Source organism: Streptomyces sp. NBC_00457 (genome assembly GCF_036014015.1).
In the GTDB taxonomy this organism is placed as follows: domain Bacteria; phylum Actinomycetota; class Actinomycetes; order Streptomycetales; family Streptomycetaceae; genus Streptomyces.
Genome location: NZ_CP107905.1, coordinates 2,232,612 through 2,288,203, shown reverse-complemented (window position 1 = coordinate 2,288,203; position 55,592 = coordinate 2,232,612). Strand labels below are relative to the sequence as shown.

Genomic DNA, 55,592 nt, shown 5'->3' with positions numbered 1-55,592 from the left:
CCAGCGCAACGCCTACGCCCAGACCGCCGCCGCGCCCTACACGGTCCGCGCCAAACCCGGCGCTCCCGTCGCCACGCCCCTCACCTGGACCCAGCTGGACGACCCGGACCTCGACGCCCGCCGCTGGACCATCGCCGACGCCGTCGAGCAGGCCCGCACCGACCCCTGGAGCGGAGTGATGAAGAAGGGCCGCGCCCTGGGTCCGGCCCGGCGCAGGCTCGACGCACTGCGGAACTGAAAGAGGCGACGCCGTGGGTTTGGCGAACGCGTCTTTGGCCACTCGCCGTTCGAGGCGCCCATGACTAATTCACAGAACGAACCCAAACCATCCAAACAGCAGGGCGGGGCGGACGACCGGCCGACCCCCATGGAAGTGCTGCGCCAGGCACGCACCCAGCTCGCCGAACTCACCGGCATGACCGCGGAGACGGTGTCGTCCTTCGAACAGACCGAGGGCGGCTGGACGTTGGAGATCGAGGTCCTGGAACTGGCCCGCGTCCCCGACACGATGAGCCTGCTCGCGAGCTACCAGGTCGATCTCGACCCGCACGGACAGCTCACCGGCTACCGGCGCGTTCGCCGTTATGAACGCGGGCGGTCCGACGCACACAGGCCCGGCGGCCGTTAGGCCGCCCGCCCACCACATCCCCAGACAAGGAGGAGCGGTCGGCATGACCGTTGTCCCGGCACAGCAAGCCGGCTCAGGAGGCGGCAGCAGCGGCCTCTACGACGTCCTGGAACTCGTCCTCGACAGGGGGCTCGTCATCGACGCGTTCGTCCGGGTCTCCCTCGTCGGCATCGAGATCCTGAAGATCGACGTCCGCGTGGTCGTCGCCAGCGTCGACACCTATCTGCGCTTCGCCGAGGCGTGCAACCGGCTCGACCTGGAGGCCGGGCCGCGCAAGAGCCCCGGCCTGCCCGACGTCGTCGGCCAGATCACCGAGTCCGGCGCGCGCGGCAAGTCCAAGGGGGCGCTGTCCGGCGCCGCCGAGACCGTCTCCGACGCCTTCAAGCAGGCACGCCAGGAAGGAGAGGCCGAGCCCAGGCCGCGCGCCCGCAAGTCGACCACCGCACGCCGGAAGGAGGAACAGGAGTGAGCACGAGCACGTACGTGTACGGCATCGCCGCCGCCTCCCATCCGTCGCTGCCCAAGCAGCTGTCCGGCGTCGGTGACCCGCCGCGCCCCGTCCGTGTCCTGACCGCGGGGGACCTCGCGGCCCTCGTCAGCGACGCGCCCGAGGGGCTGCGCCCCAAGCGCCGGGACCTGCTGGCGCATCAGGCCGTGCTCGCCGAGGCCGGCGCCGCCGGGTGTGTGCTGCCCATGCGGTTCGGCAGCGTCGCCCCCGACGACGACACCGTCACCGGCGTGCTCGCCGAGCGCGCCGACCACTACAAGGAGCGGCTGCGGGCGCTGGACGGCAAGGTCGAGTACAACGTCAAGGCGGTGCACGACGAGGAGGCCGTCCTGCACCGGCTGCTCTCCGAGAACCCGGAGATCCGGGCCATGACCGAGGCCAACCGGCAGGCGGGCGGCGGCAGTTACGAAGAGCGGCTGCGGCTCGGCGAGTCGGTGGTCGCCGCGGTCAAGGCCCGCGAGGCCGAGGACGCGACCGAGGTGCGCGCCGCCCTGGAACCGGCCGCGGCAGCCGTGAGCGTGGGCCCCGAGTCCACCGGCTGGCTGGCCAATCTGTCGTTCCTGGTGGAGCGGGCGACGGCCGAGAGGTTCATGGCCGCGGTGGAAGAGACCCGCAAGGCCTTCCCCCACCTCGAACTCCGTCTCAACGGCCCGCTGCCGCCGTACAGCTTCGTCGAGCCCGGCCCGGCCAAGCCGGCGGGCAGCGTCCTCGGCGCCGACGCCGCCGAGGAGTGAGCCGTGGGACTGGTCGGAGAGATCCTGCTGCTGCCGTTCGCCCCGGTGCGCGGCAGCGCTTGGGTCATGAGACAGGTACTGAGCGAGGCGGAGCGGATCTACTACGACCCGGCCACCGTCCGGGCCGAACTCGCCCGGCTCGAAGATCAGTTGGAGGCAGGTGAGATCAGCGAGGAGGAGTTCGACCGCCAGGAGGACGAACTCCTCGACCGGCTGGAGACAGGCCTGCGCGGAAGCGCGGGCACGGGCAACGGGACGGCACGATGAACCGAGTGGGACTGGGCCTCGCGATAGGGGCCGGATACGTCCTCGGACGTACGAAGAAGATGAAACTGGCGTTCGCCGTCGGCACGTTGGTGGCCGGCAAGCGGATGCAACTCGGCCCGCGGGCGCTCGCGGATCTGGTGACCCGGCAACTGGCGGACAACCCGCAGTTCAAGGAGATCGGGGACCAGCTTCGCGAGGACCTGCGAGGCGTCGGCAAGGCGGCATCGGGCGCCATGGTCGAGCGACAGCTCGACGCCTTCGCGGACCGGCTGCACGGACGTACCGAACAGGTCCGTGACCAGCTCGCGGGCGTGGTGCCCGAAACACCCGACCTCGGCTTCCGGAGGAAGGGGGAGGACGAGGAGCGCGGGGAGCCCGAGGAGGCCGAAGAGGCGGAGGACTACGAGGAGTTCGACGACGACGTAGAAGATGAAGAGGACGTAGAGGGCACCGAGGATTCCGAGGGTGCCGAGGACTACGACGAAGAAGAGCCCGAGCCGCGGCGGAACGAAGCGGCGATGAAGGCACCGGCCAAGAAGACGGCCGAGAAGCCGCCCGCGAAGAAGGCCGCCGCGAAGAAGACGGCCAAGAAGGCCCCGGCCCGGACGAAGGCCGGCACGAAGACCGCGCCGGCCAAGAAGACGACAGGGAAGAAGGCAGCGGCGAAGAAGACCGCGGGCGCCGGGCGGAAGAGCACCACCGGAGCCAGGAGCGCCGCCCGCGGTGCCCGGTCCCGGCTGCCGAAGGGGGGCGGTGAGTGATGACCGAGACCCTCGGATCCGCACGCTCCGCCACGCGCGGAGCAACCCCGAGCCCGCTCGGCGACCTCGCCCACAGCGAAGCCGCCGACCGGCTCAAGGCCGAACTGCAGGAGTACCTCGCCGCCCAGGCCCAGCGCCTGCTGATCGGCTTCGGCCACAAGCTCGGCGAGACCACCCTCAAGCTGAACGACGTCGCCGAGGGCCGGAGCCCCGGCTTCGCCAAGCTCGCCCTGGACGGTGGCCGCAAGCTCGCCGAGGGCAAGGGGCCGCTGCGCAGCGCCCTGGAGCTCGGCGCCTCCCGGGCGAAGGACAACGTCGTCGGCGCTCTGAAGAACCTCGGCGGCGGCAAGGGCAAGCGCAAGGGCGGCGCGGGGAAGAAGCCCACCGTCATCCTCGAATACGTCGACGTCGGCGTACCGCTGCGCACCGCCTACGACCAGTGGACCCGCTACCAGGAGTTCAGCACCTTCGCCAAGGGCGTCAAGAACGCGAGCCGCGCCGACGACACCCACTCCGACTGGCAGCTCAAGGTCTTCTGGTCCAACCGCAGTTGGAAGGCCCACACGACCGAGCAGCTTCCCGACGACCGCATCGCGTGGACGTCGGAGGGCGCGAAGGGCACGACGAAGGGCGTCGTCTCCTTCCACCCCCTCGCGGACAACCTCACGCGCGTCCTGCTGGTGATCGAGTACTACCCCAAGGGCCTGTTCGAGAAGACCGGCAACCTCTGGCGTGCCCAGGGCCGCCGGGCCCGCCTCGACCTCAAGAACTACGTCCGCTTCATCACCCTCAAGGGAGAGGCGGAGGAGGGCTGGCGCGGCGAGATCCGCGACGGCGAGGTCGTCCGCAGCCATGAGGACGCGCTGGCGGAGGAGAACGAGCCGGAGGAGAAAGAGCCGGAGGAGAACGAGTCGGAGGAGAACGAGCCAGAAGAGAACGAGACGGAGGAGAACGAGCCGGAGGCGTACGAGGACGAGTACGAAGCGGCCGACGAGGCAGAGCCCGACGAGGAACAGGCCGACGAGTACGAGTACGCCGACGGCGGGAGCCGCCGATGACGACGCCCAGCCGGGTTCCCGAGCCCTACGGCTCGAACGGCGGCGCCAACCTCGCCGACATCCTGGAGCGCGTGCTCGACAAGGGTGTCGTCATCGCCGGCGACATCCGGATCAACCTGCTCGACATCGAGCTGCTCACCGTCAAGCTCCGGCTGATCGTCGCTTCCGTCGACAAGGCACGGGAGATGGGTATCGACTGGTGGGAGGACGACCCGTCGCTGTCCTCACGTGCCCGGCGCGACGAGCTCGCCCGTGAGAACGCCGAGCTGCGGGAGCGGCTGGCCGCTCTGGAGCCCGGCCGAGGGCAGGAGGAGATCCCATGACCGGCCTGCGTTACGTCTACGCCGTGTGCCGTCCCTTCCGGTCCGCGCTCCAGGCCCAGCTCAAGGGCGTCGCGGGCGAGCCGCCGAAACAGCTGACGCACCACGGCCTGGTCGCCGTCCTCAGTACGGTGCCGGAGCGCGACTTCGCCGAAGAGCCGCTCCGGGCCCATCTGGAGGACCTGGACTGGCTCACCGAGACCGCCCGCGCCCACCAGAGCGTGATCGACGCGCTCACCGCGGTCACCACGCCCCTGCCGCTCCGGCTCGCCACCGTCTTCCGGGACGACAGCGGCGTACGGATCATGATGGAGGCACGCGAGGAAGAGTTCCGCCGCACCCTGGACCGGCTGGAGGGGCGGGTGGAATGGGGCGTGAAGGTGTACGTCGACGCGGAGCCCGCTCAGACCGGCCCGCCCGCCGGGACGGGGACGGCCGCGTCGGGCCGGGACTATCTGCGGCAACGGCGTTCGCGCGTCCGTGCGCACGAGGACAAGTGGCAGCAGGCGGAGAGGTTCGCGAGCGGACTGCACGCGACGCTTTCCGCCCGCGCCGAGGATTCCCGGCTGCACGCCCCGCAGAACAGCTCCCTTTCCGGCGCCTCCGGACGGAATGTGCTCAACGCCGCCTATCTCGTGCCGCGTGCGGATTCCGAGAGCTTCGTCGAAATCGTGGACCGCACGAAGGATGAGGAAGCGGGAATTCGCGTCGAACTCACCGGGCCCTGGGCGGCCTATTCCTTCGTCGGGTTCGCCGGGGAGGAGGAGGGCCTGTGACCGTCATCGAACGCCGTGAGGTCGCCCTCGTGGACCTGCTCGACCGGCTGCTCGCCGGCGGCGTCGTCATCACGGGGGACATCACTCTGCGCATCGCGGACGTCGACCTGGTCCGCATCGACCTGAACGCGCTGATCAGCTCCGTGAACGCACAGGTTCCCTCGCCCTTTCAGGACTCTCAGGAGCTGACATGACCCCGCGCAACCGGCTCGACCTGGAGCCCGACACCGTCGAACGCGACCTGGTCAAGCTCGTCCTGACCGTCGTGGAGCTGCTGCGCCAGCTCATGGAGCGACAGGCGCTGCGCCGCTTCGACGAGGGCGATCTGAGCGAGGAACAGGAGGAGCGGATCGGGCTCACGCTGATGCTGCTCGACGACCGGATGACCGAACTCCGTGAACGCTACGGACTGCGGCCCGAGGACCTCAATCTGGACCTCGGGCCGCTCGGACCGTTGCTCCCCAGGGACTGACCTGGGGCCGGGGATTCACCGGGGGAGCAGATTCACCACCTGTACCAGCGGCTCCTGCCCCCGGCTGCCGTCGTGCCTCGCATGAAGAATCCCAGCAGCCACAGCACCAGCACCGCCAGCGCGATCCACCACAGCAGCTTTACGGCGAATCCGGCACCGAAAAGAACCAGCGCCAGAAGTAGTACCAGCAGAATGGGAACCATAATTCGACCTCCTGCTGACCGGGTTTCCAGGAATCCGGATTTCAGGCTTTCCTGCTCAGGCTTTCTTCGGCTTTCTTCCGGCAGAGGATCTCCCCGTGCAGCACGCTGAACCAGCCGCCCTCCCGCGTCCCCCAGTCCCGCCAGGCGTCCGCCACGGCCCATAGCCGCTCGGGGGTCGCGTGACCGCCGGCCGTGGCGCGCTCGGCGTACGCCGACGCCAGGGTGCGGTCCGCCCACAGGCCGCTCCACCAGGCCCGCTCGTCCGGCGCCGAGTAGGTCCAGGTGCCGGAGGTGGCGGTGATGTCGGTGAGGCCCGCCGCCAGCGCCCAGGACTTCAGCCGGCGTCCCGCGTCCGGCTCGCCGCCGTTGGCGCGGGCCACCCTCCGGTACAGGTCCAGCCAGTCGTCCAGGCCCGATGACGCGGGGTACCAGGTCATCGCCGCGTAGTCCGCGTCGCGGACCGCGATGAACCCGCCCGGCTTCGTCACCCGGACCATCTCGCGCAGCGCCCGCACCGGATCGCCGACGTGCTGGAGCACCTGGTGGGCGTGGACCACGCAGAACGTGTCGTCCGGGAAGTCCAGGGCGTGGACGTCGGCCACCGCGAAGCCGGTGTTCGTCAGACCCCGCTCGGCGGCGGTGTCCCGGGCCCGGTCCAGGATCTCCGGCGCCCGGTCGACGCCGGTGACATGCCCCTCGGGGACCAGCGCCGCCAGGTCGGCGGTGATGGTGCCCGGGCCGCAGCCGATGTCCAGGATCCTCATCCGCGGTGTGAGCGAACCGAGCAGATAGGCGGCGGAGTTGGCGGCGGTCCGCCAGGTGTGCGAGCGCAGCACGGACTCGTGGTGGCCGTGGGTGTAGACGGCGGTTTCCCGGGCTTTCCCCTGCGGTTTCGACATGCCGACACCGTACGTCGGCATGTCGAATGTTGAGACCAGCGTTTTACTATGTGGACGGCGCTCCTACCTATACGGACTTCCCGTTCAGTGGGCGGTACACCGTGAGCGCCTCCGGCAGCTTCTCCACCGTCACCTCGCCCGACACCTCCGTGACTTCGCCGTCGTGGGCGAGCAGGGTTCCCGGCGCGACGCCGGCCACCCGCAGCCGGCTCACCTGGACCGCCGCGTGGGCCGGGGAGCGGGTGAGCGGGCCCGCGAAGGCCGCCGCGAGCAGCCGCAGCGCCGGTTTGCGGCCGCCGTGCACCACCCGTACGTCGAACCGCCCGTCCGCCAGATCCGCACGCCGGCCGGGCACCAGGCCCATCCGGTGGTAGGTGCCGTTCCCGACGAACAGCAGCCACAACGGGCGTGCCCGGCCGCCGAGTTCGGCCTCCAGCGGATGGCGGTCGGCGTTCAGCACCCGCAGTGCCGCGAGCACGCCCGCCGGCCAGTCGCCGATCCGGTGCGACCAGCGGTCCCGCTCGCGCACCAGCTCCGGGTAGACGCCCAGGCTGCAGGTGTTGAGGAAGATGCCGTCGCGCTCGCCGCAGGCGAACCGGCCCACGTCCACCCGCACGGCCTCGCCGCCGCGGACGGCCCGGCTCAGATCGCGGACATCCTCCACGCCCAGGTCGTGGGCGAAGTGGTTCAGCGTGCCGCCGGGCAGCACCGCCAGCGGCAGGCCGTGGCGCATCGCGATCCCGGCGGCGGTGTTCACCGTGCCGTCTCCGCCGCACACACCGAGCACCCGGGCGCGGGCCGCCGCCTTTGCCAACTCGTCGTGGACCTCCGTCGCGGAGCACTGCACGATCTCCGCCTGCGGCAGCACCTGGGCCAGCGCGTGCACGCGCTCGGCGGTGCCCGCGGCCGTGTTGGCCACGACGACCAGGCCCGCGCCGTCCGGCAGGGCGGGAACGTCCGCACGGGGCCGGGCCGGCGTGCCCGGGGGGCGGGTCGGTACCAGGCCCTGTACGGCGTACGCGGCACCCACGCCCAGGGCGGCGCCGGCGAACACATCGCTCGGGAAGTGGACGCCGGTGTAGACGCGGGACAGGGCGACCGACCAGGCGACCGGTGCCACCGCCGCGCCCCAGGCGGGGGACTCCAGGGCGACACCGGTCGCGAAGGCCGCCGCGGACGCGGAGTGACCGGACGGGAACGAGGTGGTGATCGGCTGCCGCTTCAGTTGCCGGACCAGCGGCACCGGGTCGAGGACGGGGCGCGGGCGGCGCACACTGCGCTTGCCGAGCGTGTTGATGGTGGCCGAGGCCAGGCTCAGGGAGGCGACACCGCGGGCCGCGGCACGGCGGCCCCGAGGCGTCCGGCTCGCCGCGATGACGGCCGCCGTGGCGAACCACAGCACACCGTGGTTCGCGCTCCGGCTCAGCTTCGGCAGCACACGCTCGGCGCCGGGCCAGTGGCGCTCGGCCGCGAACTCGAACAGTCGGTTGTCCAGCGCGAGCAGCCAGTCACGCAGCACATGGTGGCCGGGTTTCGGGACGGTGAGATCGACGTCTGGGCTCATGGCGTGACGGGTACCCTGAAGTGCCCGTTTCTTGTGCGGCGGGACGCGAACGACACCCGGAGGACCCCGTACATGCGCCTGCTCCTCATACGCCACGGCCAGACCCCGTCGAACGTGGACACTCTGCTGGACACGGCCGTTCCCGGCGCGGGGCTGACCGCGCTCGGCGAGCGGCAGGCGGCCCTGCTGCCCGAGGCACTCGCCGACGAGGACATCGAGGCCCTGTACATCTCCACCCTGATCCGCACCCGGCTCACCGCCGCCCCGCTCGCCGCCGCCCGCGGCCTCGACATGATCGTCCGCGACGGCATCCGGGAGCTGACGGCCGGCGACCTGGAGATGCTGCCCGGCGACGGTGAGCACGGCCGCACCTACATGGAGACCGTGTTCGCCTGGGCCGCGGGCGACGTGGAGCTGCGGATGCCGGGCGGCGAGAGCGGCACCGAGGCGCTGGCCCGGTTCGACGCCGTGGTCGCCGAGGCCGCGGACAGCGGGGTCGGGACCGTCGCCATGGTCAGCCACGGCGCGGCGATCCGCATGTGGACCGCGGCCCGCGCGGACAACGTCGACATCCCCTTCGCCGCCGCCCACCCGCTCGACAACACCGGCGTGGTCGTCCTGGAGGGCTCCCCGGCCGACGGCTGGAAGGCGCTGTCGTGGGCGGGCGCCGTCGTGGAGGCCACCGGACCCGGCACGGAGAGCGGCCCGACCGGTCAGCCCCTGTAGGCGGCCGGGCACTGTCCGATAAGCGTTTGCCCGGACTCCTCCGCGGCCCGCAGAATGCGTCCTCATGGGACACCTGGAAGCCGCACATCTCGAGTACTACCTCCCCGACGGGAGGGCGCTGCTCGGCGATGTGTCCTTCCGGGTCGGCGAAGGCGCCGTCGTGGCCCTGGTCGGCCCGAACGGCGCGGGCAAGACGACACTGCTGCGGCTGATCTCCGGCGAGCTGAAGCCGCACGGCGGCACGGTCACCGTGAGCGGCGGCCTCGGCGTGATGCGCCAGTTCGTGGGCTCCGTACGGGACGAGACGACCGTACGGGATCTGCTGGTGTCGGTCGCGTCGCCCCGTATCCAGGCGGCGGCGAAGGCCGTCGACAGGGCCGAGCACGCGATCATGACCGTCGACGACGAGGCCGCGCAGATGCAGTACGCGCAGGCCCTCTCCGACTGGGCCGAGGCCCACGGGTACGAGGCCGAGACGCTGTGGGACATGTGCACCACGGCCGCGCTGGGCGTGCCGTACGACAAGGCGCAGTTCCGTGAGGTGCGCACACTGTCCGGCGGCGAGCAGAAGCGGCTGGTGCTGGAGGCGCTGCTGCGCGGCACGGACGAGGTGCTGCTGCTCGACGAGCCCGACAACTACCTCGACGTGCCCGGCAAGCGCTGGCTGGAGGAGCGGCTGAAGGAGACCCGCAAGACCGTCCTCTTCGTCTCCCACGACCGGGAACTCCTCGCCCGCGCCGCCGAGAAGATCGTGAGCGTGGATCCGGGACCGGCGGGCGCGGACGCGTGGGTGCACGGTGGCGGTTTCGCGACGTACCACGAGGCGCGGCGTGAACGCTTCGCGCGCTTCGAGGAGTTGCGCAGGCGCTGGGACGAGAAGCACGTCCAGCTGAAGCAGCTCGTCTACACGCTCAGGAACAAGGCCGCGTACAACGACGGGCTGGCCTCCCGTTATCAGGCCGCGCAGACCCGACTGCGCAAGTTCGAGGAGGCCGGCCCACCACAGGAGCCGCCCCGCGAGCAGGACATCACGATGCGCCTGCACGGCGGCCGTACCGGCGTAAGGGCCGTCACCTGCAAGCAACTTGAGCTGTCCGGCCTGATGAAACCCTTCGACCTGGAGGTCTTCTACGGCGAACGGGTCGCCGTCCTCGGCTCCAACGGCTCCGGCAAGTCGCACTTCCTGCGGCTGCTGGCCGGGGAGACCGTCGCGCACACGGGGGAGTGGAAGCTCGGTGCGAGGGTCGTCCCCGGCCACTTCGCCCAGACACACGCGCACCCCGAGCTGACCGGGCGCAAGCTGCTCGACATCCTGTGGACCGAGCACTCCCAGGACCGCGGCGCCGCCATGTCCCGGCTGCGCCGCTACGAGCTGACGAACCAGGCCGAGCAGAGCTTCGACCGGCTCTCCGGCGGCCAGCAGGCCCGCTTCCAGATCCTCCTGCTGGAACTGGAAGGCGTGACGGCCCTGCTGCTCGACGAGCCGACCGACAACCTCGACCTGGAGTCCGCCGAGGCACTCCAGGAGGGCTTGGAAGCCTTCGACGGCACGGTCCTCGCGGTCACCCACGACCGCTGGTTCGCGCGCTCCTTCGACCGCTACCTGGTCTTCGGCAGCGACGGCCGGGTCCGCGAGACGGCGGAGCCGGTGTGGGACGAACGGCGGGTGGAACGGGCGCGCTGACCCGTGGAGTGTTCGTACAGTGGATGCGGAAAGCGAGATCCGGCGGGTACTCGAACCGTATGGACGACCACGACGAGCGGGGCACCACCATGACCGGAGTCGACCCGGACCGGCTGGACGATCAGCAGCTCATGAAGGAGCTGGAGACCATCCACCGCACACGCCACGACACGCTGCTGCACGGCTCGAACGACGCGCTGCGCGCCCACAACGACCGGATGGCGCAGCTGGAGGGCGAGTATCTGCGCCGCAACCCGCGGCGTCCGGTGGCCGCGGGCCGCACACGCGAAGGGGCCCGGGAACGGGGCTGCGCGGATTCGTAGCCCCGTGCAGGTCAGTCAGACCGTCTGCCGGGCGAACACCTCCAGGAAGGCCTCGCAGAACGCCTTCAGGTCGTCCGGCTTACGGCTGGTGATCAGCGGGTTCGGGCCCTGGTCGTCGATGTGCACCTGCTCGTCGACCCAGGTGCCGCCCGCGTTGCGGATGTCCGTCTGAAGGCTGGGCCACGAGGTGAGCGTCCGGCCGCGTACGACATCCGCCTCGACCAGCGTCCACGGGGCATGGCAGATCGCGGCGACCGGCTTTCCTCGCTCGAAGAACGCCTGGACGAACATCACCGCGCGCTCGTCCATCCGCAGGAAGTCCGGATTGGCCACGCCGCCGGGCAGCACCAGAGCGCCGAACGACTCGGCCGGCACCTCGCCGACCACCTCGTCCACGGCGAAGGTGTCCGCCTTGTCGAGGTGGTCGAAGGCCTGCACCTGACCGGGCTTCGTCGACACCAGCACCGGCTCGTGCCCCGCCTCGACCGCCGCCCGCCACGGGTCGGCCAGTTCGATCTGCTCGACGCCCTCGGGCGCCGTCAGAAACGCGATGCGCATCGTCCTTCACCGTCCTTTCTCGGCACGCCAGTGGGCCTCGTCACTCCTGGCGCGTTTCGTTTTCCGTCGGGCCGCGCGTCGGCAGCGCAGCAGTTCCTCGGCGTACGGCAGCACCACACAGGTGCCGATGGCGGCGGCGATCCCCGCGAGATAGGTGCGGGACAGCGGCCGTCGGCGCCGCACCAGACGCCATGCGTCCGGATCGCCGCGACCGCCGCGCAGCAGTGCCTTCACCTGGTCGGCGTGCAGACACATCATCGACGCCAGCGCACCGAACGGCAGCGACTCCAGGAAGCTGTGGATGTGCTGCTCCAGCGGCTTGACCTCGCGGTCGCTGCGTACGGCCGTGCGTACGTCCCACAGGGCGGTCGCCTCGTGCACCGCGGCCCCGGCGGACTGCACGGTCAGCAGCAGCGGGTTGACCTCGTAGCGCAGGGTCAGCGCGATGGGGATGCCGACCTCGGCCATCATCAGGGAGTGGATCAGTGACTCCTTGGTACCGGCGGTGTCCTCGATGCGGGTGCGCCGGTGCATCACCCAGTCGGCGAGACCGGGCACGAACCAGCCCGGCAGGAGTCCGTACAGCAGATAGCGGATGGTGACATCACCGACGTCCACGGAGACGCCGGTGGCTCGGATCTCGGCGGCCTGGTCCCGGCTCACCCGGATACCTCACGGTCGGGTGCGGCCCGGCTGATGTCGGCCAGCGCCGAATCGGGGTCCTCCTCCTCGGCCAGGTCGCCGAGGGTGACGATGCCGACCGGCAGGCCGCTCTCCACGACCGGCAGCCGGCGCACCGCGTGCTCGCGCATCAGGGTGATCGCGTCGGACACCGGGTCGTCGGGCGCGACCATGACCGGATCGGGAGTGCACACGGTCTGTGCGCTCACCGTCAGCGGATCGGCGCCCTCCGCGACGGCGCGCACCGCGATGTCACGGTCGGTGAGCATCCCGACGACCCGCGAACCGTCGGCCACCACCACATCGCCGATGTCCTGTGCGCGCATCAGCTGCGCCGCCTCGACGAGCGAGGCGTCCGGGCGGACCGCGACCACGCCCGGCGTCATGACGTCCCTCACGAACTCAGCCATCACTGTGGCCCTTTCCTCCGTCCCCCGGCCGACGGCGACACCGCGACCGGGCCGTATGGCGCCGTCCGCAGTACCCCGGGCCGGGGTGGCTATGCGTACTCCTGCCGCTCAGCTCCCGGTAAGGGCCTCGGCGAGTTCCTGGACGTTGGTGTAGCGCGCCGAACGCGGCAGCCGTTCCACGGCCTCGGCGAGGGCGTCCGGCGCGTACCGCCGGCGCAGCTCGCCGGCCAGTTCGCGCGGGCTCGCCGGGAAGGCGCCACGGCCGAGCACCTTGGCCAGCTCCAGCCGGACCGCGGCCAGGGAGGCCCGGGTGCGCCCCGGCGTCACCGGCCCGCCCGCGACCTCCGGGTCGTCCTCGGCGGTCGGCTCGGGGTCGTGCCACTCCTCGGTCCTCGTGGGGTGCCCCGACCTCAGCAGACCCTGCAGTTCATGCTTCATCTCGTCGTCACGATGGACGCTCAGCCGGTCACTGCCTCGCTGCATGACTCCCTCCAGATCTTCGGGGGTGAGGCTCCGCGTACCCGAAGAGCGGCGGGCGACACTCGGCTACTTCTTGTCCCGCCCGGGCAGGAATTCCTGCACCTTCGCCTTGAAGCCCTGCTTGATCATCGAGCCCCGGTCCGCGTCGCCCTTCAGGATCGACGCGGCCGTCGCCTCCATCTGGTCCCAGGTGGCGTGCGGCGGGATCGGCGGCACGGCCGGGTCGGTCAGGAACTCGATCACCGCGGGCCCGTCCGCCTCCAGCCCGGCCCGCCAGCCCGCCTCGACGTCCTCCGGCTTCTCCACCCGGATACCCGTCAGGCCCAGGGAACGGGCGAACGCGGCGTACTGCACATCCGGGATCTCCTGCGAGGGCAGGAAGGACGGCGCTCCCTCCATGGCCCGCATCTCCCAGGTGACCTGGTTGAGGTCATGGTTGTTCCAGACGCCGACGACCAGCCGCTTGTCCTCCCAGCGGTCGGCGTACTTCGCCGCCGTGATCAGCTCCGCCAGCCCGTTCATCTGCATCGCCCCGTCCCCGACCAGCGCGATCGCGGGCCGGTCCGGGTGGGCGAACTTCGCGCCGATCGCATACGGCACCCCGCAACCCATCGTCGCGAGCGTGCCGGACAGCGAGGAGCGCATCCCGGGCCGCATCGTGATGTGCCGCGCGTACCAGTTGGCCGCCGAGCCCGAGTCGGAGCTGATGATCGCGTTGTCCGGCAGCAGCGGGTCCAGCGCCCGCGCCACGTACTCCGGGTTGATCGGGTCGGCCGACAGCCCGGCCCGCCGCTCCATCACGTCCCGCCAGCGCGTCACGTTCGCGCACACCGTGTCGTACCACTCCCGCCCGCGTTCCTCCGTCCCCAGCAGCGGGATCAGCCGCTGAAGGGTCGCCTTGGCGTCGCCGACGAGATTCACCTCGTACGGATAGCGCATCCCGACCATGTGCGGATCGATGTCGATCTGCACACCGCGCGCCTTGCCGAAGTCCGGCAGGAACTGCGTGTACGGGAAGGACGACCCGATGGTCAGCAGGGTGTCGCAGTCCCGCATCAGCTCGTACGAGGGTCGGGTGCCCAGCAGCCCGATCGCACCGGTGACATACGGGAGTTCATCGCTGAGCGCGTCCTTGCCGAGCAGCGCCTTGGCCACGCCGGCACCGAGCAGTTCGGCGATGCGCTCCACCTCGCGCTGGGCGCCGGACGCGCCCTGGCCGACCAGGATCGCCACCTTGTCACCGGAGTTGAGGATCTCGGCGGCCCGCGTGAGGGACTCCTCGGAGGGGATCGCCGTCCAGGAACTGCGGTCCAGGCTGGAGGGCACCATCTTGAACTCGTGCGTGGGCGGCGAGTAGTCGAGCTCCTGCACATCGCCGGGGATGATGATCGCCGTGGGGGAGCGGCGCGCGTACGCGGTGCGGATCGCCCGGTCCAGTACGTTCGGCAGCTGCTCGGGGACGGTGACCGTCTCCACGAAGTCCGAGGCGACGTCCTTGAACAGGGTGTGCAGGTCCACCTCCTGCTGATACGAGCCGCCCATCGCCGTGCGGTGCGTCTGGCCGACGATCGCCAGCACCGGAACGTGGTCGAGCTTGGCGTCGTACAGGCCGTTGAGGAGGTGGATCGCGCCGGGGCCCGAGGTGGCCGCGCACACGCCGACCCGGCCGCTGAACTTCGCGTAGCCGACCGCCTGGAACGCGGACATCTCCTCGTGCCGGGACTGGATGAAACGGGGCCGGTCCTCGGCGCGGCCCCAGGCGGCGAGCAGCCCGTTGATGCCGTCGCCTGGATAGCCGAAGACGTGCTCCACACCCCATTCGCGCAGGCGCGCGAGGACGTGGTCGGAGACCTTGGTGCTCATACGGACCTCCCGGACTCGGGATCGACAGCAGCAGCACAGCCCGAGTCACCCGCCGGGTCTGCGGAAAACCTGCCCTGTGTTTGCGGCCGGGACAGACGGGCAGGCGAAGTACCAGTGCTTCGGACAGGAGGCACGTCCGTGGGAGCGGCGCTCTCGCCGCCACGGCCGCGCTGTCCGAGTGCGGCCACGCTCCCACGGTTACCGTCCAAGCCAGAGCGCAACCAAGGGAGTTGTGGCGCATCATGCCCACTCAAGTGAGCGCGAAGCACCACCCGCACGACGACGCCCCCGACACGGCGGAGGCCTTCCGCAAGCTGACCACGCTGCCGCCTGGACCGCAGCGCGACACGCTCCGTGACGAGATCGTCGAGGCGTGGCTGCCCATGGCCGACCGGCTCGCCGGACGCTTCCGCAGCCGCGGCGAGAGTTTTGACGACCTGCGTCAGGTCGCGGCCCTCGGCCTGGTCAAGGCCGTCGACCGGTACGACCCCGCACGCGGCAACGCCTTCGAGAGCTATGCCGTACCGACCATCACCGGAGAGATCAAGCGGCACTTCCGCGACCACATGTGGACGCTGCACGTGCCGCGCCGGGTCCAGGATCTGCGCAACCGGGTCCGGTTCGCCGTCCAGGACCTGTCGCAGACCGTGTCCGGCCAGCGGCCCACCGTGGCCGCGATCGCCGAGCACGCGAACATGAGCGAAGAGGACGTGCTGGTGGGCCTGGAGGCCCTGGAGAGCTTCACGGCCCTGTCCCTGGACGCGGAGCTGCCCGGCAGCGAGGACGGGTACTCCCTGGGCGACGCCCTCGGCACGTCCGACCCCGCGCTGGACACGGTCGTGGACCGTGAGGCCGTACGGCACCGGCTGGCGGCGCTGCCGGAGCGGGAGCGGGCCATTCTGTACATGCGGTTCTTCGGGGACATGACGCAGAGCCGGATCGCTGAGCAGCTCGGTATCTCGCAGATGCATGTGTCTCGGCTGATCAGCCGGTGCTGCACGCGGGTGCGGGATCAGGTGCTGCAGGACGCGGCTTAGTTCCGGGTTTCGCCGTGGGGGTGCGGTGATCTGCGGTCTTGCTGCCTCGTTGTGGCTGGTCGCGCAGTTCCCCGCGCCCCTTACGGCGTTTTCGTGAGCCGGAGTGTTATGTGGCGGGACATCATGTCCATCGCTTGTGCTTCTGCCATGGAGAAGGCCAGGCGGGCTCCGCAGCGCAGGAGTGTGAGGACGCCGTGGACCGTGCCGTCTGTGGTCAGGGGGACGCAGAGCAGTGAGGTGACGTTCGCCTGGGCGAGGACCGGGGCGCCTGAGGCGTCCCGGCCCAGGGCGTCCGGATCCTCGGGGCGTACCTGGAGTGCCGGGGCGCCGCCCCGTGCCGCCTCGGCGACCAGGGGAGAATCGGCCGGATCCAATGCCATCAGCGCGTCTGCCTCCTTCTCCGACGGTGCGAACACCGTCGTACGGGACAGGCGGGCGGCCCCCGCGTCGGCTATCACCCAGTCGGCGAAACGTCCGTGGAGTACCTGGGCGGCCCGGTGAAGGGTCTGTTCGGGCGGGGACGTGAGCAAGGCCGTCGTCATGGCGTCCAGCAGGTCCATCAGGGATGCGTGCCGGGTGGCTTCGGCGAGGTCGGGGACTTGGCCCGTGGTGGTCGTGTCCGGTACTGGTGAGGCGGGCACACCATGTCCGTCGGGCTGTAGGAGGACCAGTACCGTGGGGCGTGGCTCGCCCGTCGGTCGTACGGCGGTCAGGGTCACGTGCACCGGCTCGGCCGGGCGCCGTTGGAGGTGGACGGTGAGGCTGCGGTCGCCTTCGCCGCGGGCCACGGCCGCCGCCTGGGAGCGGAACGCCGCCCGGTCGGCGTGGACCAGGAAGCCCGTCAGGGGCCGGCCCGTCGCAAAGCCGGCGCGGACGCCGGTGAAGGCGGTCGCCGCGAAGTTCATCCGGCGCACCACGGTCTCCCGGTCCACCAGCGCGACCGGCAGCGGCAGGCGCTGGAACACCGTCCGCAGCAGCTGCTGTTCCTGGCGGTCGGCGGCGGCCGGGCGGGAGCCGCCGACGGTGGACAGCCGCTGATACCACGGCCACAACTGGTCGGCCACATGGTCGAGTTCGAAGATCGCCGCATCCAGTACGGTGGGCAGGTCGCCGCCCGAAGCCGACCGCGCCGCCTTCAGCTCTGCGACGCGGCGCACGAAATCCGCGAGTTCTTCACCGAACTCCTCCGTCTGGGTCATGCGACGAACCTAGCGCGCGGTACGGCGCCCAGGGCCACCGGAGTCCGACGAGCGACTCGCTCCGGCTCTCGCCCGCTGTTTCCCGGCCAACTCGACGGGGCAGCCGAGGGGAAGAGGAGGAGGGCACAATGCCGGACACCCAGGACACCGGCCGCTGGGGCGCGGAGTCCGCAGAGTCCACGCTCCCCGGCCGACGGCTGTCCGAACTGGTCGAGCAGGCCGCCCGCTGCACCGCCGACTGCTGCGGAGCGAGCAGCAGCGTCATCGAGGGCAGCCCCGAACGACCGGCGGCGGTCACACATCCCGACCTGGCCGCGCTCGTCGCGGTGCAGATGCGCTCCGGGGAGGGGCCCATCCCCGCCGCCCTCGAACGCGGGGCGCCCGTCGACTCGACGGATCTGCTGCGCGAGGAGCGATGGCCGCAGTACCGGGCCCTGGCGCTGGACTCGGGGGTGCGATCCAGTGTGACGCTCCCCATCCGCCGTGCCGGGCTGACGGTGACCCTGAGTCTCTACAGCTTCCGCCCGGGCACCCTCGAGGACGCCCCGCGCGGGCCCGCCCGGGCGCTCGGTGACTTCGCCGCGGAGTGCCTGGTGCGCGACCAGTCCTACCGGGCCGCGCTCACCGAGCTCGACCAACTCGGCGCGGCGCTGCGGTCCCGGCCGGTCGTCGACCAGGCGTGCGGCATCATCATGCATGTCCTGGGGTGCGACGCGGACGCCGCGTTCGGCATTCTGCGGCGTATCTCGCAGACCACGAACCGGAAGCTCGTCGATGTGGCGTCGGCGGTTGTGGAGCGGCGGGGGCGGGGGTTGGAGGGGGATCTGGTGGCGCTGCTGAACTGAGCGCTCTGGGGGGTGCCGCGATGGGCCGTCTTCCGTCTGCGGGCCGGTGGGGGCTGGTCGCGCAGTTCCCCGCGCCCCTTCGGGGCGCTGACCCCGCCGCCTGTCGCAAACCTCTCATCACCCGGTCGGGCTAGCTCGTCCCGCGAATGGGGTCCTGCCGCGCGCGGTGTGGGGGTGGGCGGGCTGTGATGGCGGTGGGGGCACGATCATCGCGCCCCCGCAGCCGTCGGCCGAAGGAGTGCACCCCATGCGCCGCACCGTCCGTGCCCTGTCCGTCGCCGCTCTGGCCGGGTTTCTCCCGGTCATCGCCGCCGCGGCCGCCTTCGCGGATCCGGCCGCGGAGGTCAGCCCCGGACAGGTGGCCCCGGGCGGCAGCATCACCGTGTCGGTCTCCTGCGACCCCCTTGAGGGTCCCGCACCTGCCGCCGTCGAGGCCACGTCGCTCGCCTTCGAAGAGGGCACCGTCCAGTTGCGCAGGGTCGTCGGCAACGAGGACGAGGTGTCCGGGCCCGCCTACTCCGGCACCGCCCGTATCGCTCCGGCCGAGGATCTGGAGGACGACGAGGGTGTCGGCCCCGACACCGCGTGGACGGTCGACGGCACCTGCCCGGCCGCTCCCGGTGCGGAGGGCACGCCGTGGAGCGCCACGTTCACGGTGGCCCGCGGTGGCAGCAACGGCCCGTGCGCCGACCCGCTCGACCCGACCTGCGCCACCAGCAAGCCCTGCGTCGATCCGCTGGACACGGCATGCGCCACGAGTAAGCCCTGCCCGGTGCCGACGGCCACCCCCTGCCCCACGAGCAAGCCTTGTCCGGTGCCGACGGCCACCCCCTGCCCCACGAGCAAGCCTTGTCCGGAGCCGACGCCCACCGCCTGCCCCACCGGAAAGCCCTGCCCCGAGCCGACCCCCACCGCCTGCCACACCGGTCAGCCGTGTCCCTCGCCGCCGGACCCTTCGTGCCACACGAGCAAGCCCTGTCCCGACCCGCACGACACGTCCTGCGGCGGTGCGGTGATCGAGCACGGTGTGCATGCCGGTGACGGCGGCGCCTTCAACGACTCGGTGCCCGCGCTGGTGGCCGGCGGTGTGCTGATCGTGGGCGCGTTCGGCGGTGCCGCGTACCGGCTGTGGCGCAAGGCGCCCGCCCAGGACGACTGACGCGCCTCACCACCCACCTGTGACCGGCACAACTCGAGCGATTCCCCATGGCTCACTGGCACCCTGGGTACGGAGAGCCCAGGGACGACAACCGCGCCGACCCGTCGACGACGGGCGAACCAGGGACATCGAACCGGACGGGAGGGACCATGCCGCGGACGGACTCGGAAGGCCACGGCCCCGTCCGCTACGGGCCGCCGATCCCGGACGACGGGCTGCCCGTGCTGCCCGAGCTCTCCGACGTACTCGCCGAGGCCGCGACCCGTGCCGTCAGCGAGCCGGTCGGCGGCGGCCCCGCGTTGCTGGACGCCGCGTGCGGCTACTGGGAGCGGCGGGGCCTTGCCGCCGGTCCGGAACGGGCCGTCGCCGCGCCGGGCGCCCCAGCGTTGCTGCTCGCGCTGACCTTCGCCATCGGCGGCGACGTGCTGGTGCCGCGGCCGTGCGCGGCCTGGTGGGCGCCGTACGCACGGCTGTTGGGCAGACCCGTCTTCCATGTGGCGACACCGGCCGAGTCCGGCGGTGTCCCGGATCCGTACGCCCTCCTGGAGACCGTGCGCCGGGTCCGTGCCGAGGGCGGCGACCCGCGGCTGCTCGTGCTGTCCGTCGCCGACGACCCCACCGCCACCGTCGCGCCGCCCGAGGCACTGCACGAGACCGTCGAGGCCGCCCAGGGCGAGGGGCTGCACCTGGTCAGCGACGAGACCTGGCGCGACACCCTGCACGCCCCGCACGACACCGTGCTGCTCAGTCCCGCCGAGATGCTGCCCGACCGGGTCACCGTCGTCACCGACCTGGCCGGCGCGCTGCTGCCGCCCGGCTGGCCCGCGGCCGTCGCCCGCTTCCCGGCCGGCGAGAGGGGCGACGGCCTCCACGCGCGCGTGCTCGACGTGCTCACCGCTCTCGGCGCCCGCGTCGCCGGACCGGTCGCCGCCGCGGCCACGTACGCGCTCACGGAACCCCAGCCGGTGTCCCAACGGCTGTCCGCCGCCGTACGCCTGCACGCGCGCGTGGCCGCTGCCGCGCACGCCGCCGTCGTCGCGGCGGGCGCCCTCGCCCGCCCGCCGCACGCAGGCCGCCATCTCTACGCCGACCTGGGCCCGTTGCGCCCCGCGCTCACCGCACACGGAGTCGGCGACGCCCAGGAACTGGAGGACTTCCTCGCCGCCCGGCTCGGCATGCCCGCACCCGGCGGCCACCGCTTCGGCGACGAACTGGGGGCGCTGCGCGTACGGCTGTCCACGGGGCCGTTGCTCGGCGGAACGGACACCGAGCGCGCGGAATGCCTCAGTTCACCCTCACCGTTGGAACTGCCACATGTGCACCGTGCGTTGATCCACTTGAAGTCGGTCTTCGACGATCTCCGCGACGACGCTCAGCGAGGGGAGCCTCCGCGATGACGCAGCAGTCCGAGTCACCCACGTCGACCACCACGAATTCGCCCACCCGGGATGCAAGCGTTCCGGCGTCCCCGTCCCCCTTCGCACCTCCGTTCCCGCCCCTCGCCGAACCCCGCCCGCTGGGCGAACGCCGCGTCTGGCCGCGGACGTTCCACGACCGGCTGACCGCCCCGCTGCCCGGCCTCAAGTCCGTCGCCCGCTTCGCCCGGGAGGGCGCCGTCCGCCCGGACAAGGAAGGCCTCGCCGACATCCCGCGCCTGCCCTTCGAGCCCGCCCCGCTGCCCCGGGCCGACGCGCGCACGGTCGCCGTCTCCTGGGCGGGACACGCCAGTTGGGTCGTCCAGATCGGCGGACTCACCGTCCTCACCGACCCGGTCTGGTCCCGCCGCATCCTCGGCACCCCCGCCCGCATCACCCCGGTGGGCATCGACTGGGACGTGCTGGGCCGGGTGGACGCGGTCGTCATCAGCCACAACCATTACGACCACCTGGACGCCCCCACCCTGAGCCGCCTCCCGCGCGACACCCCGATGTTCGTACCCGCCGGCCTCGGCCGCTGGTTCCACCGCCGCCGCTTCACCTGCGTCACCGAGCTCGACTGGTGGGAGGCCGCCGAACTCCAGGGCACCCGCTTCGACTTCGTGCCCGCCCACCACTGGTCCAAGCGCACCCTCACCGACACCTGCCGCTCCCTGTGGGGCGGCTGGGTCCTCACCGCCCCCGACGGTCACCGCATCCACTTCGCCGGCGACACCGGCTACGGCCACTGGTTCACCCGCATCGGCCACCGCTACCCCGGAATCGACCTGACCCTCATGCCCATCGGCGCCTACAACCCCCGCTGGTGGCTCAGCGACGTCCACTGCGACCCGGAGGAGGCGGTCCGGGCAACCCAGGACCTGGGAGCGCGACGGATGGCCCCCATGCACTGGGGCACATTCGTGCTCTCGGCGGAACCGGTACTGGAACCGCTGAAGCGGGTGAGGGCGGCGTGGGAAAGGGCGAGACTGGCGCGCGAGGACCTATGGGACCTCCCCATCGGGGGATCGCGGGTTCTCGACAGCTAGGAGCGCAGGAAGCCCCGTCGGGGCAGGGTGACCACATGGGTCCCCTGGCCCGACGGGGCTCGGTCGGCCGGACGGCGGCTCAGCCGAAGTTCACGTCGCTGCACCACATGTAGGCCTGGTCGAGGTGCGAGGCCTGCCAGATCACGAACAGGATGTGGTGTCCGGTGTAGCCGGAGGTCTGGACGGGGAACGTGATGTCCTGCGCCGGGGCGAAGCGGCCGGTCTGCGTGATGAAGTCGAGGTTGCCCCAGCCCAGGCTCTGGGTCTTGGGGTCGAAGCCCTGCTTGCTCACGTAGACCTTGAAGTAGTCGGCACCGTGGGACGCCTGGTCGTACAGGTGGACCGAGAAGTTGTTGCCGACGGTGGTGGTCTTCCACTGCCCGGGCCTGTTCAGGCTGTCGTTCCTCGAGAGGTTGTTGCTGCAGAGCGTCCCGTCGGGGGTCCGCGCCTCGAACTGGCCACCGAGGCCGTCGCGGAGCGCGCTCATCCAGTTCCACATGGTGTCGGGGTTGGCCTGGAAGGCCTGCCAACACATGGGGTCTTCAGTCTGCATGGCCGGGTTCGTGTGGTTGCTGCCCCACGTCTTCCAGCACTGGTACGCGCGGGAGGCGGGGTCGGCGATGGTGCCGTGAGCCTGGGCGGGGGCCGACCAGGTGAGTGCGCCGACAACCACGGCGAACAGCATGACGAGCGCCTGGAGAGGCCGGCGGAGGAACAACCGCGAACGCCCGGCTAACGGGCTCTGTGTGCGCATGTGGGGGGACTCCTTCCAGTTTGCAAGGCTGTCATGGGAGCGCTCCCAACGGTAGGTATTCTGAGTGAGATGTCAATGAAACAAACGGAGTTGATTACAGGGGTGGACGGCGAGCAGGGAATCTGCCGTGAGCCGGGAGTTGTAGAAGCCGTCGATGTACTCGAACAGTGCGAGATTCGCCTCGGCGCGGGTGGTGAAGACGCGGCCGCGGATGCACTCTGTCGTGACGATCATCCACGGGTTCTCCGTGAGGGCCTTGTCGGAACTTTGCGCGGCAGGTCCGACAGCAGTCCGAGCACCAACTGCCGTGCCTGGAACCGGGGTTCGACCCGTGTGAACCGTCCCGCTGTCCGGCTCATCAGGCCCTCGAACGCCTCCTGCCGGCGGGCAGGGTCTACGCTGCGACCGGCGGCCACCGCGTGATCGTTCGTCTTCGCAGCGACCGTCCTGTGTCAGGAGGACATGTGCAACGTGGCGAAGTCTGGTGGGTGGAGTTCGACGAGCGGCGGCCGGTCGTGCTGCTGTCGGGAGACGACGCGTCCGGGATCCGGGTGATGCAGGTCGTCGCTCCAGCGGGCGTCGACATCACCGGTCTGGGCGTCGAAGTGGCAGTAGGCGCCGTGGAAGGACTGCCCTTTGAAGGCGTGCTTCGGTTCGCGTTGCCGCGTCCGGGCTTCACCCCTTGCACGTGGCTGACCACCGTGTCCCGGGACGACCTGATCGAGCGGGCGGGCGCGCTGCCCTCCGCGAAACTCAGCGAGATCGAGAACGCCCTCCGTCTCGGTCACGAACTACGGCTGGAGTAGCAGGGGCGCACCCGCACCCCGCAACGAAACCTCACCTGGCAGCCCGAACCCGCCTCCACACCCCCGGCGCCGCACTGATGACCAAGGTCAACGCAACCGCCGCCACCACACCCTCCCAAGGCTCCTTGAACAGCGACCCACCCAGAATCCCGATCAGCTGATACGTCACCGCCCACGCAAGGCACGCCGGAAAGTTGCCCCGCGCAAACCGCCGCATCGGCCACTTCGCCACCAGGCACGCCAACATCACCGGAATACGCCCCGCCGGCATCAACCGCGACAGCACAAGCACCGCAACCCCATGCTCAGCCAGCCGCTCCTGCGCCTGCGCAAGCCGTTCCTCCGGCGCGCGCGAGCGGATCGCCTCCAACCACCGCGACCCGTTCTTCGACCCCATCCCCCGCCGCCCCAGCCAGTACAGGGCGATGTCCCCGAGAAACGCGGCGACAGACGCCGTGACGAACACCAGCGCCAACGCGAACGGCGCCGTCTGATGAAACGCCACCACCGCCGCCGAACTCACCAACGCCCCCGTCGGCACAACCGGCACCAATGCCCCGATCAACACCAGCAGAAACAGCGACGGATACCCGATCGCCTGCTGCGTGGACTCCGCAGGCGGAGGCGTCGCCGCGGCGAGCCACATCACCGCGCCACCTTCAGCCGCACACTCTCCCCGTGCCCGAGCAGATGCACCGCCACCTCGGGCGCGACGCCGGCGGCCAACCGCACGAACTCCGAGCCCGGCGCGTGGAATTCATGCGGGCGCACCGCGTCCATCCCGATCGGCCAGTACGTTCCGTAGTGCACCGGCACCGCACTGCGCGGCGCCAGCCGGACCAGCGCCTCGGCCGCCCGCCCCGCGTCCAGATGCCCCTCACCGAGATACGGCCCCCAGCCACCCACCGGCAGCAGTGCCACGTCGACCGGCCCGACCTCCTCGGCCATCGATTCGAACAGTCCCGTGTCCCCGGCGAAGTACGTCCGCGCCTCGCCCTCGACGACATAGCCGAGCGCGGGGGAGCGGTGCGGCCCGACCGGCAGCCGCCGCCCGTCGTGCCACGCGGGTACGGCCCGTACGACCAGGCCGCCGATCACCGTCTCGTCGCCGGGCGCCACTTCACGGATCTCCAGGTGCCCGAGCCGGCGCAGTCCCGGCACCGCCCTGGACGCGCCCCGGGGCAGGAGCAGGCGGGTGCCCGGGGCGAGCGAGGCGAGGGAGGGAACGTGCAGGTGGTCGGCGTGCAGATGGGAGACGAGCGCCACGTCCGCGTCCCGGGCCCGCGGCGGCGGCACCGCACCCCGGCGACGGCGCAGATGAGCGAGCCGGCGTGCGAACAGGGGATCGGTGAGCACGCGTACGCCCGAGTCCGCGACCGTGCAGGTGGCGTGACCCCACCAGGTGATCTCCACCGGCACCTCTTTGCCTCCTTCGCGCGACTCCCCCGAAGCCTACGACCAGGAGTAGTCTCGGCGCCTGAAAGCCGGAGGTGAGGGGGACGCCATGGGACCGGTACGGGTCACCACCATCGCGAGTCTGACGCCACTGGAAGAGCTGGACGACGACCCCTTCCTGGTGGACTCCCGCAGCCAGCACGCCATGTGCGCCCGCTGGGCCGCGGAGCGGGGCTACACCGTCAGCCGCGAGCTGCTGGTCCGTGGACTGCGCCCCGACCACTGCGTCCTCTGGGACGGCGTCCGCCCCGGCGTCGACCTCTTCGTCGCCCCCAGCCGCCGAGTCCTGGAAAGCGCCCTCTCCTCCGTCGACGAGTTCACCGCCGAGTGCGCCAGACGCGGAGTACGGGTGGAGACGGTAGGAGTAGCGGAGCCCGCCTACGACTCCCAGATGAAGGCCAGAGTCCACCGCCGCCTCTCAATGCCAACGGCAGGTTACGACGGCCGCTGAGCGACAGCGCCCCCGAAGGGGCGCGGGGCTGTGTCGATATGCGGCTCCGCCGCGTGGGCGCGACCAGCCACAACGAACCCGCACCCGACCGACAACCTCCCTCGCCCGAAACCCGGTATGCCACGCTGGACGCGTGCATCGTGGGCGTTGGCGGCGGGTCGTCAGTCAGAGCGGCCGGAGTATCGCCGTATGGGCGGTCTCCACGGCCACCATGCTCGTACTCGCCGGCCTCCTGCCCGACTTCCAGCTGCGGTCCGCCGACGGTGACAGCGCCACCGACATAGCGATGACCGCCGCGTTCGGCGCGGGCGCCTTCGGTGTGCTGTCGGCCGTGGTGTGGCCGCTCCTCGTCCGGCTCCTGCTGCTGGTGCCCGCGCTGGTCCTGGGCCTGCTGGTGTTCTTCCTCAACGGCGGGCTGCTGCTGGTGGCACTGCGCCTCAACCCCACCGAGCGCGGCGCCGTCGCCTGGGAGACCGGCGTCGTGGTCGCCGCTGTGATGTCCGCCGTCGCCTCGGCCACCGGCGGTGCCCTGGCCGTGCGCGACGACGACGCCTACCGCCGCCGCCTGTACCGTCTCGCCGACCGCCGCCGCGGCTCCGGGCCGCCCTGCCCCGCCACCCACGGCACCGTCTTCCTGCAACTCGACGGCGTCGGCCACGACGTCCTGCTGGACGCGGTCGGCAAGGGCCTCATGCCGACCGTCGCCCGCTGGCTGGGCACCGGCGACCGGGCCAGACCCACCCACCGGCTCACCCCGTGGCGCACCGACTGGTCCAGCCAGACCGGCGCCAGCCAGCTCGGCATCCTGCACGGCAGCAACTACGACATCCCCGCGTTCCGCTGGTACGAGAAGGACCGCCGCGAGGTGATGGTCAGCAACCGCCCGACCAGCGCCGCCGAACTCCAGCGCCGCGCCGTCGAGCGCACCGGCGACGCCGGACTGCTCTCCGCCGACGGCGCCAGCCGCGGCAACCTGTTCAGCGGAGGCGCCGACGAACAGGCCCTCGTGCTGTCCATCGCCACCAGGCGGCGAGGCCGGGAGAACCGCTCCCGGGCGGGCTACTTCGCGTACTTCTCCGACCCGGCGAACGCCGTGCGCACCGCGCTGTCCTTCATCGCCGAGGTCGGGCGGGAGATCGGCCAGTCCACCCGGGCCCGCTTCCGCAAGGTCCGCCCGCGCGTCAAACGCGGCGGCCTCTACCCCTTCATCCGCGCCTTCGCGACCGTCGTCGAACGGGACGTCGTGGTCGCCGCGGTGATGGGCGACATGCTCGCCGGGCGCACCGCCGTCTACGCGGACCTGGTGGCGTACGACGAAGTGGCGCACCACTCCGGGCCGATGAGCCGCGACGCCGAGAAGGTCCTCGAACGTCTCGACCGGGCGCTCGCGCTGATCGGGAAGGTCGCCGAGCACGCACCGCGGCCGTACCGGATCGTCGTGCTGTCGGACCACGGGCAGAGCCCCGGCGAGACCTTCCGGGCCCGCTACGGCCTCTCCCTCGGCGACCTGGTGCGGGCCGGCTGCGGGCTGCCCGTGCCGCGCAAGGCACAGCGCACCCACAGCGGCGCCGAGGCCCGCGCCGCGGTACGTGCCGCGCTGCACAGGCCGGTCGAGGAGGGCGGCGAGCAGTACCGTCCGGCGCGCCGGACGGAGCCGCTGGTGCTGGCCTCCGGCAATCTCGGCCTCGTCTCCTTCCCGGACGTCCCGCACCGGATGAGCAAGGAGGAGATCGACGCCCGCCACCCCGCCCTGCTGACCACGCTCGCCAACCACCCCGGCATCGGCTTCGTCCTCGTCCGCAGCGAACAGCACGGCGGTGTCGTGCTCGGCCCGTACGGCACCGAGATCCCGCTGGACCGACTCGACGAGGACCCGGGCCCCCTCAAGGACTTCGGCCCGGGCGCCGCCGAAGCGGTCCGCCGCACCCACTCCTTCCCGCACGCCGCCGACATCATGGTCAACTCCTGGTACGACCCCGCGGACGGCGAAGTCCTCGCCTTCGAGGAGCAGATCGGCTCGCACGGCGGCCTCGGCGGCGCCCAGGCGAAGGCCTTCCTGCTGTCGCCCGTCGCCCTGTCCGCCCCGGTCGACGACACCCAGGAACTCGCCGGCGCCGAGCACATCCACCACGTCCTGCGCCGCTGGCTGCGTGAGGTGGACGGGCCGCAGGTACCGCTGGACGCTGAGCCGGAGGAGCGGGCCGCCTGAAAACCGGGTGCGCCGAAACGGTCGTACGCACACACTGTTCGCAGTCGAACCTGCTCGAACAGACTTGAGGAGCCACCTGCTTTGCAGGCTGCCGTCACCGTCACTCCCGCCCGAATACCTGAACTTCTGCTCGGTCTCGCGACCGTCCGCCCCGTCTTTCTCTGGGGCGCCCCCGGCATCGGAAAGTCCTCCCTGGTAAGGGAGTTCGCCGAGTCCCTGGGACTTGAGTGCGTCAGTCTGCTGGGCACCCAGCTCGCCCCCGAGGACCTCATCGGCGTGCCGCAGATCCGTGACGGGCGGTCGGTGTTCTGCCCGCCGGAGGCGATCGCCCGCGACGAGCCGTACTGCCTGTTCCTGGACGAGCTGAACGCGGCGACGCCCGATGTGCAGAAGGCGTTCTACTCGCTGATCCTGGACCGCCGTATCGGCAACTACGAGCTGCCGAAGGGCTCGATCGTCATCGGCGCCGGAAACCGCGCGACGGACAACGCGCTGGCCCGCCCGATCGCCTCCGCCCTGATCAACCGCCTCGCCCACGTCCACCTGGAGGCCTCCGCGAAGGACTGGCTCGCCTGGGCCGCGGGCAACGGCATCCACCCCTGGATCCTGGACCACCTCACCGACCGGCCCGACCACCTGTGGTCCAAGCCGCCCAAGACCGAGGAGCCCTTCTCCACGCCCCGCTCCTGGCACATGCTCTCCGACGCGATGCACTCCTTCGGCGCGGAGCTCGACGAGGAGACCCTGAAGATCGTCGCGCACGGCACGCTGACGCCCGCGCACGCCGTGGCCTTCTGCGGCTACGTCAAGATCGTGCGCAGCCAGTACGGCATCGAGGCGATCATCAAGGGCGACGCGCGCTGGCCGCACCGGATGCAGGACCGCGACCTGCTCTACTACCTCGCCGAGTCGTTCCGCGGGCGGCTGGTCAAGGAGCTGCCGGCCAGCAAGGAGCACCTGTCGGCGAGCGGGCAGCAGATGGCGTACCGCGCCAAGTCGCTGCTTGTGCAGCTCGCCGAGATCTCGGTGGAGGTCGCGCAGAGCGTCATCGCCCCGGACACCGACGGCAACCCCCTCCTGCCGGCCTGGTTCCTGGTCGAAGCGGCCCGCGACATGCCCCGCCTGGTGGAGGCGCGGCAGTGAGCGGAACGTGCGGTGCGAGGGGGCGGGAGATGGCTGGCCGCGGCGTGGGCCGGCCCTGTGCTGCGCCGCCGCGCAAACTGCCGCCCGGTAAGCAGCCGTCGCGCAAGCGGCCGTCGCGCAAGCAGCAGCTGCGCGAGGAGCCGCTGCGGAAGGGGCCGCCGAGGTGAGCCGTACCCGCGGTGCCAAGCAGGCCAAGAAGGACCTCGCGGCCGAGGCGTTCGCGGAGGGTATGCGGCTGGTGCGGGCCAACCGGGCGCTGGCCGCGGTCGGGTTCAGCACCTGCCGCAAGGAGGACTGCCCGCTCGCACCCGCCTCCGGGCTCGTCCGCGTCGACTCCGACGGGATCCTGCACGCCCACCCCACCCGCCGCGCCGACCCCGCCGACTGGGCCTGGGCGATCGCCCACGGCATCATCCACCTCGGCTTCGGCCACGTCCCGGCGAAGGAGGGCCGCCGTACCCAGCCCGACCGGTACGACCTCGCCGCTCGCTGCGCCGTCGTCAACCGCTTCCTGCTCGGCTTCTCCATCGGCCGGACCCCCGACGCCCTGCCGCCCGGCTACCCCGACGGCGACGAGGAGCAGCTCGCCGCCCGCTGGCGCCGCGACGGCATCCCGGGCGCGTACGAGCACTGCGGCACGGCCGGTGGCGACCCGGACCAGCTCCTGGTGCCGTGGGACACCTGGATGGGCGGCACCCCGAAGAACTGGCAGCTGGACTTCGCGCACGCCCTCACCCGCACCGTGGCCACCGCCATGGACGTGGCCGGCGGCCGCCGCGACTCGATGCGCGGCGGCCCCACGCGGCTCCAGCCCTGGGAGCGTGCCCTGAGCTGGTTCGTCTCCTCCTACCCGCTGCTCGGCGGCATCGCGGCCGGCGTCACCCTGGTCGCCGACGCCGAACTCGCCCGCGCCCACGGCATCTCCGTCGCCGCCGTCGACGCGGAGGCGGCCGAGATCTACATCAATCCCCTGCGCGAACTCGACGACGAGGAATGGCGGTTCGTCCTCGCCCACGAGATGCTGCACGCCGCCCTGCGCCACGGCGACCGCTGCGGCCCCCGCGACCCGTATCTGTTCAACGTCGCCTGCGACTACGTCATCAACGGCTGGCTGACCGAGATGCAGATCGGCACCATGCCCGACGGACTGCTCCACGACCCCGGCCTGGGGGGCCTCTCCGCCGAGGAGGTCTACGACCGTATCGCCGGCGACCTGCGCCGGATGCGCCGTCTGTCCACCCTGCGCGGCAAGGGCGTGGGCGACATCCTCGGCGGACCGCTCGGCAGCCCGCGCGACTATGTCGACCTGGACGAGTTCTACCGCCGGGGCCTGTGCCAGGGTCTCGACCTGCACCAGCAGCAGGAGCGCGGCTTCCTGCCCGGCGGCCTGGTCGAGGAAATCCGCGCACTGAGCCATCCGCCGCTGCCTTGGGACGCCCAACTGGCCCGCTGGTTCGACGAGTTCGTGCCCCGTCCGGAGCCGGTACGGTCGTACGCCCGCCCCTCGCGCCGCCAGTCCTCCACCCCCGACATCCCGCGCGCGGGCCGCTACTTCCCGCCCGAGGAGATCGCCCGCTGCACCTTCGGCGTCGTCCTGGACACCTCCGGCTCCATGGACCGCACGCTGCTCGGCAAGGCGCTCGGTGCCATCGCCTCGTACGCCGAGGCCCGCGACGTACCGGCCGCACGCGTCGTCTTCTGCGACGCGGCCCCGCACGACGCCGGGTTCCTGCCGGTCACCGAGATCGCCGGACGCGTGCGGGTGCGCGGCCGCGGCGGTACGGTCCTCCAGCCCGGGATCGACCTGCTGCACCGGGCGGACGACTTCCCGCCGGGCGCCCCCATGCTGGTGATCACGGACGGCGACTGCGACACGCTCCGGGTCCGGCGTGAGCACGCCTATCTGATTCCCCAGGGCGCCCGACTGCCGTTCACCGCACGTGGGCCGGTGTTTCGCGTGCGGTGAGCCGGAATGTGATCGGATGGGGCCACGGAACCCCGCAACGGGACCCCATGCGAAAGGAAGAACCGTGGCAACCACGCGCTCCGCACACACGGTCTGGGAAGGCAACCTTCTCGAGGGCAACGGCGTCGTCACCTTCGACTCCTCCGGGGCCATCGGCGAGCAGCCGGTCACGTGGGCTTCGCGCGCCCAGGACGCGAACGGCAAGACCAGCCCCGAGGAGCTGATCGCCGCCGCCCACTCCAGCTGCTTCTCCATGGCCTTCTCGAACATGCTCGCCAAGGCCGGTACGCCGCCGACCAAGCTCGTCACCTCGGCGGATGTGTCCTTCCAGCCGGGTGAGGGGATCACCGGGATCCACCTCACCGTCGAGGGCACGGTTCCGGGGATCGACAACGACACGTTCGTCGCCACGGCGGAGGAGGCGAAGGTGGGGTGCCCGGTGAGTCAGGCGCTCACGGGGACGACGATCACGCTGTCGGCCAAGCTCGCCTGACGGTCGCCTGGGGGCGGGGACGGTTCGTTGTCGGCTGCGGCTGCGGCTGCGTCGTGGCTGGTCGCGCAGTTCCCCGCGCCCCATGGCGGCGTTGCTGTGCCCCTCTCTGGAAATGACCCGGTGCCTCTCTGGGTACCCGTCCCATTGACAACAGCGCACTCAAGTTTTGTGCTGGAGTTCGGGAGCGGCCCTGGCGGAAGGGGACAGCGATGGCACGTGCGGTCGGAATCGATCTCGGGACCACGAACTCGGTGGTCGCCGTCCTGGAGGGCGGCGAACCCAGCGTCGTCGCCAACGCGGAGGGGGCCAGGACCACACCGTCGGTCGTGGCCTTCGCGAAGAACGGCGAGGTGCTCGTCGGTGAGGTGGCCAAACGGCAGGCCGTGACGAACGTGGAGCGCACCGCTCGCTCCGTGAAGCGGCACATGGGCGACGGGAGCTGGCGGTTCCCGGACCAGGGCGACATCGACGGCACCCGCTACCGGGCCCAGGAGCTGTCCGCCCGTGTCCTGCAGAAGCTGAAGCGGGACGCGGAGTCCTACCTCGGCGAGGACGTCACCGACGCGGTGATCACCGTACCGGCGTACTTCGACGACGCCCAGCGGCAGGCGACCAAGGAGGCCGGGGAGATCGCGGGCCTGAAGGTGCTGCGGATCATCAACGAGCCGACGGCCGCCGCGCTCGCCTACGGCCTCGACCGCGGCGAGGAGCAGACCGTGCTGGTCTTCGACCTCGGCGGCGGCACCTTCGACGTGTCGCTACTGGAGATCGGCGACGGCGTCATCGAGGTCAAGGCCACCAACGGCGACACGCACCTCGGCGGCGACGACTGGGACCAGCGGGTCGTGGAATACCTGGTCAAGCGGTTCAAGGGGTCGTACGGCATCGACCTCGGCAACGACAAGATGGCGCTGCAACGGCTGCGCGAGGGCGCCGAGAAGGCCAAGATCGAGCTGTCGTCGTCCACCGAGACCACGATCAACCTCCCCTACATCACCGCCTCCGCCGAGGGGCCGCTCCACCTCGACGAGAAGCTGACCCGCGCCCAGTTCCAGGAGCTGACCGCCGATCTCCTCGACCGCTGCAAGACCCCCTTCCACCAGGCGGTCAAGGACGCCGGCATCAAGCTCTCCGCGGTCGACCATGTGATCCTCGTCGGCGGCTCGACCCGGATGCCCGCGGTCACCGAACTCGTCAAGGAACTCACCGGCAAGGACCCGCACAAGGGCGTCAACCCGGACGAGGTCGTCGCGGTCGGCGCCGCCCTCCAGGCCGGTGTCATCCGCGGTGACGTCAAGGACGTCCTGCTGCTCGACGTCACCCCGCTGTCCCTGGGCATCGAGACCAAGGGCGGCATCATGACCAAGCTCATCGAGCGCAACACCACGATCCCGACCCGGCGTTCGGAGATCTTCACCACCGCCACCGACAACCAGCCCTCGGTCGGCATCCAGGTCTACCAGGGCGAACGCGAGATCGCCGCCTACAACAAGAAGCTCGGCGTCTTCGACCTCACCGGACTGCCGCCCGCCCCGCGCGGGGTGCCGCAGATCGAGGTCGCGTTCGACATCGACGCCAACGGCATCATGCACGTCTCCGCCAAGGACCTCGCCACCGGCCGCGAGCAGAAGATGACCGTCACCGGCGGCTCGGCCCTCCCCAAGGACGACATCGACCGCATGATGCGGGAGGCCGAGCAGTACGCGGAGGAGGACCGCAACCGCCGTGAGGCCGCGGAGACCCGCAACCAGGCCGAGCAACTCGTCTACCAGACCGAGAAGTTCCTGCGGGAGAACGAGGACAAGGTCCCCGCCGACACGAAGTCGGAGGTCGAGTCCGCGATCACCGAACTCAAGGAACTCCTGGAGCGCGACGCCGAGACCAGCGAACTGCGCACCGGCGTCGAGAAACTCGCCTCCGTCAGCCAGAAGATGGGCCAGGCGATGTACGCCCAGGCCCAGCAGACACCGACGGAGGACGCCGGTCAGCAGGGCTCGCCGCAGGACGAGGAGGGGGTGGTGGACGCGGAGATCGTCGACGACGAGCGGGACGACCAGAAGGGTGGCGCGGCGTAAGCGTTCCGCGGAAGGCCGTCGGTCGGCTGCGGCGCCGTTGTGGCTGGTCGCGCCCACGCGGCGGAGCCGCAAATTGACACAGCCCCGCGCCCCTTCGGGGCGCGTCAGTCCAGCGTCGCGCACACCGCGTCCAGGACGCAGGCGTACGGGGTGCCGAAGTCGGTGAGGTGGGAACGGAGTTGTTGCAGGGCGGTGCGGTGGTCGGTGAGGAGGTCGGTGTTGCCGGTGCGGGAGGCGAACTCCAGGACCGCGGGCAGGAAGTCCGGCAGTTCCTCGCCGGTGAACTCCAGGCCGTGGGCGCGGTAGAGCTCCTTGAAGCGGACCAGGGACATGCCCCGGCGCCGGGTGTCGCCGTCGTGCCACCAGCTCAGGTACAGGCTGTGGCGGTTGTCGAAGTCGAAGACCTGGACGTAGTGCGCGGCCAGCTGCTGCGGGTCGGTCACCGCGGCGTGGTCGGTGAACTCCCGTAGCTGCGGGGCGGCTTCGCGCAGCAGCGGAAGCCGGGCGCGGAACTCGTCGTCGGGGTAGGTGAGACAGAGCGCCGCCGCCTGGTAGAGCACCTCGAACGTGGGCATCAGGTCTCCTCCTCCTTTTCCACGGACACGAGCGGCAGATGGATACGGCCCCCGGAGTCCCGGCCGAACGGCCCGTCGCCGCCCATGCCGGGCCCGCCGTCGTGGTCGAGGCTGCACCCGCCCGGGAGCGCCGACTCCTCCAGCCGTCGCGCGTCTGAGACACCCGCCGTCGGGATCACATACCGGTCCTCGTACTCGGCGATCGCCAGCAGCCGGTACATCTCCTCGATCTCGTCGGCCCGCATGCCGACGGCGCGCGCTACCGACGGATCGGGCTCCTCGCCGAGGTTGATGGCGCGCATGTGGGAGCGCATCGCGGCGAGCTTCTCCAACGACGCCCGGACCGGGGCGACATCGCCCGCGGTGAAGAGCTCCGCCAGATACTCCAGCGGAATGCGCAGGGTGTCGATCGCGCCGAACAGGTTCCGCGCGTCCTCGCCGTCGTGCCCGGTCTCCGTCAGCGCCTCGACCACCGGCGACAGCGGCGGGATGTACCAGACCATCGGCATGGTGCGGTACTCGGGATGCAGCGGAAGCGCCACCCGGTACCTGCTGATCAGCGCGTGCACGGGCGACCGCCGGGCCGCCTCCACCCAGTCGTACGGGATCCCCGCCCCCGCACAGGCCCGCCGCACCCCGGGATCCTCCGGGTCGAGGAAGACGCCCAACTGCGCCGCGTACAGCTCCTGTTCGTCGGGCACGGAAGCCGCGGCCGTCACCCTGTCCGCGTCGTACAGCACCACCCCGAGATAGCGGAGCCGCCCCACGCACGTCTCCGAGCAGACCGTCGGCAGCCCCACCTCGAGGCGCGGAGAGCACAGCGTGCACTTCTCGGCCTTGCCGGTGCGGTGGTTGAAGTAGACCTTCTTGTACGGGCATCCCGTCACGCACATCCGCCGGCCCCGGCAGCGGTCCTGGTCGACGAGGACGATGCCGTCCTCCTCCCGCTTGTACATCGCGCCGGACGGACAGGCGGCCACACAGGACGGGTTGAGGCAGTGCTCGCAGATGCGCGGCAGATAGAACATGAAGGTCTGCTCGAACTCGAAACGCACCTTGTCGGCGGCCTGTTGGCGGACCCGCTCGACCATCGGATCGTTCTCGTAGTCGTAGGTCCAGGGCTCGTGGTAGTCCTTGATCTCCGGGAGTACCGGCTGGGAGATGCTGCCCGCGAGCCTCTTGAAACGGCCGCCCGCCTTCAGCTTCAGCGCACCGCGCCGGTTCAGCCGCCAGCCGCCCTGCCACGTCTCCTGGTCCTCGTAGCGGCGCGGATAGCCCTGGCCGGGGCGGGTCTCGACGTTGTTGAACCAGATGTGCTCCATGCCCTGGCGGTCGGTCCACGCCTGTTTGCAGGTCACCGAGCAGGTGTGGCAGCCGATGCACTTGTCGAGGTTCATCACCATCGCGATCTGGGCCATGGGGCGCATCAGGACTCGACCCCCTGGCTGCGGCGGCGGAGCACCGTCACCTCGTCGCGCTGGTCGCCCGTGGGGCCCAGGCAGTCGAACGCCCAGGAGAGCTGGGCGTAGCCGCCGACCAGGTGGGACGGCTTGAGGAGCAGCCGGGTCGGCTCCGTCTTCGGTACGCCCACTGTGCGTTCCTGCGCGTGATGCGTGTAGACGGTGCCGTGCGGGATGCGGTGCGAGACGACGGCGCGGGCGACGACGACGCCGTCGCTGTCGACCGTCTCGATCCAGTCGTCGTCCTTGACGCCGATCGCGTCCGCGTCCTGCGGAGACATCCAGATGTGCCGGTCGCCATGGGAGAGCGCCAGCATGAAGAGGTGGTCCTGGTACTCGGAGTGGAGGGACCACTTGTCGTGCGGGGTGAGGTAACGGACCGTCACCTCGCGTTGGCCGTCCGGCCCGACGCGGGGTTCGCCGACGAGCCGGTTCATGTCCAGGGGAGGCCGGTACACCGGGAGCGCCTCGCCCAGCTCATGGATCCAGTCGTGGTCCAGGAAGAAGTGCTGGCGCCCGGTGATGGTGTGCCAGGGCTTGAGGTGGGAGGGGCGGCCGTCGTACGCCGTGCCGTTCAACTGCCGTAGATCCTCGACCTCTTCGGTCGGGGCGGTGAACTTCTCGCCGATCGCCGTGTAGTCACGCTCCACCACGGTCAGGTGGGGCATCGTCCTCCCGGGCACGGGGTCGCACTCCCCGCGCTTCCAGTCCCTCACCACCCCTCCCGGCTGGGCGATCTCGCCCGGCGTGTCGTGCTGGAGCGGCGACGCGACCAGGTCCTTGCGCACCCCGAGATGGCCGACGGCCAGCTCGCTCAGCCTCTCTGCCAGCGCCTTGAACGTGTCGAAGTCGGTCGCGGCGGGCAGGACGACGTCCGACAGCAGCGTCGACGAGGTCTGCCGGAAGTCCAGCGACAGCAGCAGATCGAGCTTGCCCTCGGGCGCCTCGTCCCGCCAGGTCACATCCCGCGGGCGCTCGCCGGGCTCGGCCTCCCGCGCGCTCAGCGACGACTGCGTGCCCAGCAGATGCCTGGTGAAGTACTCGGCACCCGTCGCCGACGAGCCCAGCGGATCGGCCCGCCACAGCGTCAGCACGCGCGGCCAGTTCTCCGGCGCGTCCGGGTCCTCGCACGCGAACTTCAGGGTCCCGGCGCGGAGTTCGGCCACCACCCGCGACACCGGATCGCCGAACGCCCCGCCCAGCTCCAGCGGATTGCGGTCGAAGGTCGGATACGACGGCATCCACCCCGAACGCACCGACAGGGCAAGGCAGTCCGCGCCCGTCATCCCCGCGAACCGGCCCTCACCCAGCGGCGAGGCGAGCACGTCGGCGGTGAACCGGTCGTAGCGCCACTGGTCGGTGTGGAGGAACCAGTACGCGGTGCCGCTCATCTGGCGCGCCGGACCCGACCAGTCGGAGGCGGCGGCCGGCGTCGTCCAACCGGTCACCGGACAGCACTTCTCCTGGCCCGCGTAGTGTGCCCAGCCGCCGCCGTTGCGGCCCTGGCAGCCGGTGAGCTGGAGAAGGGCGAGGAAGGCGCGGTGGATCGTCTCGGAGTGGAACCAGTGGTTCGTCCCCGCGCCCGTCAGGATCATGCAGCGGCCCTTGGACCGCTCGGCCGTCCGCGCGAACTCCCGGGCGATCTTCACGCACTTGGCCGCCGGAACGGATGTGTGCGCCTCCTGCCAGGCGGGCGTGCAGGGCGTGCCGGCGTCCTCGTAGGAGGCGGGCCAGCGGCCGGGCAGGCCGTGGCGGAAGATGCCGTACTGGGCGAGGAGCAGGTCGAAGACCGTGGTGACCAGGGGGCCCTCGGCGCCGCCGAGCCGGGTCGCCGGGACTCCCCGCCGCAGGACGTCCCCCCGCCCCTGACCGTGCTCGCCGCCCTCGGTGTCGAAGCGCGGGAGCAGCACCGCCACGCCTCCGGCCGCCTGATGGCCGTACAGGCTCAACTGCGGTTCGATCGAGCCGAGTTCGAGATTCCAGTTGCCCTTGTCCGAGTCGGTCCAGCGGAAGCCGAGCGAGCCGTTCGGGACGACGGCCCGTCCGCTCGCCGCGTCCAGCACGACCGTCTTCCACTGCGCACCCTCGCCCTTGTGCCCCAGATCGGTGGCGCGCAGGAACTTCCCCGGGACGTAGGCGCCGTCCCGTTCGGTCAGGGTCACCAGGAAGGGCAGGTCGGTGAACTTCCGTACGTAGTCCGCGAAGAACGGCGTCTCGCGGTCGACGAAGAACTCCCTGAGGATGACGTGGCCCATGGCGAGCGCGAGGGCGCCGTCCGTGCCGGGGTGCGGATGCAGCCACTCGTCGGCGAACCTCGCGTGGTCCGCGTTGTTCGCGTCGTCGGGGGCGACGACCACGACCTTCTGGCCGCGGTAGCGGGCCTCCGCCATCCGGTGCGCGTCGGGTGTGCGGGTCACCGGGACGTCGGAGCCCCACATCATCAGATACGCGGCGTCCCACCAGTCGCCCGACTCCGGTACGTCCGTCCGGTCGCCGAAGACCTGCGGCGAGGCGACAGGCACGTCCGCGTACGACAGCATCGGGGCGCCGATCAGCGCGTGGAAGCGGGCGCCCGCCGCGTGCGACACCATCGACATCGCCGGGACGGGCGAGAAGCCGGCGATGCGGTCGGGGCCGTACGCCTTGATGGTGTGGACATGCGCGGCGGCGACGATCTCGACCGCCTCGTCCCAGCCGGCGCGGACCAGGCCGCCCGTGCCGCGGGCCCGCTGGTAGCGGCGGCGGCGCGCAGGGTCCCGCTGGATGTCGGCCCAGGCGAGGACGGGGTCCCGCAGGCGTTCCTTCGCCTCCCGGTACATCCGCAGGAGCACACCGCGGACGTACGGGTAGCGCACCCGGGTGGGAGGGTAGGCGGACCGGGAGAAGGCGGCGTCCCGCGGGCAGCCGCAGGGCTCGACGGCGTCCGCCTCCCGGTCGCCGGTCAGAGCGGTGCCGTGCAGGTCGGGGGAGGGCGTGCCGGAGCGGAAGAACCGGCCGGTGCGCAGCAGGAACGCGGCCGGCTCGGCGGGCGGCATCTGCGTGTCGGTCACGTGCGCTCCCTTGCTTGCCCCGCCATCAAACCTAGGGGCGAGCAGGGGAGCGCACCTGTTCACGGCGCCCGTACGGGTCAGGCCTTACGGGCGACTCCCGCGTACACCGGCACGATGCCCTCGGCCTGGACCGCCACGTCCTCCGGCTCCGGCCGCCAGCCCGTCACCGGGATCACACCGGGGCCCAGCAGCTCCAGGCCGTCGAAGAAGCGCGAGAACTCGGCGAGCGAACGGGGGAAGAACGGGGTGCCGCTGCGCCGGAAGTTCTCCGCCGCCTTCCCGATCGCCTCCGGGCTGAGGTCGGGAGTGACCTGGGACAGGACCAGGTAGCTGCCCGGGGCGAGCGCGGCGACGTACTTCCGCAGCAGTCCGTACACGTCGTCGCCGTCGGGGTCGTCGCCCAGGTAGTGCGTCAGCGCGACCAGCGACAGCGCCACCGGCGCACCGAGGTCCAGGGACTCCCCGGCCCGGCTCAGCAGGCTGTCGATGTCACGGACGTCGGCGTGCACGTACTCGGTCGCGCCCTGGGCCGAGCCGTGCAGCAGGGCCTCCGCGTGCCGCAGGACGATCGGGTCGTTGTCGGCGTACACCACCTTCGACTCCGGCGCGACCTGCTGGGCCACCTGGTGCAGATTGGGTTCGGTGGGGATGCCCGTGCCGATGTCCAGGAACTGGCGGATCCCCGCCTGCGCCACCGTCCGCGTCGCCCGGTGCATGAAGCGGCGGTTGGCGCGCGCCCCGCGCAGCACCGTGCCGTCGACGGCCAGGATCCTGCGGGCCAGCTCCTCGTCCACCGGGTAGTTGTCCTTGCCGCCCAGCCACCAGTCGTAGACCCGGGCGGGATGCGGACGGCTGGTGTCGATGCGGGCGAACTCGGCCTCGGAACCGGTCATGCGGTGTCTTCTCCTACGACTTCGGGTCGGGGTGGCTCAGCAGTTGCCGCGGTGGTCCCGCAGGATCTTCTTGGTCTGCTCGGCGGACGCGGCACGCGCCGTCATGTGGTCCAGCACCTCCAGGTGCGTGGAGACCTCCGTGCGGGAGTCGAGATACAGCGCGCCGGTCAGATACTCGGTGAAGACCATGTCGGGAAGCTCGGGCTCGCCGAACCGGAACAGCGTGAACGGCGCGTACGTCCCCGGGTGCGGGCCCGCCCTGAACTCGGCGACCTGGAGGGTGACGTGGTCGCGCTCGGCGAACTCCAGCAGCTTGTCGATCTGTTCGCGCAGGACGGAGCCGTCGTCGCTCACAGGACGGAGCAGGACCGTTTCATCCATGATCACCCACAGGTGGGGGTGGTCGTCGCGCTCCAGGAGCTGCTGCCGGGCCATGCGCAGCGACACATGCCGCTCGATGGCCTCCGGACCGGTCTGTCCGATCGTCCCGGCCTCCAGCACGGCCCGCGCATACGCCTCCGTCTGCAGCAGACCGGGCACGAAGTGCGGCTCGTAGGAGCGGATGATCCAGGCGGCGCCCTCCAGGCTCACATACAGGCTGAACCAGTCCGGCAGCACATCGTGGAACCGCTGCCACCAGCCCGGCTGGTTGGCCTCCTCGGCGAGCGAGACGAACGCCGCAGCCTCCTCCTCGGACACGCCATAGGCGTCAAGGAGCAGCTGGACGTACGGGATCTTCAGCGCGACATCGGCCATCTCCATGCGCCGCACGGTCGCGGGGGCCACCCGCAGGACCTTCGCGGCCTCCTCGCGCTTGAGCCCTGCCGCCTCGCGCAGCTCCTGCAGCCGTTTGCCGAGGACCACCTGACCGACGGTGGGCGCGGGTCGCCGCTCGCTCACGCCACGCCTCCCCTACGTGCCGAAGTTCGGGAGCAGTGTGTCATGTTCGGGCGGGTGTCGGACAGAAACGGTGGTGAGTCGCACCACGCCGCATTACCTCGCGGGTAATCGACCGCGCCGGGCGCGCGAAGGATCGTAGGGGCACCGGGTTCCGGGCCGGCGCACTCCGCTCCGGAATCCGGGTCCGCTGCCGCACCTCGATGGAGGGTGATTCGTCATGTCCGCGACCCAGCTCGCCACGCTCGCCCGGACCTCCGACCCGCACGCCATGCTGCGTCGCTTCCTCGCCCTCGACGCGGTGGTCACCGGCGCGAACGGCCTCGCCTACCTCGCCGCCTCCGGGCCGCTCGGGCGCTTCCTCGGGGTCGACTCCGGGCTGCTGCTCGGACTCGGCGTGCTGCTCGCCGTGTACGGGGCCGCCGTCGGCTTCCTCGCCACCCGTGCCCACCCGGCCGCGCTGCCGGTCAGGGCCGTGATCGAGGTCAACCTCGCCTGGGCGGCGCTGAGTCTCGCCGCCCTGGGCCTGTGGCTGTCGCCGACCACGGCGGGCGCGGTGTGGACGGTGCTTCAGGCGATCTCCGTCGCCGGGTTCGGGCTGGTCCAGTACATGGCGCTGAGGGCGCGTCAGGGCATCCGCAGCTCCTGAGTCGGTGGGTGCGGGCCCGGCCGGGCCCGCACCCACCGTCGTTCACGGGGTGTAGACGGTCGGCCTGGGGGCCGTCGCCATGCCGCTGCCGATGTGGAAGCTCGGGTGCGGGGGCTGGTTGTAGGCCGTGTTCTGCCAGGCCAGGGCGGTGCGGTACATCGTGTCGTGGAGCAGGGTGGTGATCTTCGTGCCGGTCTCGTGCGGAGTGGAGTAGATCCGCAGCGCCGTGTTGTTCGACGTCGGCCAGACGACCTCCTCGCGCCAGTCACCGAAGATGTCCCCGGACAACGACGGGGTGGCCTTGGTGCCGTTGTTGGAGTGGACCGAGGCGCCGGTCAGCAGCCGCGTGTCGGACGACGTGCCGTACTTGTCGATGCGGGTGCCGTCGAGGAGTTCGCGGGTCGTGTCGCCGTCCCACCAGTTCACGAAGTTGATGCTGGACGGCTCGCGACCCAGCGAGGCTCCGGTCGGGGAGCGCAGGGTCGTGTCGGAGGCGGACCAGGACTCGGCGCCCGCGGACCCCGCGTGGATGTCGGCGGACACCCCGCGACCGTTGTCGGCACCGGAGGCCGTCTGCCACAGGAGCGCACCGGTGCGGGCGTCGGCCATCCAGGAGCCGGGCTTGGAGGTGTCCTCCGACACCTTGAAGTACTCCAGGCCCGAGCGGGCGGGGTTGAGGTCGCCCACATGTCCCGCGTCGCCGTGGCCCAGCTTCGTCGTCCACAGCCCATGGCCGTTGTCGTCCACGGTCATGGCGCCGTACACGATCTCGTCCTTGCCGTCGGCGTCCACGTCCGCGATGGACAGACTGTGGTTGCCCTGACCGTCGTACCCCTTCCCCGTGTTGGTGGAGGAGTTGGTGTCGAAGGTCCAGCGGCGGGTGAAGGCGCCGCCTCGCCAGTCCCAGGCCGCTATCACGGAACGGGTGTAGTAGCCGCGCGCCATGATGAGCGAGGGGCGGGCGCCGTCCAAGTACGCGGTGCCGGCGAGGAATCGGTCGACCCGGTTGCCGTAGGAGTCGCCCCACGACGCCACCGAACCCCGGGCCGGGACATAGTCGACCGTGCCCATCGCCCTGCCGGTCTGCCCGTTGAACATGGTGAGGTACTCGGGGCCGGAGAGCACGTAGCCACTGGAGTTGCGGTGGTCGGCCGACGAACTGCCGATCACCGCGCCCGTGCCGTCCCGCGTGCCGTCGGCCGTCTTCATGGCGACCTCGGCCTTGCCGTCGCCGTCGTAGTCGTACACCTGGAACTGCGTGTAGTGCGCGCCGGAGCGGATGTTGCGGCCCAGGTCGATGCGCCACAGCCGGGTGCCGTCGAGCTTGATGCCGTCGACGATGGTGTTGCCGGTGTAGCCGGACTGGGAGTTGTCCTTGGCGTTGGTGGGCTGCCACTTGAGGACGAAGTCGAGGGCGCCGTCGCCGTCGAGGTCACCGACGGAGGCGTCGTTGGCCTCGTAGGTGTACGCGACGCCGTCGGGGGTGGTGCCGCCCGCGGGCGGGGAGATGGGGACGTCCTTGTAGCCGGTGCGGAACTGGATCGCGTGGACCGAGTCGGCCTGCTCGACGCCGCCGACGATCGCGCGGACGGTGTAGTCGGCCTGTTCGGGAGCGCCGGAGTGGAAGTAGGTGGTGGAGCCGGTGATCGGGGTCGCGTTGACCTTCGTACCGGCGCGGTAGACGTTGAAGGAGACGTCGCCCGGGTCGGTGCCCAGCCAGCGCCAGCTGACCAGATTGCCGGCGGCCGTGTGGACGCTGACCACACCCCGGTCGAGTTTCTCGACCTGGCGTGCGGTGGCGGCCTCGGCTGTGCCGGGGCCGGTGAGGGCGGTGAGTCCGGCGGCGACCAGCGCGGTCGTGGCGCCCAGCGCGGAGAGGACGACGCTTCGTCTGCGGTGCTTGTGCGGGTGCTGCACGAGACGTACCTCCTGGAGGACGGACGGGTTCCGGCCTCTCAGTGGTCGCCGTGCACCTCGAAGTTGCCGTATCTTTCGGCCAGTTCCGCTGCCGTCCGGGCGATCTTCGCCCGGAGCTCGGGCGGGCCCAGCACTTCGATGTCCGTGCCCAGACGCAGGAACTCGCCGGCCGCGTGGTCGACGGACTCGATGGGGACCGTGGCCTGGATCCAACCGGTCTCGTCCGTACGGCCGTTGGCGGCGACGGCGCGGGCGAGCGGACCGGAGAGCGTCACCGACGGCGCGATGCGTACGACCGCCTCCGCGCGGTACAGCCGGTCGTGGAAGTCCCTCTGGTACGCCTCCCAGTAGGCGGCCAGATCGAAGTCGCCGGGACGCGTGAACTCCTCGTCCGACGCGGTGAGTTCGAGGATCTGGTCGACCCGGAAGGTGCGCGGCCCGGGACCGGCGACCACATACCAGCGGCCCGCCTTGAGGACCAGTCCGTACGGTTCCAGACGGCGCTCCACGTCGGTGGGCTCGCGCCAGCGCCGGTAGACGATGTGCAGCACCCTGCTGTTCCACACGGCATCGGCGACCGCCGGGAGATACGGAGCCTCCTCGCCGGCCGCGTACCAGCCGGGGGCGTCGAGGTGGAAGCGGCCGCTGATCCGGTCGGCTTGGACGGGCAGCGCGGCGCGCACTTTCAGCTCGGCGGCGGCGAGCAGGGAGCCGAGGCCGAGTTCAGCAGCCGGCCCCGGGACCCCCGCGAGGAACAGCGCCTCCGCCTCGTCGGCGGTCAGGCCGGTGAGCCGGGTGCGGTAGCCGTCCAGCAGCCGATAGCCGCCGTCGTGGCCCGCGTCGCCGTACAGCGGGACACCGGCCGCGCTCAGCGCGTCGACGTCCCGGTAGACCGTGCGGACGGAGACCTCCAGCTCCTCGGCGAGCTGGGCGGCGGTCATCCGCCCGCGGGTCTGGAGGAGCAGCAGGATCGAGACGAGTCGGCCGGCTTTCACTGACACAGGATGTCAGTGAAGCGGTCCTAGCGTCCTGCCATGAGCTTCACCGAGAAACTGCTGACCGTGCCGCCGCCGATCGAGGTGGCCGGGCGGCACATCAAGCGCTACCACGTCACCTCGGACCCGGCGGGCATCGCGCCGGACGTCGAGAAGGCGGCGTACGCGATCCTGCCGGAGCTGCTGCCGGAGCCGGACGGCACCCCGCCGGCGACCTTCGTCGTGCTGCACCGGGGCGGTGACGACGGCGCCTACCTGAACGCGTACAGCTGGGTCTGGGACAACGTCCTGCACTTCCGCGGCGCCTCGGCGGGCCAGCCGGTGCTCGGCTGCCCGGACAACGATCCCACGCACTTCATCACGACAGACAAGCCGTGGATCGGCTGCGTCTGGGAGCTGCCGCCGATCCTGCACGAACGGGACGCCTGGGTACGGCACCTGCTCGCGCCCGAACTCCCCGACCTGGCCGCCTACTTGGCGGACACCCTGCCCGCCGGAACGACTGGAGACCGGGGCGCTGCGCTGGCGTGAGCCGATCACATCGGGCCGGTTCAGGGTGCAGGTCGGTCTGCGTGACCGTCGCTCTGGGGGCTGCCGCCCCCAGACCCCCGCTTCGGCCTGAACGGCCTCGTCCTCAAACTCCCCCAGAGGGGGCACCCCCAACGGGCTGAGATGTGGTGACCGGCACTGAGAGGGCCGACGACGCGTTCCCCCACTCTCAGCTTCGCCGAGCGGGTGGACCCATCGGAAAGGGTCGCGTGCGGTTCGTCTGGTCGGGCGTCTCGGCGGACGCGGCCCGCTGGGAGCAGGCGTTCTCCGTGGACGGCAGGGAGACCTGGCTGAGCAACTGGATCATGGAGTTCAGTCGTCGGGCGGTTTCCTGAAGGCCCGGAGGGAGAACACGGGGTCGGGGCGCGGCCGGTCCTGGTCGGGGAGCGTCGCCAGGAGCTCGGCGAAACGTTCGGTGCGCGGCTCGCCGGGCGGCAGCTGGGTGAACCAGCCGCGCCGCAGGTCGGCGGCGGTCCGCCGAGGGCTGCGGCCCTGACCCACACCCGGGAAGCGGGCCTGCCCGGTGGGGAGCAGTCCCTGCTCGGCGGCGTACGACTCCACGGCCGTCGCCTCGTCCCGGGCGGGCCGGCGTGGGCGCGGCGCGAGCACGGCATCGATGTCACTGCCCACGTCGTGCGCGGCGGCCTTGTCGACGGTGGTGACGTACATACCGCCCGGCCGCAGGACCCGGGCGCACTCGGCGACGGCGGCCCGCACGTCGTCGGGTTCGTCGAGCAGATGCAGCAGCCACACGCTGGTCACGGCGTCGAACGCGCGGTCCGGGAACGGCAGCCGCCGGCTGTCCGCGAGCACGACCGCGCCGGGCAGGCGTACGGCGGCCATCCGGGCCATCCCGGACGTCAGATCCGCGCCGGTCACCCGCAGGCCGGGCCGGGCCGCCGCGAGCCGCCGGGTCACGATGCCGGTGCCGCAGGCCACGTCGAGGAGGCGGCCCGTCACGCCGGGCAGCAGGCCCAGGACGGCGTCGGCAGCGGCGGCGGCCCGGGGTTCGCCGCCGCGTGTGATGTCGTAGGCGTCGGCTTCCTTGTCGTAGTCCAGCACCGGGTCACTTCGCCCCGTGGGCCGGTGCCAGTTCCTCCACCCGGCGGGCCAGCTTGAAGTCCCGCTCGGTCACCCCGCCCACCGTGTGCGTGTTCACGCTCAGTGACAGGGTGTTGTAACCGAGGGTGAGGTCGGAGTGGTGGTCGAGCTCTTCCTGGACCTGGGCGATGTGGACGACCATCGCGGTGGCCGCGAGGTGCGAGCGCAGCCGGTAGGAGCGGGCGATCCGGTCCCCGTCCAGGGACCAGCCCGGCAGCTGAGCCAGCCGCTCCTCGATCTCCTCCTGCGACAGCGGTTCGAGGGGCATGGCCTCGCTCCTTCCAGGGGGTCGGGTTCCTCTTCAGCGTGCCACAGCCGCGCACTTGACGCCCTGGTCAGACGGGTGCCCGGAGATCTGTTCCGGACACATTCCGGCGCCGCTGGACTCGCCCCTGGACTACGGTCGTCGTATGACCACTCCCGTATCCGACGGCACCGCACTCCCCGCCGACAGCGGCGTCGGTCCCCTGTTGCGGGCCTGGCGGGAGCGGCGGCGGGTCAGCCAGCTGGAGCTGGCGCTGCGCGCCGACTCCTCCGCCCGGCACATCAGCTTCATCGAGACGGGCCGCTCCCGGCCGAGCGAGGAGATGGTGCTGCGGCTGGCCGAGCATCTCGACGTGCCCGTGCGCGAGCGCAACGCCCTGCTGCTGGCGGCCGGTTACGCCCCCCGCTACCGGGAGACCCCGCTGGACGACCCGGCGCTGGACACGCTGCGCGAGGGCATCGAGCAGCTGATCCAGGGCTACGAGCCCTACCCGGCCTTCGTGGTGGACGCGACGTACAACGTGGTGGCCGCCAACCGGGGCATCCTGGCCCTGCTCGACGGCCTGCCCGAGTCCCTCCTCGCGCCGCCGCTGAACGCGATGCGACTGACCCTCCACCCGGAAGGCCTCGCGCCCCGGATCCTCAATCTGCGGGAGTGGCGCGGCCATCTGCTCGCCCAGATGGAACGGCAGATCGCGCTGCAACGCTCCGAAAGGCTACGGGAGTTGTACGAGGAGGTCGCCGCGTACCCGGTGCGGGAGACAGCGGAGGAACCGGCCGAGCCCGTCCCGTCCTTCGCGCTCCCGATGCGCATCGAGCACGACGGCCGGGTGCTGTCCTTCATCTCCTCCATCTCCACCTTCAACACGCCCATGGACGTGACCGTCGCCGAACTGGCCATCGAGACACTGCTCCCGGCCGACCCGGCGACGGTCAAATACCTTCAGGCGATGGCGCAGATCTGATCACCGAGCTTGAAGGAAGCGGGTTTGGCATTCGCCCCCGACCAGCTCCCCGTGAACCCGAAGCTCACCGACGAGCCCGCCGCCACGGTGCCGTTCCAGCCCACGTTCTTGGCTGTCACCGCTGAACCCGACTGCGTGTGATCGGCGTTCCAGAGCTGGGAGATGGTCTGGCCGTTCGGGAAGGCCCAGTTGAGGGACCAGCCGGACCAGGCGCTCGTGCCGGTGTTGCTCAGCCGGACGTCGGCCTGGAAGCCGCCCGACCACTCGTTGGTCACCTTGTAGGTGACGGCGCAGGCGCCCGTCGGTGTGGGTGTCGGGTCGGTGCCGCCGCTGTCGGTGGTGTCGCCGTAGATGACGCCGCGGCCGTTGGTCGCCACGTACACCCGGCCGTACACGCGAGGGTCGCCGGTGATCGCCGCGCCCGTCCAACCCCACTGGTGGGCGTCGTCGTTGACACGGGTCCAGCTCGCACCCTTGTCGGTGGAGCGGAAGATGCCGCGTACGCCGCCGATCTTCGCGCTGGTGTAGAGGGTCTGGTACGTCGCTCCGGGCGCCGCTTTGCCGAAGCCGATGGTGTCGGCCTGCTCGACGCCGGACAGCTTGGTGAACGTGGCGCCGGAGTCGGTGGAGTGCCACAGGCCGTACGCGCCGTCGCTCGCGCCGCCCGCCAGCCATACGTCACCCTTCGTGCCGGGCAGTGCCTTGAAGCGGACGGTGTCGCCGGAGGGAAGCCCGGTCGCGGCCGACGCGGAGAAGGTCGCGCCGCCGTCCGTACTGACGTAGAACTTCCCGGACTTGAAGCCGTAGAAGGTCATCGGGTCGACCCGGTCGGACTCGACGATCGCGCCCGCCGGGATGCCGCTCGACGCCGACCAGGACGTGCCGAAGCCCGTCGCGTAGTGGACCCCCGTGCCCTGCGGGCTCCACACGAACCGGCTGCCGTCGGCCGCCGCGGCGACCGTGCCGCCACCGCTGACGCCCGAAGGGTCCGTCCCCGCGAACCAGTTGGCGCCGTTGTCCGTCGAGAACGCGATGTGTGGTCCGGAGTCCAGATTGCCGGCGCGGACCACGGTGTTCGGGTTGCTCTCCGCGAAGTCCAGGCTGGTCGTCGAGGTGAAGTTCGGTGAGGTGTACATCATCGGCGGGACCTTGGTGAGATCCGTGTGCCGGAAGCCGCCGATGTCGCCGAGCGCGCTGAGCAGGGGCGCGCCGGACGGCGGTGACGCGAGGTCCAGGACGGCCGTCTCCTCCAGGCCCCGCACCATCGGCTTGATGGTGAACTGGCCTCCGCTGTCCCACTTCGACAGATCCTCGGTGCCGTAGATCGTCGCACCCGTCCCGTACATCATCCGGTTCGAGTCGAACGGGTCGATCTCCAGCGACTCCGTCATCCAGCCCAGTTTCGGGGTCTGTTCCGGCGGCGCCGGGTTCGCGCCCCAGGTCAGCCAGGGGGATGAGGAGACGTCCATCGTGTAGCGGTTCGAGCGGTTCGGATACGACGTGTAGTCCCACGCCTTCGTCCACGTCCCGCCGCTGTCCGTCGAGCGGAAGATCTGGGTGTCCGGCCACCAGGAGCTGTACGCCGTCGCCATCACCGTGCCGGGCCGCTGCCGGTCGACGGTGAGACCGCTGAAGCCGTAGTACGTGTCGGCCTCCGCCACCGGGCTGATGTCCGTCCAGGTACCGGTCGCGGTCGCATACCGCCACAGCCGGCCCTTGCCACCGTCGTACGGGCCGCCGGTGTCGCTGTACGCGAGGTACAGGTAGCCGTTCGTCGCGTCCAGTACGCCCTTGTGCGCCAGGTAGCCGGTCGGCTGCCCGGCGACACGGGTCCAGGTCGCCCCCGCGTCCGTCGAGCGGTACACCGCGTTGTCCTTGTCGGCGACCCCGACGTAGATCGTTCGTGTGGCGCTGCCCGCCGTACCGGTCGACTCGTCGAAGGTGACCCAGACGATGCCCTGGTTGTCGGAGGCGTAACCGCTCGTGTCGCTCGGATCCTGCGCGTAGTTGCCGACGTTGGGGAAGTTCGTGACCTGCGACCAGGTGGCACCGGAGTCCGTCGACCGCCACAGCCCCTTGCCGCTGGGCGCCCCCAGATACAGCACGCTGTTCCTGTTCGGGTCGACGGCCAACCGCTCACCCATGCCGCGTCCCGGCATGTTCCCGCCCAGCTTGAACGGCAGCTCGGCCTTCTGCCAGCTCGCGCCCCGGTCGGCGGAGCGCATGACGGCGCCGTTCCCGGGATCCCAGCTGTTGGTGTACGTCCCGACCGCCGCGTACACCCTGTCCGGGTCGACGGAGTCGGAGGCCAGGCTCACAACACCCGTGTGTCCCCAGTCGTCCCAGCCGACCGAGTCCAGCAGCGGCGTCCAGGTCTTCGTCGACTCCTGCCAGCGGTAGGCACCGCCGATGTCGGTACGGGCGTAGGCGAGGTTCTTCTCCTTGCGGTTGAAGACGATGCCGGGGACGAAGCCGCCGCCGTCGATGCGCGCGTTCTTCCAGGTGTAGCTGTCGGCGGCGATCGACACCGGCTCGGTGTCGGCGGCGAGCGCGGACGGCGTGCCGGCGAGGAGACCGGCTGCCAGGGCCAGGACGGCCGTGAGGATGCGGGTTCTTCGCACGGGAGGTCCTTTCCGGGTGGGGGATGCGGAGACGAGGAGGGGTAAGCGCTTTCCCTCTGGCGCGAGAGTTGCCGGGCGGCCCTCTGTGCGGGAGAGGACCGCCCGGCTGGTCGGTCTCGCCGTCAGGTGACGAGACCACGCACGCGGAGCTTTGAGGCGGTTCCGCGGAAACGCCGTGTACGGGAGCGCCCCTTCAGGGGCGCGGGGAACTGCGCGACCAGCCACAACGGACCCGCAGCCGAACACGGCCCAACCCGCGGAGCGCCCGGCGGGGACTATTCGAGAAGCTCCGCGTACGAGCCCATGGCCAAGGCGATGTCCGCCTGGGCCCAGAACCGGTGATACGTGAACGACGGCGCCGCGCCACCCGCGAGGTACGCCTCGATCTTCGACCAGGCCGGGTCGTCCTCGTAGAACGACCGGATCGAGTCGAACGTCGACGACGAGTTGATCGCGTCGCCGTTCGGCATCGTGCCGCTCCAGCCGGACGGGACGTAGATCGCGTCGTCGAACCGGCTGTAGTCCGCCCGGGTCTCCGGTACGGCGACACCCAGCGCGTCCTGATGGTTGCTCCACATGCCGTCGAGCAGCGCCTTCGCCGTCGCCGCGGCCTCCGTGTCACCGGAGCGGTCCGCGTAGTACGTCAAGGTCTTGGCGTACGCGGCGGCCACACCGACATCGTTCGTGTAGTCGGCGACGGTGACATGAAGTCCGTTGTTGGCGCCCGGACTTGACGGGTTCCAGGTGTCGGGCTGGCCCGACCACTGAAGTGTCGACGGAATCTGGTACGTGCCGTCGGGGTTGACGGTCGTCTCGGACAGCGCCCAGTCGACCCACTTGTCGAGGACCGCCTTGGCGTCCGCGTCCCCCGTCTGCTGGTAGTACTCGGCGACCCGCTCCATCGACCACGCCTGGAAGCCGAACCACTGGTTGGACGGCGGGTCGTGGTAGACGGGCTGCTGGTCGTAGTACATGCCGTAGAACGTCGACTTCCCGGCCGGCGGAGTCGCGTACCGGCCCGCCCAGCTGTTGGTCGCACCGCCCGCGATGCCGCCCTCGGCCGACTGCAGCCAGCGGTAGAACTCCAGCTGCCGGTCGAGCGACTTGGCCCAGTCCGCCTGGCCCGTCGCCGACTTGGGCTTCAGGTCGGCGTAGGAGCTGAGCGCGTACGCGGCCAACGGGTTCTGGTAGCCGCCGTGCGTGTGGCTGGAGCCGATGCGCCAGGCCCAGCCCGCCGAGGTGTCGGTCGCGCCGCCCCAGGCGTAGTACCAGGACATGAGGTACATCGAGGCGTCCTTGCCGGTGCCGGCCGCGCAGGTCGACGGCCCGACACAGTTGCCGACCTTCTTGAAGTACTTGTCGTACATCGAGTAGCGCAGGTAGTCGCCCATCTTCGCGGCCTTGCCGACGGTCGCGGAGACAGCACTGCCCTTGCCCTGCTCCTCGGCCCACTTGTCGGCCCAGTACGCGGCCTGCACGGCGCGCGCGTCGGCGTCCGGGGCGTTGGTGAACTTCCACTGCTTGGCGTAGGACGCGTCGCCGGTGAACAGGTCCAAGTACCCGTTCGGACCGCCGTACTTGAAGGCGTCACAGGTCGGCTGCGGCACCGTCTCCCACACCGACTCCTGCGCACCGCGCTGGAAGGTGTTGATGTACGACGGACCGGTGTCCGACGGCCCCGCCTCGCACTTGCCGGGCGAGTTGCCGTAGCCGTAGACGTTGTCGACGTCCTGCAGCCAGTGCATGCCGTACACGTCGTCCGTGCCGTACGCGCTCTTCAGCTCGGCCGCGATCGGGTCGGAGCCGACGGAGACCGACGAGTCGAGCGGGGCCGGGTACTGGTTCGGAGTGTCCAGCTCGGGTGCGTACGTCGCCGGCTTCGACGGGTTGTAGAAGGAGCCCGTCGGCTGGTCGGCGTGGGTGGGGATCATGTACTTCTCCATGATCTCCCAGGCGCCGTTGAACTTCGACCAGTCGCCGGTCACCTTGCCGTACATGGCCTGGAGCCACAGCAGATAGCTGTACGCCTCCGACGTGGTCTCATGGCCGTGGTCCGGCGCCTCGACGATCAGCGTCTCGACCGAGTGGTACGGGATGCCCTCGGGGGAGAAGTAGCCGTTCGCCGGGTTGGTGATCTTGCCGTAGAGCTCCAGGAAGCGGGCGTCGTACTGCTTCGTCGCCGCGATCTGCGTGACCGTGACCGCGGCCTTCGCATGACCCGTGGCGGACGACTCGAACGTCGCCGAGCCCGTGCCCGAAGAGTCCGCCGTGACCGTCACCGACTGCGCGGTGTTCCAGTTCGACGGAGTGAAGGTGAGGGACGCCCCACCGGTCACCGACAGACCCGAGTTGCCGCCCGTCCGGGCCGTCGTGACGGTCACATTGGCGGATGGCTGAGTCGACAGCTTCACCTGGTACGTGCCCGTCTTGCCCTGCTGCACGGCCAGTTGGCTGGCCGAAGCCACCACGGCGGGACCCGAGGCGACCGTGATGCCGACCGGCGTGGAGCTCGCGGAGGCGCCCAGGCTGTCGTACGCCTTCGCCACCAGCGAATGACTGCCCACGGTCAAACTTGAGACCGAGAGCGAGTACGGCGCGCTGGTGTCGGTGCCGAGCAGCGTGGTGTCGTCGTAGAACTCGACCTTGCTGATCGTCGCGTCGTCGGCCGCCGCGGCGGTGGCTGCCAGCGGGACCGCGTCACCCTGCGAGTAGACGGCGCCCGGGGCCGGGCTGGTCAGCACGGTGATCGGCGGCTGATGTGCGCCCGTGCAGGGGGTGCCGTTGATCGCGAAGTTCGTCGGCGCGGTGTTGGTGCCGCTGTAGGTGAACTGCGCGCCGGTCGAGGCGGCGGCTCCCGCCGCGATCGTCGCGTTGTACGAGGCGCTCTGCACGGTGACCGTCTGGCCGGACTGGGACCAGCTGCCGTTCCAGCCGTTGGCCAGCTTCTGGTTGCCCGAGTACGCATACGTCAGGGTCCAGCCGCTGATCGGATCCGTGCCGCGGTTGGTGATCGTCAGGTCCGCGGTGAAGCCGGAGCCCCAGTCGTTGGTCTTGTAGTCGACGCTGCACTGAAGTGCCGCCGCCTGGGCAGGTGTTGACCCTGTCGACAGCATGGTGAACGGGAGTGCGAGGGCCGCCACGACGGCGGTCCATAGCCGCCGCGCGGTGCGGCGTCTCCTTCTGGGGGGCATGTGCTGGTTCCTCCTTGCGGCTCGGGAGAAGTCAAGGCTTGAACCAGTGGGAGCGCTCCCATAGTGGAGATGGGCGTCAAAGGGGTCAAGGTGCTTGAAGAGTCGAAAAGATTCGATGGATTGCGTTGAGGAAAAGTCAAGCGCATCCCCTGTCCTTTACCGACACTTGGCGCTACCTTCCTTCGCACCAGTGGGAGCGACTCCATCAGTCGACGCGTCCGTCCCGACGCGCCCGAACTGCAAGGACTCGCTCATGCGACACCCCCCGCGTTCAGGACTTTTACTCGGCTACGAGGTCGCCGGTGCGCGGAACCTGGACCTCGAACAGGCGGAACCGCAGTTCACGTGAGCCCTTGCGCGCCCTCGACGGACAACACCCCCGTATCTCCGACCGAGAGGGAAACCCGCACTCATGAGTCGTACCAGAACAGCGATGCTCGCCGCCCTGGCGCTGGTCGCCGGGGCCTCCGGGACGGCGTTGGCCGTCGACACCGGTGGCATGGAGACGGCGGCCGTCCCCTGCACCGTCGACTACAAGGTGCAGAACCAGTGGGACACCGGCTTCACCACCGCCGTGACGGTCACCAACAACGGCGCCGCCAAGTCCACTTGGGCGGTCAAGTGGTCGTACGCCGGAAACCAGAAGATCACCAACGGCTGGAACGCGAAGTTCAGTCAGAGCGGGGCCGCCGTCACCGCCGCCAACGAGTCCTACAACGGGACGCTGGCGGCCGGCGGTTCGATCAGCTTCGGCTTCAACGCCTCGTACAGCGGGAGCAACGCGCTGCCGACGACCTTCACCCTCGACGGCGTGACCTGCAACGTCGACGGCGGTGGCGGCCCCACGGATCCGCCGGACCCGACGGGACCGAAGGTCGACAACCCGTACGCGGGCGCCAAGGTGTATGTGAACCCGGAGTGGTCCGCGAACGCCGCCGCCGAGCCGGGCGGCAGCCGGATCGCCAACCAGCCGACCGGTGTGTGGCTCGACCGGATCGCCGCCATCAACGGAGCGGGCGGCAAGATGGGGCTGCGCGCCCACCTCGACGAGGCCCTGACGCAGAAGGGCAGCGGCGAGCTCGTCGTCCAGCTGGTGATCTACAACTTGCCCGGACGGGACTGCGCGGCCCTCGCCTCCAACGGTGAGCTCGGCCCGACGGAGATCGACCGGTACAAGACCGAGTACATCGACCCGATCGCCGCGATCCTCGCCGACCCGAAGTACGCCGCGCTGCGGATCGTCACCACCGTCGAGATCGACTCGCTGCCCAACCTCGTCACCAACACCGGAAGCCGCCCGACGGCCACCCCTGAGTGCGATGTGATGAAGGCCAACGGCAACTACGTCAAGGGCGTCGGCTACGCGCTCAACAAGCTCGGTGACGCGCCCAACGTCTACAACTACGTGGACGCCGGGCACCACGGCTGGATCGGCTGGGACGACAACTTCGCGCCGTCCGCCCAGCTCTTCAAGGAGGCGGCGTCGGCCGAGGGCGCCACGGTCAACGACGTCCACGGCTTCATCACCAACACGGCCAACTACAGCGCCCTGAAGGAGAACAACTTCACCATCAACGACAACGTGGCCGGCAAGTCCGTCCGCGAGTCGAAGTGGGTCGACTGGAACCGGTACGTCGACGAGCTGTCCTTCGCCCAGGCCTTCCGCACTCAGCTGGTCTCGGTCGGCTTCAACTCGGGTATCGGCATGCTGATCGACACGTCGCGCAACGGCTGGGGCGGTAGCGCACGGCCCGCCGGTCCCGGTCCGCAGACCAGCGTGGACGCGTATGTCGACGGCGGCCGCTACGACCGTCGCTTGAACCCGGGTAACTGGTGCAACCAGTCGGGCGCCGGTCTCGGCGAGCGTCCGCAGGCCGCGCCGGCCTCCGGCATCGACGCGTATGTGTGGATGAAGCCGCCGGGTGAGTCCGACGGTTCGAGCAAGTTCATCGAGAACCCTGACGGCAAGGGCTTCGACCGGATGTGCGACCCGACGTACGAGGGCAATCCTCGGAACAACTACAACATGTCGGGGGCGTTGCCGGATGCGCCGATTTCGGGGGCCTGGTTCTCTGCGCAGTTCCAACAGCTGATGCAGAACGCGTATCCGCCGTTGTCGTAGTGCGATGACTGCGGCTGCGGGCCGGCTGTGGCTGGTCGCGCAGTTCCCCGCGCCCCTGAAGGGCGCGTTGTAGTCCGCCGGGGTTGGTCAGTTCTCTCTGTCCAAGCCCCGGCGGATTGCGAATTCCACCGCTGAGTAGTCGGCATCGGGGCGCTCCAGTTCGATGGGCTTTGCCGGGAGGAGGTTTGGCTGGGCCATGAAGCGGGGGTGGGTGCCGTGGTGGGGCTGGGCGGCGTGGACGAGGAAGGGGTGGCAGAGGTAGACGTCGCCGGGGCGGCCGGTGGCGTGGGCGAGGGGGCGGTGGGCGGAGGCTTCGGCGACCTTCGGGCCGAGCTCCAGGTAGGAGGCGCCCGTCTCGCCGTACGGCGCCAGGACCGGTGGTACGTCGAGATGTGAGCCGACCCGGATGCGGGTCGGGGCGTTGGCCTCGGTGACCTCGCTGAACAGGAACAGCATCAGCAGGGCGCGGTCCTTCGAGCGCAGGTTCGTGTGGGGGTGCTCGGCGCCCTCGGGGACGTAGCTGCCCTCGATGTGCCAGCCCGCGTCGTCCGGTTCCTCCTCGTGCGGGAACCGCAGCGGGAAGGTGCCCAGCGAGTAGCGGGACTGCCAGCGGTCCTCACCCACCAGCAGGTCCAACGCCTCGTGTAGAGCGGGGGTGTTGGCGGCGGCCGCGAAGGGGCCCTGTGCCATGTCGTAGACCCAGTGCACCGGGTCCTTCCAGGTGCCCGGATCCTCCGGGTCGTACCCGGTCTCCCGCCACAGCAGTCGCGCGCAGTGCTCGGCGACGCGGGGCGGGAAAGCGCCCTCGATCTTCACGAACCCGTCTTCGAGGAACCGCTCCACCATCACGTCGTCCATGGGGCCATCCTGGGCGACCGGCGGCAGGCGGCGCATCCGATTTTCGGCGCCGTGTTTTTTGCTGCGGCGGCAACTCCGATTGCCTGTTCGCGGTGCGTCGGAGCACGCTGGCGGTACGCGGACGAGAGGCTGACCACCATGGCGCACGACCACCAGCATCAGCATGAGCACGACCACCAGCACCGTCACCACCACGATCACACCGACATCGACTGGGCGGAGATGGCCCCGCTGCTGGAGGCGCAGGCGGAGCTGTACACGCCCTTGCACGAGCGTGCGCTCGCCTGGCTCGGCAAGAAGCAGACCGAGCCGGGGCTGATCGTCGACGCGGGCAGCGGGCCCGGCGTCGTCTCCTGTCTGCTCGCCGACGCCTTCCCCGGCGCCCGGGTGGTCGCCGTCGACGGCTCCGAGCCACTGCTGGAGCGGGCCCGCGCGCGGGCGCAGCGGCTCGGCGTCGCGGACCGCTTCGGTACGCTCGCCGGTGAACTGCCGGACATCATGGCCGACTTGGACT

General features: G+C 70.8%; 57 protein-coding genes and 1 pseudogene (2 of these 58 cut by a window edge). 32 read left to right on the top strand and 26 right to left on the bottom strand.

Features of this window, described 5'->3' with window-relative positions:
* The 11 genes in view from ligD to OG828_RS10445 are tightly spaced (at most 60 nt apart) and all read left to right on the top strand, a layout consistent with a single transcriptional unit that may run on beyond the window.
* Positions 1-238, top strand: the 3' portion of a protein-coding gene (gene ligD, locus OG828_RS10495) for a non-homologous end-joining DNA ligase (RefSeq protein WP_328500938.1). The gene continues 689 nt to the left of window position 1, outside the view; 238 of the gene's 927 nt are visible here — the last part of the coding sequence; its start codon lies off the left edge, out of view; its stop codon occupies positions 236-238.
* Between the two features lie 60 nt (positions 239-298).
* Positions 299-628: a gas vesicle protein GvpO gene (locus OG828_RS10490; RefSeq protein WP_328352975.1), complete on the top strand. Its 330-nt coding sequence runs from the start codon at positions 299-301 to the stop codon at positions 626-628.
* 43 nt (positions 629-671) lie between these two features.
* A complete protein-coding gene (locus OG828_RS10485) occupies positions 672-1,097 on the top strand; it encodes a gas vesicle structural protein GvpA (RefSeq protein ID WP_328352972.1) in 426 nt (141 codons plus the stop codon).
* Positions 1,094-1,870 (top strand): GvpL/GvpF family gas vesicle protein, encoded by a 777-nt coding sequence (locus tag OG828_RS10480; protein ID WP_328500937.1) that lies wholly within the window; start codon positions 1,094-1,096, stop codon positions 1,868-1,870. The genes OG828_RS10485 and OG828_RS10480 overlap by 4 nt, the downstream gene beginning before the upstream one ends.
* 3 nt (positions 1,871-1,873) lie before the next feature.
* Complete coding sequence (locus OG828_RS10475) at positions 1,874-2,137, top strand: gas vesicle protein GvpG (protein WP_328352966.1); 264 nt, start codon at positions 1,874-1,876, stop codon at positions 2,135-2,137.
* Positions 2,134-2,898, top strand: a complete 765-nt coding sequence (locus tag OG828_RS10470) for a DNA primase (RefSeq protein ID WP_328500936.1) — start codon at positions 2,134-2,136, stop codon at positions 2,896-2,898. Before OG828_RS10475 ends, OG828_RS10470 begins: the two co-directional genes overlap by 4 nt.
* On the top strand, positions 2,898-3,956 hold the full coding sequence (locus OG828_RS10465; protein WP_328500935.1) for an SRPBCC family protein: 1,059 nt from the start codon (positions 2,898-2,900) through the stop codon (positions 3,954-3,956). The genes OG828_RS10470 and OG828_RS10465 overlap by 1 nt, the downstream gene beginning before the upstream one ends.
* Positions 3,953-4,279, top strand: a complete 327-nt coding sequence (locus tag OG828_RS10460) for a gas vesicle protein (protein WP_210572139.1) — start codon at positions 3,953-3,955, stop codon at positions 4,277-4,279. Before OG828_RS10465 ends, OG828_RS10460 begins: the two co-directional genes overlap by 4 nt.
* Positions 4,276-5,052 carry a GvpL/GvpF family gas vesicle protein gene (locus tag OG828_RS10455; protein ID WP_328500934.1) on the top strand — a complete coding sequence of 259 codons (777 nt, stop codon included), beginning with the start codon at positions 4,276-4,278 and terminating at the stop codon, positions 5,050-5,052. Before OG828_RS10460 ends, OG828_RS10455 begins: the two co-directional genes overlap by 4 nt.
* Positions 5,049-5,246, top strand: a complete 198-nt coding sequence (locus OG828_RS10450) for a gas vesicle protein (protein WP_210572150.1) — start codon at positions 5,049-5,051, stop codon at positions 5,244-5,246. Before OG828_RS10455 ends, OG828_RS10450 begins: the two co-directional genes overlap by 4 nt.
* Complete coding sequence (locus OG828_RS10445) at positions 5,243-5,524, top strand: gas vesicle protein K (protein WP_210572152.1); 282 nt, start codon at positions 5,243-5,245, stop codon at positions 5,522-5,524. Before OG828_RS10450 ends, OG828_RS10445 begins: the two co-directional genes overlap by 4 nt.
* Positions 5,525-5,556: 32 nt before the next feature.
* Here OG828_RS10445 and OG828_RS10440 read toward each other — a convergent pair whose 3' ends face one another.
* From OG828_RS10440 to OG828_RS10430, 3 genes are all read right to left on the bottom strand, one after another.
* Positions 5,557-5,727 carry a hydrophobic protein gene (locus OG828_RS10440; RefSeq protein WP_328500933.1) on the bottom strand — a complete coding sequence of 57 codons (171 nt, stop codon included), beginning with the start codon at positions 5,725-5,727 and terminating at the stop codon, positions 5,557-5,559.
* Between the two features lie 41 nt (positions 5,728-5,768).
* The gene (locus tag OG828_RS10435; protein ID WP_328500932.1) at positions 5,769-6,626 is read right to left on the bottom strand and encodes a class I SAM-dependent methyltransferase; all 858 of its coding nucleotides are present in this window, start codon (positions 6,624-6,626) and stop codon (positions 5,769-5,771) included.
* Positions 6,627-6,693: 67 nt separating this feature from the next.
* The gene (locus tag OG828_RS10430; protein WP_328437627.1) at positions 6,694-8,190 is read right to left on the bottom strand and encodes a bifunctional phosphatase PAP2/diacylglycerol kinase family protein; all 1,497 of its coding nucleotides are present in this window, start codon (positions 8,188-8,190) and stop codon (positions 6,694-6,696) included.
* 72 nt (positions 8,191-8,262) lie between these two features.
* Between OG828_RS10430 and OG828_RS10425 the strand changes: the two genes are divergently transcribed.
* The 3 genes from OG828_RS10425 to OG828_RS10415 all read left to right on the top strand — a co-directional run bounded on the left by OG828_RS10425 (position 8,263) and on the right by OG828_RS10415 (position 10,923).
* Positions 8,263-8,916 carry a histidine phosphatase family protein gene (locus OG828_RS10425; RefSeq protein WP_328500931.1) on the top strand — a complete coding sequence of 218 codons (654 nt, stop codon included), beginning with the start codon at positions 8,263-8,265 and terminating at the stop codon, positions 8,914-8,916.
* Between the two features lie 64 nt (positions 8,917-8,980).
* A complete protein-coding gene (locus OG828_RS10420; protein WP_210572161.1) occupies positions 8,981-10,600 on the top strand; it encodes an ABC-F family ATP-binding cassette domain-containing protein in 1,620 nt (539 codons plus the stop codon).
* Positions 10,601-10,659: 59 nt separating this feature from the next.
* Positions 10,660-10,923, top strand: coding sequence for a DUF6158 family protein (locus OG828_RS10415; RefSeq protein WP_210572163.1), 264 nt, complete (start codon positions 10,660-10,662; stop codon positions 10,921-10,923).
* Between the two features lie 15 nt (positions 10,924-10,938).
* Here the strand turns inward: OG828_RS10415 and OG828_RS10410 are convergent, their stop codons facing one another.
* The 5 genes from OG828_RS10410 to OG828_RS10390 form a co-directional block, all read right to left on the bottom strand.
* Positions 10,939-11,481: a type 1 glutamine amidotransferase domain-containing protein gene (locus tag OG828_RS10410; protein ID WP_328500930.1), complete on the bottom strand. Its 543-nt coding sequence runs from the start codon at positions 11,479-11,481 to the stop codon at positions 10,939-10,941.
* 6 nt (positions 11,482-11,487) lie between these two features.
* Entirely contained in the window at positions 11,488-12,144 is a 657-nt protein-coding gene (locus OG828_RS10405) for a diguanylate cyclase (protein WP_328500929.1), read from the bottom strand.
* Positions 12,141-12,572: a CBS domain-containing protein gene (locus OG828_RS10400; RefSeq protein ID WP_210572169.1), complete on the bottom strand. Its 432-nt coding sequence runs from the start codon at positions 12,570-12,572 to the stop codon at positions 12,141-12,143. The genes OG828_RS10405 and OG828_RS10400 overlap by 4 nt, the downstream gene beginning before the upstream one ends.
* Positions 12,573-12,680: 108 nt before the next feature.
* Positions 12,681-13,055 carry a DUF2795 domain-containing protein gene (locus OG828_RS10395; RefSeq protein ID WP_328500928.1) on the bottom strand — a complete coding sequence of 125 codons (375 nt, stop codon included), beginning with the start codon at positions 13,053-13,055 and terminating at the stop codon, positions 12,681-12,683.
* 63 nt (positions 13,056-13,118) lie between these two features.
* Positions 13,119-14,915 carry a thiamine pyrophosphate-requiring protein gene (locus OG828_RS10390; RefSeq protein ID WP_328437626.1) on the bottom strand — a complete coding sequence of 599 codons (1,797 nt, stop codon included), beginning with the start codon at positions 14,913-14,915 and terminating at the stop codon, positions 13,119-13,121.
* Between the two features lie 242 nt (positions 14,916-15,157).
* Here OG828_RS10390 and OG828_RS10385 point away from each other — a divergent pair, with 242 nt between their 5' ends.
* Positions 15,158-15,952, top strand: coding sequence for an RNA polymerase sigma factor SigF (locus OG828_RS10385; protein WP_328352918.1), 795 nt, complete (start codon positions 15,158-15,160; stop codon positions 15,950-15,952).
* A gap of 80 nt (positions 15,953-16,032) precedes the next feature.
* Here OG828_RS10385 and OG828_RS10380 read toward each other — a convergent pair whose 3' ends face one another.
* Positions 16,033-17,151, bottom strand: coding sequence for a PAS domain-containing protein (locus OG828_RS10380; RefSeq protein WP_328500927.1), 1,119 nt, complete (start codon positions 17,149-17,151; stop codon positions 16,033-16,035).
* Positions 17,152-17,279: 128 nt separating this feature from the next.
* On the opposite strand from OG828_RS10380, the gene OG828_RS10375 reads away from it, so the two are divergent.
* The 4 genes from OG828_RS10375 to OG828_RS10360 all read left to right on the top strand — a co-directional run bounded on the left by OG828_RS10375 (position 17,280) and on the right by OG828_RS10360 (position 21,619).
* A complete protein-coding gene (locus tag OG828_RS10375) occupies positions 17,280-17,996 on the top strand; it encodes an ANTAR domain-containing response regulator (protein WP_328500926.1) in 717 nt (238 codons plus the stop codon).
* 247 nt (positions 17,997-18,243) lie between these two features.
* Positions 18,244-19,155 (top strand): hypothetical protein, encoded by a 912-nt coding sequence (locus OG828_RS10370; RefSeq protein ID WP_328500925.1) that lies wholly within the window; start codon positions 18,244-18,246, stop codon positions 19,153-19,155.
* Between the two features lie 149 nt (positions 19,156-19,304).
* The gene (locus OG828_RS10365; RefSeq protein WP_328500924.1) at positions 19,305-20,552 is read left to right on the top strand and encodes an aminotransferase class I/II-fold pyridoxal phosphate-dependent enzyme; all 1,248 of its coding nucleotides are present in this window, start codon (positions 19,305-19,307) and stop codon (positions 20,550-20,552) included.
* On the top strand, positions 20,549-21,619 hold the full coding sequence (locus OG828_RS10360; RefSeq protein ID WP_328500923.1) for an MBL fold metallo-hydrolase: 1,071 nt from the start codon (positions 20,549-20,551) through the stop codon (positions 21,617-21,619). Before OG828_RS10365 ends, OG828_RS10360 begins: the two co-directional genes overlap by 4 nt.
* Positions 21,620-21,698: 79 nt before the next feature.
* On the opposite strand, the gene OG828_RS10355 is transcribed toward OG828_RS10360, so the two are convergent.
* The 3 genes and pseudogenes from OG828_RS10355 to OG828_RS10345 form a co-directional block, all read right to left on the bottom strand.
* Positions 21,699-22,304, bottom strand: coding sequence for a lytic polysaccharide monooxygenase auxiliary activity family 9 protein (locus OG828_RS10355; RefSeq protein ID WP_328504836.1), 606 nt, complete (start codon positions 22,302-22,304; stop codon positions 21,699-21,701).
* A 141-nt stretch (positions 22,305-22,445) separates the two neighbouring features.
* Positions 22,446-22,607 carry an IS3 family transposase gene (locus OG828_RS10350; protein ID WP_328352903.1) on the bottom strand — a complete coding sequence of 54 codons (162 nt, stop codon included), beginning with the start codon at positions 22,605-22,607 and terminating at the stop codon, positions 22,446-22,448.
* Between the two features lie 32 nt (positions 22,608-22,639).
* Positions 22,640-22,789: pseudogene (locus tag OG828_RS10345) on the bottom strand (IS701 family transposase); the annotation flags it as partial.
* 48 nt (positions 22,790-22,837) lie between these two features.
* Here OG828_RS10345 and OG828_RS10340 point away from each other — a divergent pair.
* A complete protein-coding gene (locus OG828_RS10340; RefSeq protein WP_328500922.1) occupies positions 22,838-23,179 on the top strand; it encodes a type II toxin-antitoxin system PemK/MazF family toxin in 342 nt (113 codons plus the stop codon).
* 31 nt (positions 23,180-23,210) lie between these two features.
* Here the strand turns inward: OG828_RS10340 and OG828_RS10335 are convergent, their stop codons facing one another.
* Together OG828_RS10335 and OG828_RS10330 are read right to left on the bottom strand one after the other, a co-directional pair.
* The gene (locus OG828_RS10335) at positions 23,211-23,825 is read right to left on the bottom strand and encodes a DedA family protein (protein ID WP_328371705.1); all 615 of its coding nucleotides are present in this window, start codon (positions 23,823-23,825) and stop codon (positions 23,211-23,213) included.
* Positions 23,825-24,598: an MBL fold metallo-hydrolase gene (locus OG828_RS10330; protein ID WP_328352897.1), complete on the bottom strand. Its 774-nt coding sequence runs from the start codon at positions 24,596-24,598 to the stop codon at positions 23,825-23,827. Before OG828_RS10330 ends, OG828_RS10335 begins: the two co-directional genes overlap by 1 nt.
* 85 nt (positions 24,599-24,683) lie before the next feature.
* On the opposite strand from OG828_RS10330, the gene OG828_RS10325 reads away from it, so the two are divergent.
* The 6 genes from OG828_RS10325 (at position 24,684) to dnaK (ending at position 32,971) form a co-directional block, all read left to right on the top strand.
* Positions 24,684-25,085 (top strand): hypothetical protein, encoded by a 402-nt coding sequence (locus OG828_RS10325; protein WP_328352895.1) that lies wholly within the window; start codon positions 24,684-24,686, stop codon positions 25,083-25,085.
* A 133-nt stretch (positions 25,086-25,218) separates the two neighbouring features.
* Positions 25,219-27,294: an alkaline phosphatase family protein gene (locus OG828_RS10320; protein ID WP_328500921.1), complete on the top strand. Its 2,076-nt coding sequence runs from the start codon at positions 25,219-25,221 to the stop codon at positions 27,292-27,294.
* A gap of 81 nt (positions 27,295-27,375) precedes the next feature.
* The gene (locus tag OG828_RS10315; protein WP_210572185.1) at positions 27,376-28,437 is read left to right on the top strand and encodes an ATP-binding protein; all 1,062 of its coding nucleotides are present in this window, start codon (positions 27,376-27,378) and stop codon (positions 28,435-28,437) included.
* A gap of 163 nt (positions 28,438-28,600) precedes the next feature.
* On the top strand, positions 28,601-30,403 hold the full coding sequence (locus tag OG828_RS10310) for a vWA domain-containing protein (protein ID WP_328500920.1): 1,803 nt from the start codon (positions 28,601-28,603) through the stop codon (positions 30,401-30,403).
* Positions 30,404-30,467: 64 nt separating this feature from the next.
* Positions 30,468-30,896 carry an OsmC family protein gene (locus tag OG828_RS10305; protein WP_328352882.1) on the top strand — a complete coding sequence of 143 codons (429 nt, stop codon included), beginning with the start codon at positions 30,468-30,470 and terminating at the stop codon, positions 30,894-30,896.
* Positions 30,897-31,105: 209 nt separating this feature from the next.
* On the top strand, positions 31,106-32,971 hold the full coding sequence (dnaK, locus tag OG828_RS10300) for a molecular chaperone DnaK (RefSeq protein WP_328500919.1): 1,866 nt from the start codon (positions 31,106-31,108) through the stop codon (positions 32,969-32,971).
* 104 nt (positions 32,972-33,075) lie between these two features.
* Here the strand turns inward: dnaK and narJ are convergent, their stop codons facing one another.
* From narJ to OG828_RS10275, 5 genes are all read right to left on the bottom strand, one after another.
* A complete protein-coding gene (gene narJ, locus OG828_RS10295; RefSeq protein WP_328500918.1) occupies positions 33,076-33,546 on the bottom strand; it encodes a nitrate reductase molybdenum cofactor assembly chaperone in 471 nt (156 codons plus the stop codon).
* Positions 33,546-34,973, bottom strand: coding sequence for a nitrate reductase subunit beta (locus tag OG828_RS10290; RefSeq protein WP_328500917.1), 1,428 nt, complete (start codon positions 34,971-34,973; stop codon positions 33,546-33,548). Before OG828_RS10290 ends, narJ begins: the two co-directional genes overlap by 1 nt.
* Positions 34,973-38,056 carry a molybdopterin-dependent oxidoreductase gene (locus OG828_RS10285; RefSeq protein WP_328500916.1) on the bottom strand — a complete coding sequence of 1,028 codons (3,084 nt, stop codon included), beginning with the start codon at positions 38,054-38,056 and terminating at the stop codon, positions 34,973-34,975. Before OG828_RS10285 ends, OG828_RS10290 begins: the two co-directional genes overlap by 1 nt.
* 77 nt (positions 38,057-38,133) lie before the next feature.
* Entirely contained in the window at positions 38,134-38,949 is an 816-nt protein-coding gene (locus OG828_RS10280) for an SAM-dependent methyltransferase (protein ID WP_328500915.1), read from the bottom strand.
* Between the two features lie 36 nt (positions 38,950-38,985).
* Complete coding sequence (locus OG828_RS10275; RefSeq protein ID WP_328352865.1) at positions 38,986-39,849, bottom strand: helix-turn-helix domain-containing protein; 864 nt, start codon at positions 39,847-39,849, stop codon at positions 38,986-38,988.
* A 217-nt stretch (positions 39,850-40,066) separates the two neighbouring features.
* On the opposite strand from OG828_RS10275, the gene OG828_RS10270 reads away from it, so the two are divergent.
* The gene (locus OG828_RS10270) at positions 40,067-40,495 is read left to right on the top strand and encodes a hypothetical protein (RefSeq protein WP_328352863.1); all 429 of its coding nucleotides are present in this window, start codon (positions 40,067-40,069) and stop codon (positions 40,493-40,495) included.
* A gap of 42 nt (positions 40,496-40,537) precedes the next feature.
* Here OG828_RS10270 and OG828_RS10265 read toward each other — a convergent pair whose 3' ends face one another.
* Positions 40,538-42,412: a rhamnogalacturonan lyase gene (locus tag OG828_RS10265; protein ID WP_328500914.1), complete on the bottom strand. Its 1,875-nt coding sequence runs from the start codon at positions 42,410-42,412 to the stop codon at positions 40,538-40,540.
* Positions 42,413-42,450: 38 nt separating this feature from the next.
* Complete coding sequence (locus OG828_RS10260) at positions 42,451-43,407, bottom strand: helix-turn-helix transcriptional regulator (RefSeq protein ID WP_328500913.1); 957 nt, start codon at positions 43,405-43,407, stop codon at positions 42,451-42,453.
* A 39-nt stretch (positions 43,408-43,446) separates the two neighbouring features.
* Here OG828_RS10260 and OG828_RS10255 point away from each other — a divergent pair, with 39 nt between their 5' ends.
* On the top strand, positions 43,447-43,938 hold the full coding sequence (locus OG828_RS10255; protein WP_328352857.1) for a hypothetical protein: 492 nt from the start codon (positions 43,447-43,449) through the stop codon (positions 43,936-43,938).
* Positions 43,939-44,165: 227 nt separating this feature from the next.
* Positions 44,166-44,291: a hypothetical protein gene (locus tag OG828_RS10250; RefSeq protein WP_328505067.1), complete on the top strand. Its 126-nt coding sequence runs from the start codon at positions 44,166-44,168 to the stop codon at positions 44,289-44,291.
* Here OG828_RS10250 and OG828_RS10245 read toward each other — a convergent pair.
* Both OG828_RS10245 and OG828_RS10240 read right to left on the bottom strand, forming a co-directional pair.
* Positions 44,269-45,018 carry a class I SAM-dependent methyltransferase gene (locus OG828_RS10245; protein ID WP_328500912.1) on the bottom strand — a complete coding sequence of 250 codons (750 nt, stop codon included), beginning with the start codon at positions 45,016-45,018 and terminating at the stop codon, positions 44,269-44,271. The two genes, OG828_RS10250 and OG828_RS10245, sit on opposite strands and share 23 nt — an antisense overlap.
* 4 nt (positions 45,019-45,022) lie before the next feature.
* Entirely contained in the window at positions 45,023-45,325 is a 303-nt protein-coding gene (locus OG828_RS10240) for a 4a-hydroxytetrahydrobiopterin dehydratase (RefSeq protein WP_210582436.1), read from the bottom strand.
* 142 nt (positions 45,326-45,467) lie between these two features.
* Here OG828_RS10240 and OG828_RS10235 point away from each other — a divergent pair, with 142 nt between their 5' ends.
* On the top strand, positions 45,468-46,286 hold the full coding sequence (locus OG828_RS10235; RefSeq protein WP_328500911.1) for a helix-turn-helix domain-containing protein: 819 nt from the start codon (positions 45,468-45,470) through the stop codon (positions 46,284-46,286).
* Here OG828_RS10235 and OG828_RS10230 read toward each other — a convergent pair.
* Together OG828_RS10230 and OG828_RS10225 are read right to left on the bottom strand one after the other, a co-directional pair.
* Positions 46,265-48,907 carry a cellulose binding domain-containing protein gene (locus tag OG828_RS10230; protein WP_328500910.1) on the bottom strand — a complete coding sequence of 881 codons (2,643 nt, stop codon included), beginning with the start codon at positions 48,905-48,907 and terminating at the stop codon, positions 46,265-46,267. The genes OG828_RS10235 and OG828_RS10230 overlap by 22 nt on opposite strands.
* A 275-nt stretch (positions 48,908-49,182) precedes the next feature.
* Entirely contained in the window at positions 49,183-52,098 is a 2,916-nt protein-coding gene (locus OG828_RS10225; RefSeq protein ID WP_328500909.1) for a glycoside hydrolase family 48 protein, read from the bottom strand.
* A gap of 412 nt (positions 52,099-52,510) precedes the next feature.
* Between OG828_RS10225 and OG828_RS10220 the strand changes: the two genes are divergently transcribed.
* Complete coding sequence (locus OG828_RS10220; protein WP_328500908.1) at positions 52,511-54,220, top strand: glycoside hydrolase family 6 protein; 1,710 nt, start codon at positions 52,511-52,513, stop codon at positions 54,218-54,220.
* Positions 54,221-54,307: 87 nt separating this feature from the next.
* Here OG828_RS10220 and OG828_RS10215 read toward each other — a convergent pair whose 3' ends face one another.
* Complete coding sequence (locus OG828_RS10215; protein WP_328500907.1) at positions 54,308-55,078, bottom strand: phytanoyl-CoA dioxygenase family protein; 771 nt, start codon at positions 55,076-55,078, stop codon at positions 54,308-54,310.
* A gap of 138 nt (positions 55,079-55,216) precedes the next feature.
* Between OG828_RS10215 and OG828_RS10210 the strand changes: the two genes are divergently transcribed.
* Positions 55,217-55,592, top strand: partial view of a class I SAM-dependent methyltransferase gene (locus OG828_RS10210; protein WP_328352840.1) — the beginning only. 530 nt of this gene lie beyond the right edge of the window; 376 of the gene's 906 nt are visible here — the first part of the coding sequence; the start codon lies at positions 55,217-55,219; the stop codon falls past the right edge of the window.

Bases quoted from the DNA above. Each gene is read 5' to 3' on its own strand.
- OG828_RS10490 (WP_328352975.1), top strand. From the start codon at position 299: ATGACTAATTCACAGAACGAACCCAAACCATCCAAACAGCAGGGCGGG.
- OG828_RS10485 (WP_328352972.1), top strand. From the start codon at position 672: ATGACCGTTGTCCCGGCACAGCAAGCCGGCTCAGGAGGCGGCAGCAGC.
- OG828_RS10470 (WP_328500936.1), top strand. From the start codon at position 2,134: ATGAACCGAGTGGGACTGGGCCTCGCGATAGGGGCCGGATACGTCCTC.
- OG828_RS10465 (WP_328500935.1), top strand. From the start codon at position 2,898: ATGACCGAGACCCTCGGATCCGCACGCTCCGCCACGCGCGGAGCAACC.
- OG828_RS10460 (WP_210572139.1), top strand. From the start codon at position 3,953: ATGACGACGCCCAGCCGGGTTCCCGAGCCCTACGGCTCGAACGGCGGC.
- OG828_RS10455 (WP_328500934.1), top strand. From the start codon at position 4,276: ATGACCGGCCTGCGTTACGTCTACGCCGTGTGCCGTCCCTTCCGGTCC.
- OG828_RS10445 (WP_210572152.1), top strand. From the start codon at position 5,243: ATGACCCCGCGCAACCGGCTCGACCTGGAGCCCGACACCGTCGAACGC.
- OG828_RS10440 (WP_328500933.1), bottom strand. From the start codon at position 5,727: ATGGTTCCCATTCTGCTGGTACTACTTCTGGCGCTGGTTCTTTTCGGT.
- OG828_RS10435 (WP_328500932.1), bottom strand. From the start codon at position 6,626: ATGTCGAAACCGCAGGGGAAAGCCCGGGAAACCGCCGTCTACACCCAC.
- OG828_RS10430 (WP_328437627.1), bottom strand. From the start codon at position 8,190: ATGAGCCCAGACGTCGATCTCACCGTCCCGAAACCCGGCCACCATGTG.
- OG828_RS10425 (WP_328500931.1), top strand. From the start codon at position 8,263: ATGCGCCTGCTCCTCATACGCCACGGCCAGACCCCGTCGAACGTGGAC.
- OG828_RS10420 (WP_210572161.1), top strand. From the start codon at position 8,981: ATGGGACACCTGGAAGCCGCACATCTCGAGTACTACCTCCCCGACGGG.
- OG828_RS10415 (WP_210572163.1), top strand. From the start codon at position 10,660: ATGGACGACCACGACGAGCGGGGCACCACCATGACCGGAGTCGACCCG.
- OG828_RS10410 (WP_328500930.1), bottom strand. From the start codon at position 11,481: ATGCGCATCGCGTTTCTGACGGCGCCCGAGGGCGTCGAGCAGATCGAA.
- OG828_RS10400 (WP_210572169.1), bottom strand. From the start codon at position 12,572: ATGGCTGAGTTCGTGAGGGACGTCATGACGCCGGGCGTGGTCGCGGTC.
- OG828_RS10395 (WP_328500928.1), bottom strand. From the start codon at position 13,055: ATGCAGCGAGGCAGTGACCGGCTGAGCGTCCATCGTGACGACGAGATG.
- OG828_RS10390 (WP_328437626.1), bottom strand. From the start codon at position 14,915: ATGAGCACCAAGGTCTCCGACCACGTCCTCGCGCGCCTGCGCGAATGG.
- OG828_RS10385 (WP_328352918.1), top strand. From the start codon at position 15,158: ATGCCCACTCAAGTGAGCGCGAAGCACCACCCGCACGACGACGCCCCC.
- OG828_RS10380 (WP_328500927.1), bottom strand. From the start codon at position 17,151: ATGACCCAGACGGAGGAGTTCGGTGAAGAACTCGCGGATTTCGTGCGC.
- OG828_RS10375 (WP_328500926.1), top strand. From the start codon at position 17,280: ATGCCGGACACCCAGGACACCGGCCGCTGGGGCGCGGAGTCCGCAGAG.
- OG828_RS10370 (WP_328500925.1), top strand. From the start codon at position 18,244: ATGCGCCGCACCGTCCGTGCCCTGTCCGTCGCCGCTCTGGCCGGGTTT.
- OG828_RS10365 (WP_328500924.1), top strand. From the start codon at position 19,305: ATGCCGCGGACGGACTCGGAAGGCCACGGCCCCGTCCGCTACGGGCCG.
- OG828_RS10360 (WP_328500923.1), top strand. From the start codon at position 20,549: ATGACGCAGCAGTCCGAGTCACCCACGTCGACCACCACGAATTCGCCC.
- OG828_RS10355 (WP_328504836.1), bottom strand. From the start codon at position 22,304: ATGCTGTTCGCCGTGGTTGTCGGCGCACTCACCTGGTCGGCCCCCGCC.
- OG828_RS10350 (WP_328352903.1), bottom strand. From the start codon at position 22,607: ATGATCGTCACGACAGAGTGCATCCGCGGCCGCGTCTTCACCACCCGC.
- OG828_RS10335 (WP_328371705.1), bottom strand. From the start codon at position 23,825: ATGTGGCTCGCCGCGGCGACGCCTCCGCCTGCGGAGTCCACGCAGCAG.
- OG828_RS10325 (WP_328352895.1), top strand. From the start codon at position 24,684: ATGGGACCGGTACGGGTCACCACCATCGCGAGTCTGACGCCACTGGAA.
- dnaK (WP_328500919.1), top strand. From the start codon at position 31,106: ATGGCACGTGCGGTCGGAATCGATCTCGGGACCACGAACTCGGTGGTC.
- narJ (WP_328500918.1), bottom strand. From the start codon at position 33,546: ATGCCCACGTTCGAGGTGCTCTACCAGGCGGCGGCGCTCTGTCTCACC.
- OG828_RS10290 (WP_328500917.1), bottom strand. From the start codon at position 34,973: ATGCGCCCCATGGCCCAGATCGCGATGGTGATGAACCTCGACAAGTGC.
- OG828_RS10280 (WP_328500915.1), bottom strand. From the start codon at position 38,949: ATGACCGGTTCCGAGGCCGAGTTCGCCCGCATCGACACCAGCCGTCCG.
- OG828_RS10270 (WP_328352863.1), top strand. From the start codon at position 40,067: ATGTCCGCGACCCAGCTCGCCACGCTCGCCCGGACCTCCGACCCGCAC.
- OG828_RS10255 (WP_328352857.1), top strand. From the start codon at position 43,447: ATGAGCTTCACCGAGAAACTGCTGACCGTGCCGCCGCCGATCGAGGTG.
- OG828_RS10240 (WP_210582436.1), bottom strand. From the start codon at position 45,325: ATGCCCCTCGAACCGCTGTCGCAGGAGGAGATCGAGGAGCGGCTGGCT.
- OG828_RS10235 (WP_328500911.1), top strand. From the start codon at position 45,468: ATGACCACTCCCGTATCCGACGGCACCGCACTCCCCGCCGACAGCGGC.
- OG828_RS10225 (WP_328500909.1), bottom strand. From the start codon at position 52,098: ATGCCCCCCAGAAGGAGACGCCGCACCGCGCGGCGGCTATGGACCGCC.
- OG828_RS10220 (WP_328500908.1), top strand. From the start codon at position 52,511: ATGAGTCGTACCAGAACAGCGATGCTCGCCGCCCTGGCGCTGGTCGCC.
- OG828_RS10215 (WP_328500907.1), bottom strand. From the start codon at position 55,078: ATGGACGACGTGATGGTGGAGCGGTTCCTCGAAGACGGGTTCGTGAAG.